Raw genomic sequence first — 57,671 nt, forward strand, 5'->3', positions numbered from 1 at the left:
CGAGGATACGTCCGCTGTTACGTACAAGTATTTCAGCTTTGGCGGGCCGAAGAAGCAGGTCCTGGGCAGTGAAACCACTATTGGGAAAGAACTGCAGAAGCAAACCGGTGTTGACTGGAACATTGAATATCTGGTGGGCGATGGCGACACTAAGGCAGGAGTCATGATTGCCAGCGGAGATTACCCTGACATTATTGATTCCAGTGGCCAAATGGCCAAGCTTATGGACGCAGGGGCTTTCATTCCGCTGGATGATCTGATTGAAAAGTATGGACCCAACATCAAGCGGGTATACGGCCCTTATTTTGAGAAATTCAGACAGAAGGACGGCAAACTGTACTTTTTCCCTTATGGAGCCAATATCGGCTACCTTTCTGAGCCTAATTTCCAGACGGGGTTCTATATTCAGCGCTCTGTACTCAAGGAATTTAATTATCCCAAAATCAAAACGCTGGATGAATATTTCGATCTGATCAAGAAGTATAAGGAAAAACACCCGCAGGTGGACGGCAAGGATACCATCGGTTTCGCTACCTTTGCCGGTGAGCAGGGCAGCTTCTTTACCCTCCAGAATCCCGCCATGCACTTGGCAGGCTCCCCCAACGACGGTGGCACCATGGTGGACATGAAGACCCATGAGGCCAAGCTGGTGGCGGGCTCCGAATATCAGAAGCGGTGGATCGGGAAGCTGAATGAGGCCAATGCCGAAGGCCTGGTTGATCCAGAGTCCTTCACTATGAACAGAGACCAGTATTTGGCGAAGCTGACCTCCGGACGTGTACTCGGTTATTTCAGCTACTCCTGGCAGGTTGGGGACGCAACCAACAATCTGAAGAAAGCCGGCAATGACGATAAACGGTATGTAGCATTGCCGATCGTGTTCGATAAAGGAATTAAGGACCAATATATTGATCCTCCCGGCTTTGTCAACAACTACGGGGTAGGCATTACCGTCAAAGCCAAAGATCCGGTCCGCATTATCAAGTACTTCGATAACTTGCTGAAAGAAGAAAACCAGATTCTGGTTCAATGGGGAATCAAGGACCAAAGTTATGCTGTTGACGAGAATGGCCGCTTCACGTATGCCAACGATGAACAACGCCAAATCCACGAAGATCCTGAAAAGAGCATGAAATTCGGCTTCGACTACTTCAATTACAGCTGGCCGCGTTACGGAAATAGCTCCGTTCTGCAGGACGGCAACGCCTATGGTCCCGGCAGCCAGCCGGAGGTGGCAACCTTCGGATATACGGACGGTGACAAGCAACTCCTTGCAGCATACGGTGTGAAGACCTTCAGTGAGCTATTCAGTAATCCGGAAGAGCGTCCATGGTTTCCCGCCTGGTCCATCGCCCTTGAACAGGGGTCGCCTGAGCAGATGTTCATTACCAAAGCGGATGATCTCCAGCGGAACCATCTGCCTTCGATGATTCTGGACACACCGGCCAATTTCAGCAAGAATTGGGACGACTATATGAATCAGTTCAACAAGCTGGATAAGAAAACGTATGAGGATTTCATTACACAAAAGGTACAAGACCGCGTCGCAGGCAAATGGTAATGTCGGTTATGTAAGCGTTAGCTAGATGCCCAGGGTCGTAAGCCGAAAGGCGATTCGACCCTGCGGCTGTAACAGCAAGGGAACGGAAGGGAGTAAGATCAAGTGGAGAAACCCGCATATTCTGTAAATTCGGACCCGCAAGTGGACGGGGCGAGAATGAATAAAACCAGTTTGTTCTTCAGCCGCCTTATCCAGCAGAGAACGCTGGCTTTTATGTGTCTTCCATTCGTAATTTGGGCTTTTGTGTTTAAATACCTTCCCATTTGGGGTTGGACCATGGCTTTTCAGAAATATAAACCGGCCAGAAGCTTTTCGGAGCAGGAATGGGCAGGCTTGAAGCATTTTCGGATTCTGTTTGAGGACAGCACATTTTACCGGGTGCTGCGAAACACACTGGTGATGAGCACCCTTCAACTGGTACTGGGATTTGTTACAGCGATTACGGTGGCTCTTCTGCTGAATGAATTGAAGAATATCCTTTTTAAACGTGTGGTTCAGACAGTAAGCTATTTGCCGCACTTTATTTCCTGGGTTGTGGCGTCAAGTATAGTGCTGACCGTGTTATCGCCGGACGGAATCGTTAATCTGCTGCTAACAAAGCTGCATCTCCTGGATAAACCGGTGCTGTGGATGGGTAAAGGGAATTATTTTTGGGGGATTCTCGCGGGAACACAGGTATGGAAAGACGTAGGCTGGAACACCATTATCTATTTGGCAGCTATTACTTCAATCGATCCTTCCCAATATGAGGCGGCTGAAATCGACGGGGCGAGCCGTTTTCAGCGGATGCTCAATATTACGCTTCCCGGACTCAAACCAGTTATCATTATCCTGCTGATTATGAACTTGGGTAATATTCTTGAATCCGGATTTGAGCCGCAATATTTGCTGGGGAACGGGATGAATCTGGAATACTCGGAGAACCTAGATATTTTTGTGCTGAAGTATGGGCTAGGCATGGGCAACTTTTCCTTAGGGACAGCGGCAGGCATATTCAAAACCGTAGTCAGCTTCATTTTCCTATTCTCAGCCAACAGCATTGCCAAGAGAATGGGAGAAAGCAGATTATTCTAAGAGGAGGTATACGTCATGCAAGCAAGAAAAAAGTCCCGTTTGCGTAATTCCAGTCTTGGAGACCGGGTGTTTGATATATGCAATATTATCTTTATGGTGTGTCTGATGATTGTCACGATGTATCCCTTTGTTAATATGATCGCCGTTTCCTTCAATGACGCCAATGACGCCGTGCGAGGCGGTATTTATTTGTGGCCGCGCGAGTGGACCTTTAACAACTATAAATATATCTTCGGAGAATCGGGGATTTATCACGCGACGTTAATCTCGCTTCTGCGCACCGTAATTGGAACTGGGGTATCGGTCTTCTGTACAGCAATGCTGGCCTTCACCGTCAGCCGCCAGGAGTTTGTGCTCCGCAAGTTTGTCACACTGTTCTTCGTGATTACCATGTATTTCAGCGGAGGCCTGATCCCCGGATATCTGCTTATCCGTAATCTGGGCTTGACGGACTCCTTCTGGGTCTATATTGTTCCGGGGGTTATCGGTGTGTTCAACATGATTATCATCCGCTCCTTCATTGAAGGCCTTCCCGAAGGGATTCTGGAATCGGCGCGGATTGACGGTGCCGGAGAATTCACGACCTTTATCCGCGTTGTATTGCCGCTGACCATTCCCGCGATGGCAACCGTATCTCTTTTTGTGGCTGTAGGACAATGGAATTCCTGGTTTGACGTATTTTTGTACAATTCCTCCAATATTAAACTAAGCACACTGCAGTACGAGCTGATGAAAATATTGCAGACTACCAACACCTCTGCCACGGCAGGGGCAGTGGAGGCCTACCAATCTGCAGATAATGCAGTGAGAGTAACACCTACTTCGCTGCGGGCGACGATGACGATCATAGCCAGTGTCCCGATTCTGATAGTCTATCCGTTCCTGCAAAGATACTTTGTACAGGGAATGACTGTCGGGGGGGTAAAGGGCTGATTGCAGACCCGGTTATGTTGAACTTTACACGTGCAGCACAATAGATGAACTACCGAAGAATGAGCTCTTTATTGTGGGAAGGCGGATAATCTGTTTATCTTGCTCTCAACAAGGGGCTCTTTTTTCATAGGTTCATATGAATAGTCTGAAGTTTCTCTTATAGCCCTCTGTTTTTAAATAGGATTAACGTGAGTACTAGGGTGTACGCTCCGCAGGCACATCCCCTTTATGTGGCTCGCCGGACGTCAAAGCCAGGATTTCCGCACCCTTAACCGTTTGCCCACAATCTAATGAAGCAAGCCGATTATGACCAAAAACGCAAAACAGCGATCCTCCAATAACCGGAGGATCGCTGTCTTTGTTGTAGGAGTCTCTACTTATGAGACAGCCTTGTTGCTTGAGCGTTTTTATTAAATCAGGAAGATCTGTTATTCCAGCAGTTTATATTCGAAATAGCCACCCGGACGGCCTGCAAGCGTCCTTTTTTATTTCATGTCGCTCTCGGCATGGAGCTTGGCGATTAGCTTATCACCCTCGACGTCGAGGTTCGGAAGCAGACGGTCCAGCCATTGTGGAAGCCACCAGGCCTTGTCGCCGAATACCGCCATAACGGCTGGAACGAGTGTCATACGAATGATGAAGGCATCGATCAGGATGCCGAAGGCCAGCGCGAAGCCGATCTGTTTGATCATCGCGTCAGGTGCAAAGATGAAGCCGGCAAAGACGGAAACCATGATTACACCTGCGGCCAGCACAACGCGGCTGGCGAGATCGTAGCCGTGAACAACGCTATCGTTGCCATGGCGTCCGTGGACGTAAGCCTCGCGCATGGAGCTGACCAGGAACACCTGATAATCCATCGCTAACCCGTACAGAATGCCGGTGACCAGAATCGGCATGAAGCTGAGCAGCGGTCCTCCCGTGTCAAAACCAAACAGGGAGTGCAGCCATCCCCACTGGTAGACCGCTGTAGTCAGGCCGAAGGTAGCGAGGACGCTGAGAATAAAGCCGACCGTTGCTTTGACCGGAACAATGACCGACCGGAAAACGAGCAGCAGGATGATCAATGACAGGATCACTATGATGCCGATATACAGAGGGAAGGCGTCGGAAAGCTTGGAAGACATATCGATGTTGATGGCAGTGAAGCCAGTCACACCAAGCGTAACATCATTCCCGGAGGCGAGAGTGGAAGCGGGATCGCGCAGATCATGCACCAGATCCCTTGTCTCCGTATCCGTCGGGCCGGTTTTCGGGATCAGACTGATAATGGCGATATTTCCGGTTGCGTTGACGCCCATTGGGGACACCAGCGTAACGTTATCATGCATTTGCAGCTCCTGAACCAGCTTGCCCAGCGTCTGCATTGAAATTTTATCGGACGGGTTCTTCGGTTCAGCCACTAGGAGCAGCGGTCCGTTGAAGCCCTCGCCGAAGCCTTTGGAGATGATGTCATAGCTTTGGCGAGCCGGGGTATCCAGATTGGCCGAGGCACCTGAAGGAATGCCCAGCTCCATTTTCGTTACCGGAATCGCCGCTGTTCCAAGAACCAGAATCACCAGAATAATGATGACCCAGCGGTATTTCACTGTAGCGTTTGCCCAGCGGTGGGAGAATCCGTGGCTGGCTTTATTTCCGGAATCCGTGCTTTTTGCGCGGGCTTTGGCGGTGCAGATCTTTTCACCAACCAGACCGAGCAGCGCAGGCAGCAGGGTTAACGCCAGCAGGACGTTGATCAGAACACTGGCAGCAGCAACGAGAGCCATGGTCGACAAGAAACCGATACCGATGACCAGCATGCCGCACAGGGCGATAATAACAGTCAGACCGGCGAAGAATACGGCGCTGCCGGCGGTGCCGAGTGCGCGGCTTGCCGCTTCACCCGCGCTTAACTTCTCATCAAGAATGAGCCGCCGCTGCCGGTTAACGATGAAGAGCGAGTAGTCAATACCGACCGCCAGACCGATCATAATAGCGAGTACCGGTGTAATGTCATTCATCTGGATTACACTTGAGAGGGCAAAAGCACCGCCGACACTGATTCCGACGCCGAGGAGTGCGGTAATCAGCGGCAGACCGGCGGCAACGACAGAGCCCAGCGTCATGAACAGTACAACCGCTGCGACGACTACGCCGACTGCTTCAGTCGAGCCGATGGCCGGTATACTCTTCAGCGAATCGCTCGGAATGGCTGTGATGCCGGAGCCTGCCTGCTCGACTTCAGTCACGGTGTTGATGATGTTATCCGGTACGGAAGATGGCAGTGACGTCTGTTGAACGGTGAACTGGAACTGGAACAGGGCGATGCTGCCGTCAGCGGACAGCATTACTCCGGGAACCGGAACGCCGTCAGCCATCAGCGGGCCGTAAGGAGCAGCCTGGGCAGCCCCGGCAGATTGCCCCGCCGCGCCAGTCTGTCCGGCAGCAGCAGATGGGTCCGCTGCGGCAGATTGCCCCGCCGCGCCAGTCTGTCCGGCAGCAGCTGATGGGTCTGCCGCGGCAGATTGCCCCGCTGCGCCAGTCTGTCCCGCAGCAGCTGTTTGGCCTGCTGCCGCTGACGGGTCTGTACCCCCAGCTTGAGCAGCCGCAGCTGCTTGGGCGGCCAGTTCTACGGGGTTAATGATATAGTCCATACTGTAGACATCATGGATAGCTTTCTGGAGCAACGCTACCCGCTCCGGCGTGTCCAGACGTTCTCCGTCCGGTACGGTAAAAGCGACGCTCGCCTGGCCGCCGGCAGCGGCGGGAAGCTCTTTAGCCAGCATATCCAGCACTTTTTGCGATTCTGTACCTTCAATTTTCATTTCGGAGCTGGACTGTATGCCATTAACGCCTAACAAAGTGCCAACAACACCAAGAACGACGATCCAGGCTGCGAGGAAATACCACGGCTTGGAATAAGCCGATTTACCCAACCGGTATAGAAAAGTAGACATGTGATGGTTTCTCCTTTTTATCTCTGTTTTAAAAGCCGTTGCGTAAATAAGCAAACATTGAATTCAAATACTGATCGAACGGCATGGCACCGGAGCGTTCATCCCCTGCTTCTCCCGGCAGCAGCACGTTCATCCGTCCGTCCAGTATGGGCACGAACGCTCCGTAGACCGCACCGGCAAGGAGATGGGTATATCCGTCGGCATACCGCCCATGGGAGAAACGCTCTAGTACCTCCTGTGCAGCGATCTGCAAGCGGCGGAATACGCTGAGGATATATGGCTCCAGGGACGGATACTGGTTCGCGAGCGATACGAACTGCCGTAATTTATGCAGGAACTCAGAGGTGAATTGCAGCTTAAGCAACTTGTACAAGGCATCCAGCGGTGTTGCGTCCGGAGGCAGTCCCGTGAACAGCATATTCTGATCCTCTTTCGAGGCGCTGCCCATAAAATACTCCGCTACCGCTTCCTCTTTGCACGAGAAGTAATTGGCAAAGGTTCGCCGGGAGTACCCGGCTTGCTGAACAATATCGTCGACGATAAAACCATCCATACCTTGCTTCAGCGCCAGCTCAAAGGCAGCTTCAGCCAAGGCATAGGCGGTGGCTTCCTTTTTTTTATCACGTAGTGTCGGGTTGGGGTTCAAGTTCCATGCGGCCTCCTTTCTTGAGACAGAACAGTCTGCGCTCTATTGACTAAAATACATTATTGCACAATGGGCAAAATTGCACAATGAGCAACAAAAAATGAACTTGAAAATAGATAGTGGTCATCATTGCGAAACCGCCTTGATTCACAAGACATTCCGCAATGATGAGCTACCGTTCTCAAATTCACGTTACATAAGTGTATAAGGACAGAGCCTGGTGGTTGGGACTTGGTACACAGCGGGAATTCAACTGGACCGACTAAATAAGCACATAGGTTGCTCTCAAGGGGCCGTGTACCCCGACAACGAGCTGCATTTCAATATCGGCGGAATTTGAAGGACCAGAAATGAAATTAATGGATGAACCCAGCGGCTCACCTGCCTCTATCCTACGGTTCAGATCTGCTGCAGCCTGGGTGGAGCGGAGCACGAGCCGCTTTTTTTCAATCACCGCGATATAGTGGGCGGGTAGAAAATGGAGGGAGCGACCCTGATCCGGGCGGCTCACCACGACAATCGTTCCTGACTCGGCTAGTGCGTAGTCGGCGAAGACAATTGCCGTATTGGCCGATTCGGAACGCATGATATTCTGCTCTCTTCCTGCCGCTTCTTCCCAGACGAGTCCATCCGCGAATTTCAACCCATACTCAGCAAACCGGGTATCCCCGGAAGTGATTACAGCACCTCCGCCATTTGCATGGATCAGATCATCCAATGTTCTCTGCAAGATCTCCGGAGTCGATTCAATAAACTGAGTATGAATGAAGAAACATTGCTCCTTAAGAATGTCTACCAACTCACCGGTTGTAAAACTGCCGGAGTTGCCCGGCATCAGATCCTGCATATCCGGACGATGAACGTCATAGATTCGTTCCCGCCCCAGCTTAAGGGCGATTGTGTTCAGAAAAGAATCCCTGTTCGATGCTGTCATTGGCCAGAGCCTCCTTTGCGTTGTTCAAGCCAGGCCCGGAAGCTGTCCTGCTGCTTGACCGGCTGGCTTAGATCACGGATATTGATCCAGCCGCGGATGAGTCCCGGTCCTCTCACAATGCGGCCATGTCTGCTGATCAGCCGGCTTGCGGGGTTCGCAAAACGCAGCGCTTTGCCGAATAGAGCCTGGGAGGACAGCAGCCTTCCTGCCGTCTTCATCTGGAATCTTTCCGTGGCACCGGTGCGATGCTCCTCCACGATTTTTTGACGGTGCAGGATCAACTGCTCATGCAGCGGGATTTTGACCGGACAGACATCCGTACAAGCACCACACAGACTGGAGGCAAAAGGCAGCTCTTTATAGTCATCGTATCCGCCCAGCAGAGGAGTGATTACCGCTCCAATTGGACCCGGATAAATGGACCCATAGGCATGCCCGCCAATATGACGGTAGACCGGGCAGACATTAAGACAGGCACCGCAGCGGATACATTGCAGGGCTTCACCAAACTCGCTTCCGAGAATATCGGACCGCCCGTTGTCCACTACAACTAAATGGAACTCTTCCGGACCATCGGTCTCCCCGGCTGCCGAGGGTCCCATCACAGTGATATAGCTGGTCAATTTTTGCCCTACGGCACTCCGGCAGAGCAGATTATCCAGAACCTCCATCTCTTCAAGCGTCGGCACAATTCGTTCCATGCCCATCACCGCGATATGCGTTTTCGGTATGGCGGCTGTGAGATCACCATTGCCTTCATTGGTCACCAGATTAATCGCTCCCAGGTTAGCGATGGCAAAGTTGCAGCCTGTGATCCCGACATCCGCCTCCAGAAACTTCTGCCGCAGGACTGTCCGGGCAAAACGGGCGAGGTTCTCCGGACTTTCATCGCCGGTATATCCGAGTTTCTCCGTGAACACTCTGCATATCTGTGTCCGGTCTTTATGCAGCGCAGGGGCTACAATATGCGAAGGCGGGTCCCAATCATCCATTTGGAGGATATATTCACCCAGATCGGTCTCGGTCAGCTCACAGCCGGCTTCCATCAGAACACGGTTCATTTCAATTTCCTCGGTGACCATCGATTTGGATTTGACGATTTTTTTAGCTTTTTTTTGTACGATGATGTCCCGGATATAGCCGCTTGCTTCCTCTTTGGTTTTGGCAAAATAGACATGCCCGCCCTTATCTTCAATGTTACTGGCCAGTTGCTCCAGGTAATAATCCAGATGTTTCAGCGTGTGCTGGCGGATTTGCTGACCGAGGGTACGCCATTGTTCCCAATCTCCGAGAGTGGTGGCGGCGGACAGGCGCCTGGTCTTCAAACTGTCCTGTGCTGAACCTACAGCGTTCCTCATGAATGGGTCACCGAGGCCATCTGAAGTCCGTGTATTGAAATCCCGTTTATCCGTTTGCAGGCTCAAGTCTGGCTTCCTCCTTTGGCAACAGCAGCATGGCTATGGTTCAGCACTTCTGCAATATGCATGATCTTTACGGGTTCGCCCTTACGTGACAGGCGTCCGCCGATGTTGAGCAGGCAGCCCATATCTGCACTGATCAGAATATCCGCTCCGGTTTCCACCACACAGCCGCATTTTTCATCGACCATTTGCCCGGAGATTTCCGGCATTTTTACTGAAAAAGTTCCGCCAAAGCCACAGCAATTATCACTGTTCTTGAGCGGTTCCAGCTGTAGTCCCTTTACTTGTTCAAGCAATAGGAAGGGGGTTTCCCGTTCGCCCAGCAGTCTTGTCATATGGCAGGAACGGTGATAGGTGGCAGTTCCGTCCAGACTTGCACCCACATCGGTGATGCCAAGCACCCGTACGATGAATTGCGTAAACTCATAAGCTTTCTCTTTTAAAGCAACCGCTTTCAATTCCCACTGTGGATCTCCTTTGAAAATTTTCGGATATTCATGGAACATAGCGATGCAAGAGCCGGACGGACCCACGACATAATCCGAGTGTTCAAAGGCAAGCATCATGTTCTTCATGGCAAGCTTGGAATCTTCCAGATAACCGCTGTTATAAGTGGGTTGACCGCAGCACACCTGTGAAGCCGGAAAATCAATTTCACAGCCCAGCCTTTCGAGAACTTCAACCATAGCCATTCCGACATTCGGGGTAATGAGGTCTACTAAACAAGTTGAAAAAATACTGACTTTCATTCCTGTCCCTCCAATCATAACCTTCGTATTAATAGCTTAACTCAAAAAGTCAATGAAAAACAACACAAAAACAAATAATAAATGTGAATGTTGTTGACAAAAAATAATGATAACGTTTACACTAAGGTAGGGAAAATGGAACAATCTACCTTAAGGGGGAGAAACAGTGGAAAAGCATTTGATGTACATCAACGGCCAATTTACCGAATCTGAAGGCAAAGAGTGGATGGATGTAACCAATCCGGCAACAGATGAAATCATTTCACAGGTTCCCAAAGCTACAAGGAATGATGTCGTGCGTGCTATCCATGCAGCGGATGAGGCCCAGACTGCCTGGGAAGAAACCCCTGCGGTTGAGAGAGGGAAGTATCTTCATGCCATTGCCGAGGGGATTCGGGCGGAGGCGGATACTCTTGCCAGACTGATCTCCGAGGAGGTAGGCAAGACACTGGAATTGTCCACGGTAGAAGTTAACTTTACAGCGGACTATATGGATTATATGGCAGAGTGGGCACGCCGCTATGAAGGGGAAATTGTTCAGAGTGACCGTGATAATGAAAATATTTTTGTGTTTAAACGGGCGATTGGGGTAACTACCGGCATTCTGCCGTGGAATTTTCCATTCTTTTTGATTGCCAGAAAAATGGCACCTGCGCTGATTACGGGCAACACGATTGTAGTTAAGCCCAGTGCCGAATCTCCGAACAATGCGGTGGCCTTTGCCAAAATTGTTGACAAATCCGGTCTTCCCAAAGGGGTATTCAACCTTGTCACGGGCAGAGGCGGAGAGGTCGGCAATGAATTGGCCAGCAACCCTAAAGTCGGGATGGTCAGTCTTACCGGGAGTGTGCCGGCCGGACAAAAGGTGATGCAGGCGGCTGCCGAGAATATCATCAAGGTCAGTCTGGAGCTGGGCGGCAAGGCGCCTGCCATTGTCATGGACGACGCCGATCTGGATTTGGCTATCCGGGCGATTGTGGATTCCAGGGTAATTAATACAGGGCAGGTCTGCAACTGTGCGGAGCGGGTCTACGTGCATGAGAAGATCAAGGACGAATTCACCGGTCGTTTGGTTGAGGCTATGAAAGCGGTGAAGTATGGCGATCCGCTGAAAGACAAGGATATTCAAATGGGCCCGTTGATTAACAAGGCGGCGCAGGAATCCGTACAGCAAAAGGTTGACCGCGCCGTAGAAGAGGGGGCTAAAATCGCCCTTGGCGGTAAAAAGGTTGAGGGAGCAGGCAGCTTCTTTGAGCCAACGGTCATTACCGGTGCCACCAATGAAATGGAGATCGTGCAAGAGGAGATTTTCGGCCCGGTCATCCCGGTCATTTCATTCTCGAACCTGGATGAAGCGATCGCGCTGGCCAATGACAGTGAGTTTGGCTTGACCTCTTCTCTGTATACCCGGAATCTGAACGTCGCCATGAAAGTCATCAAACGTCTCAAATACGGAGAAACCTATATTAACCGGGAGAATTTTGAAGCGATGCAAGGCTTCCATGCAGGCTGGAGAAAATCCGGCATCGGCGGCGCGGACGGCAAACACGGCTTGAACGAATATCTGCAAACGCATGTCGTCTATCTTCAGTACGATAAGTCGGTTAACTAAAACGGACTTCAACACAAAGACCGCAAGTCTATCTTAAGCAGATAGGGCTTGCGGTCTTTGTGTGATGCGAGGCGTTCAGGGGAGAAAATCAACCCCCGCCCGTACCATGTCCCATAATATCAATTGACGTTTGAGAAGTTCCATTGGTTACAGGGTCAATAGTTCCAGTAGGTACAATAATTATGATAGCCAGACTACACAAAGCTAGAAATGCGATAAGTTTTTTTCTCATTGGAATTCTGCACCTCTCTAATTAGAAATTTGTATTGCTGTTTCTCATGATCGTCTGCTAAATGCCGATGTTGTTCAAAGAGATCAACACATTTGATAATAATACGTTCATTATTGATTCTAGCAGATGATTCCAAACTTTTCAGAATCAAATTAATCCCTTCGCTGCGCTTGTTATGTAAGTAATAGATGGCTAGTTCGGCAAGGAAACGGGCGTATTGGTCTGCCATAATCTGCTGATTGTACTCGCCAAATTCTGTGAAGTTTGTCCGGTAGGGGATATAGTCAGCAAACTGCTCTAGAATCTGATCAATATTCCAATCATAGCGGTTAGCCGAGGTGAGGATATTGTATAAGGCTACGAATATCTCATCCCTCTGGGAAGAAATATATTCTACATATTCCGTTAGAACTTCATGCTGGCCTGACATCACCCGATAGAGCACGGTGTTCGCCCTGCCCCACTCCTGGAATTGAGCTATCGTGCGCTTGGTTTCCTCATCAACTTCTTGTACCCAGCTTACATCCATATAGCGAGCCACAAATTTCAATGCCGAATTGTAGTCCATGTTCTCCTCACACACACTTGCACGCATTAGATGAGAGTAGAAAATATAAAAGCAAAGCGGTTTCTCGGGGGTTTTCTCATGGCTGAGCTTACGGTTCGAGTGACGCTGAAGGTCGTAACGCAGAGTGGCCTGACGGAGCATTTCCTGTGCCAGTTCATCTACCTTGTCCCACTTATGCAGCGAATAATAGACATTTATCAAGTATTTCAATCCATCGATTTGATCCGCTTCATCCAGCCGGTCCACGTAACATTCAAAGAGAAGGGCAGCCTGTAAATTAAGAGTCTGATTGTCTCCCAAGGCAATTCGGAATAGCCGGTATTGACATACCGCGAGCCGCTCGGAATTCTGATATTTCTCACTTGCACTTACATTCTTATATAACAAACCAGCGGCTTGCCACTGCCCTTGTTCGAACAGCCCTTCTGCTACTTCAAACAGCATGGGAGCATAGGTCAGATTCTCAAGCAGATGATGAACTACCTGTTCGATGCAGTCAAGGCGGCCCAGTGCTGCCGAACGCAAAATAAACGGCCGCAACCGCCGCCAGGTCGGTGGTGAATGATAGAAGCATTCGTCCACATACAGGCTGAAGAAATGATCCTCCGGTAATTGCATTCCTTTGGTGATTCGCTCCAGATGATTCATGGCAATCGGCTGCTGACTGTTAAGCACCCGGCTGAGTGTTCCTGAATTAATGCCGGACTGACTCGCAAATTGATTAATGGACATAGCCTGCTGCGACAGATACACCGCTAAATGATCGCGAATCGTGGATGTAGTAGGAACCATGGAAGCACCACCTGACTGAATTCCAGTAATTAGAATTTATTTTATAGGTGTAATAATATGTGACAATATTCCAATGGTCAATAGTGCAGATTAGGAGAAACAGTGAACATGAGAATGGGAATATAAGGTGCCTCTGTGCCTCTATAGATGTTAATGGGGAGAATTAACAACTTAGCCAAAACCTACGCAGCAGAGCTCTGATCTGCCATATTCCTGACCTTGGTACGGTGACTGAGCAGAAAGCCAGCAAGTGAAGCCAGCAGCTGCTGGAACACCATACCGAGCACGACGGGGACAGCCACCGGAGCGGGGAAGTAGGACACAGCCAGCACTGCTCCTGCGCTGATATTGCGCATGCCTCCATTGAAGATAAGGGCGACCTCGTCTGCTTCATTCCAGCGCAAAACCCTCGCCGTAAGAAAGCAAAGCATGTAACCGGTGGAAGCCATAAGCACAATGACAAAGGCCAGGCCAACCAGATGTAGATTGATGTCCGCCAAGTAAGGGGAAATCACAGACCCGTTAATGATGATAACCATTGCCATGAAGAGCTTGGAGATTGGATTCAGCCGCGGACTCCACACGGGCGCAATAGTGCCCTTGGTCCATTGATTAAGCACCATGCCCGCCAGTGAAGGGACAACAATCATCCAGAACAGACTGCTCATCATTGCGCCAGCGTCAAGTTCTACGCTAGTTCCAATCAGCAATGACAATACGCCCGGTACGATAAAAGGAGACAGCATGGTGTCGATCAGAATGATGGACAGGGTGAGTGCAGTATTTCCTTTGTAAATACTGACCCAGATAAAGCTGCTTACCCCCGTTGGAATGACTGCGGCAAGTACAAGGCCTGTGATTGTAAATTCATCCGTGTGATACAGCACATTCCCGATCCCTGCGGCAACCAGCGGCATGGCAATATGCAGAATGAACAAACAGGCGAACAGGGGCAGCGGTTTTTTGAGTACGTTCACAAAATCTTTGAATCCGAGGCTGATGCTTCCGGCAAACGTCATAAAAGCGAACAGCCAGGGAGCCAGATAGGTATAAGAGGAAAGCGAGCTTCCGCAGAGTACTCCGGTCAGAACACTGAGCGGAGTGATTAGCGGCATCATTCGGTTAAGCGTCCGGTTCACAGCAAGAAGCATCGGATGACATCCTTTTGAAATAAGTTGCTACTATTATACACCCTTTGACAAATACTCCGAGAAATTCTCCTGGAAGTCCAGCGAATGGATATCTTCCCGGAGATGATGGTGGATCAGCGGTCCGATCTTCTCTGTCTCCTTGTGTACCAGAAGCTCGAGAAGGGTCTGGTGCTCCTTACAGATTCCCTCCAGCTTCTCGGTCTTCAGCATGTGCAGCCTGCGGTAGCGGAGGTAGTGTACATTGGACTGCTGAATCAAATTCCATAGAAACTCACGTCCGGCAAGCCGGTACATAGCCTGGTGGAACGCATCATCCAGATTCAGAAAGGAATCGATGTCGTTTTCTTTTCCGATGACCTCTTTTTGCCTCTCCAGAATTTCTTTAAGCTCATGCAGTCCTGTCAGCAAAAGCTGTGAAGACAGATCTTTAAGGATTTCTTTCTCCAGTGTGCTGCGCAGATAAGTGATCTGTTCAACGGATTCAAGATCTATGTAGGACACGATGTTTCCCTTTTTGGGATAAATATCGGTATAGGATTCCAGTGCAAGCTGTTTCAGCACATCACGCAACGGCGTCCGCGAAATCTGAAAACGTTCGGAAAGGGCGGTTTCACTCAGAATGGTGCCCGGCTTCAGGGAAAGGGTAAGAATCTCGTGCTTCAGTGTATTCATGATTTCGGCTTTGATCGACATATCTCTTCCTGCTTTCAATAGTTAATGAAGGATAACACTAGTATACATGATGTTCGGAAATAATAAACGTTAATGTGCATATATACTCTTGATTATATTGTGTTGACAACAGATGGTTCTTATCTTATGATCAAGAAAATCTTGTATACAAGATTAATGAGAATGACAACCATAGGAGGGTATATCAATGAACATGACGTGGAGATGGTATGGTGAGGGCAATGACAATATCACGCTTGACCATATCCGGCAGATTCCGGGAGTTATGGGTATCGTCTGGTCTTTGCATGAGAAAGTAGCCGGCGAAGTGTGGGAAATGCAGCGGATCCAGGAAGTAGCCGATCAAATCACCAGCAAGGGCTTCAGTACGGCTGTGGTGGAGAGCGTCAACGTTCATGATGATATCAAAATCGGCTTGCCGAGCCGTGATAAATATATCGATATTTATATCGACACTATCCGCAAGCTGGCCAAAGTCGGTGTAAAGGTAATCTGCTATAATTTCATGCCGGTGTTTGACTGGACCCGTACGGAGCTTTACAAGGAATTGCCTGACGGCTCTAATGCCCTCTTTTATGAAAAGGCTGCCATTACTGATAATCCGCGTGAGATGGTCGACCGGATTCTTAAGGGAGCCGGGAAATTCACCATGCCGGGCTGGGAGCCTGAGCGTCTGGCGAAGCTGGATGAGCTGTTCGCAGCCTATGCGGATGTGACCGAAGATAAGCTGTTCGAGAACCTCAAGTATTTCCTGGAACGCATTATTCCGGTGTGTGAAGAAGTGGATATTAAAATGGCCATTCACCCTGATGATCCGGCCTGGCCGATCTTTGGGCTGCCGCGCATTATCCGCAACCGGGAGATGATCCGCCGATTCTTGAAATTGGTGGACAGCCCATACAACGGTCTGACCTTCTGCACAGGGTCACTTGGCACCAATCCGGAGAACGATCTGCCGGCGATGATCCGCGAGTTCCATGACCGTATCCATTTTGCCCATATCCGTAACGTGAAGGTGTTTGAGAACGGTGATTTCATTGAAGTGTCACACCGCGGGCGTGACGGAAACGTCGATGTGGCGGAGGTTGTCAAGGCTTACCATGAGAATGGTTACACCGGCTATGTCCGTCCGGACCACGGGCGTCATCTCTGGGGCGAAGAGAAAAACTGTCGTCCAGGCTATGGGCTCTACGATAGAGCGCTGGGTATCATGTATTTACTTGGCGTCTGGGACAGCCTGGACAACGTCAAGGGGGCGAAATAAATGCTGCGCCTGGACAGAAGCAGTATCTTAGGAGAAGCAGCGGCCTGGACCGCAGCAGGTGTGGAGCTACCGCAGTTCGACTATGAGCAGGTGGCAAGAAATACAGCGCAGAAGCCGGAATGGATTCATTTCGGTGCAGGCAATATTTTCCGTGGATTCGTAGCCAATGCCCATCAGAAGCTGCTGGATAGCGGTAAGGCAGATACAGGTATCATCGCGGCGGAAACCTTTGATTTTGAGATGATCGACAAGGTTTACAAGCCGTATGACAATCTGACTCTGCTGGTGCTGATGAATGCACGCGGCGGCTTTCAGAAAAGAATCGTCAGCAGCATTGTAGAGGGAATAGCGGCGGACAAGAGCCGTGAAGCGGATTCCTGCCGGCTCACGGAAGTGTTCGAGAACCCCAGCCTGCAAATGGCCAGCTTCACCATTACGGAGAAGGGCTACTCGCTCACGGGTCCAAACGGAAAGTATCTGGGCATCGTGGACAAGGACATCGAGGGGGGACCGGAGAAGCCGGTTCATGCCATGAGCATTGTGGCCTCTCTTGCATACAAGCGTTATTTGAAGGGTGCTTATCCGTTGACCTTTGTCAGTATGGACAACTGCTCCCATAACGGCGACAAGCTGAAGAACGGTGTGGTCACGATTGCCAAGGAATGGGCGGCTAAGGGTCTGGTCGAGGCAGGCTTCGTGGCCTATCTGGAGAATGAGCAGCTGATTGCTTTCCCGCTGTCGATGATCGACAAAATCACACCGCGCCCTTCGGAGTCGGTGCAGGCGGCGCTGATGGAGCAGGGAATCGGCGGTATGGATGTAATCATTACCTCCAAGAATACCTATACAGCCCCCTTCGTCAACGCGGAGATCAGTGAATATCTGGTGATTGAAGACAAGTTCACGAACGGCCGTCCTCCGCTTGAGGAAGCAGGCATTATCTTCACTGACCGGGATACGGTCAACAATGTGGAGACGATGAAGGTCACAACCTGCCTCAACCCGCTGCATACGGCGCTTGCCGTATCCGGCTGTCTGCTTGGTTATACCCTGATCGCAGATGAGATGAAGGATGATACTCTGCGGAAGTTCGTGGAGATTATCGGTTATAAGGAAGGTCTGCCGGTTGTTGTAGACCCGGGCATTCTCAGTCCGAAGCAGTTCCTGGACGAAGTGCTGACCGAGCGTTTCGCCAATCCGTTCATCCCCGATACGCCGCAGCGGATAGCGACCGATACCTCGCAGAAGGTGGGCATCCGGTTCGGAGAAACGATTAAATCATATATCCATCGGGAGGATCTGGACCCCGCGCAGCTGACAGCCATTCCGCTGGCCATTGCGCTCTGGTGCCGTTATCTGCTTGGAGTGAACGATAAAGGCGAAGCCTTCACACTGAGTCCTGATCCGCTGCTGGAAACATTGCAGGGACATCTTCAAGGGGTCACCCTCGGAGACCGAGATGCAAATGTGCGCCCGATTCTTGAAGATGAGCAGCTCTTTGGTGTCCCGCTCTATGCGATTGGCCTCGGAAGCAAGATTGAGGGCATGTTCCTGGAAATGCTGGCGGGTCCGGGAGCTGTGCGGAGAACCTTGGAGAAGTATATTAGATAAGGGGAGGGGGCCTAACGATGAAGGCTTTTATTCATGAGGATTTTCTGCTGCAGACTGAAGAAGCCCGGGTACTCTACCATGAGTATGCCGAAGCTTTGCCCATTATCGATTATCATTGCCACCTCGACCCGGGGGCGATCGCTGAGAATAAGCGGTTTGGCAGCATTTCCGAAGTGTGGCTGGGCGGAGACCATTACAAATGGCGGGCGCTTAGAACGTTCGGGGTTGAAGAGAGATACATTACCGGTGATGCCCCGGATGAAGAAAAGTTCGCCAAGTGGAGCGAGGTGCTGCCTTATACCGTGGGCAACCCGCTGTATCACTGGTCAGCGTTGGAGCTGAAAGCTTACTTTGGCGTGGAGGAGCAGCTGAATCCGCAGAATTGGCGGCGGATTTATGACCACTGCAATCACTTGATTGCCCAGGACGGCTTCACGGTGCAAGGGCTGATTACCCGTTCCCGTGTGAAATGGATCTGTACAACGGATGATCCGGCTGACGATCTGCACTACCATGGGCAAATCGCCGGGCAAAAGGAATTCCAAACCGGAGTCACACCGACGTTCCGGCCGGATAAGGCACTGCAGATGGATTCGGATGCTTTTCCGGATTATGTGCGCACTCTGGAGCAGGCTGTAGGCTATGCTATCACTTCCTATGCGCTCATGGAACGCGCCCTGCTGGAGAGGATTGAATACTTCGACAAGCAGGGCTGCAAGGTCTCCGACCACGGGTTCTCGCATCTTCCCTACGCGGAGGCAGCGCCATCTGTTCTGGAAGCCATCTTCAATAAACGTCTGAGCGGTGGAGCCTTGAGCCGCCTGGAATCGGATCAGTATGCAACAGCGTTGTTTCTGGCGATGGGGCGCAAATATGCTGCCCACGGCTGGGTGATGCAGCTGCATATCGGAGCGATCCGCAACCCGAATTCGCGCAGGTTCCGAGAGCTGGGTCCGGACACGGGCTTCGATACCATCGGGGATGGCGGCTACGCGGACAGCTTGTACAAGCTGCTCGACGGACTGGAACGGACCGGAGAGCTTCCTCGGACGATCCTGTACAATCTGAATGCGGTGCAGAATGATGTGCTGGCCGCTATGGCGGGTTCTTTTCAGGGGGGCGGAATCAAGGGGAAGATCCAGTTCGGCTCCGGCTGGTGGTATAACGACCAAAAGGACGGCATGCTTAAGCAATTGACATCGTTGTCGAATCTGGGCCTGCTGAGCTGTTTTGTAGGGATGCTCACGGATTCCAGGTCTTTCCTGTCCTACACGCGGCATGAATATTTCCGGCGGATTCTCTGCAATCTGGTCGGGGGCTGGGTCAAGAGCGGGGAAGCACCAAGGGATCTGGCATTTCTGGGAGGTATCGTTCAGGACATTTGCTATCATAACGCTGAGCGGTATTTCGGGTTTCCTCTGGCAAAGTAACATAACTTCTTCATAACTAAGGGGCTGGCGGTCTTCCAAAGACCACCAGCCTCTTATGTTTTTTCTACGCTTCGATTCCGTGTAGCGGCGGAACAACAAAATCTTGGACTTCCTGTAGTGTTGGCCAAGCCGCAATAGCTCCGAATATACCGAATGTTGTCAGACAGTCCTTTCCTATTCCGCTGCCCAAGGGACTCTTACCCTGAGAAGGGATCAATCCGGAGAAACCGGATTCTCGGATATATTCACGGATATTCAGACTACAGAAGCATTGGGTACTCTCATTAATCTGCGTGTGCTTGTAGATTCCTGTTCGGTAGAAAAATTATATGGATAAAGACTTGACAGCATTTTTGAAAGCGGTTATATTTATCTCGTAAACAATACGTTATATAACGTTATATAAAAGGAGAGAGTTAAATGAACGTAAATCAAGTTGTTCAAAGTATCCGTGAAAAAGTGGCTGAAGGAATTTCAGAGATCTATTTTGTAGCTTGCGGGGGTTCACTGGTTGATATGTACCCAGCCAAGTATTTTCTTGATAGTGAAGCAAAAAAGCTGGTAGCAGGACTATATACGGCGAATGAGTTTGTTCATGCGTTGCCTAAACGTCTGGGTGCGCAATCCGTAGTCATCGTTTGTTCTCATGGCGGAAATACGCCGGAATCGGTAGCTGCGGCGCAATCGGCCAAAGAGCATGGCTCCCACACCATTGGTTTAACCCACAACAAGGAAGCCGCGTTGCTGAATTACTCCGATTATTCCTTCCTGTATGAATGGGGAGATGACAGCAACGTCAAAAACAATCCGATGGCAATCATTTTGGATCTCGCCGCTCAATTGCTGCATGTGGTCGAGGGCTATGCGCATGTTGAGGCTTTTCAAAAAGGCCTGGAAACAATCAACGGCATCATCAACCAGGGGAAAAAGCAGGTTGCTCCACGTGCCCGTGTTTTTGCCGATAAGTACCGCAACGAGGAGCTTTACTATATCTTGACGAGTGGAGCTTCGTACGGACATGCTTATGGCTTTGCCATCTGCTCTTTGATGGAGATGCAGTGGGTTCATGCTGCTGCTATTCACTCCGGTGAATTCTTCCATGGTCCTTTTGAAGTGACGGATAAAGAAACACCTTTTATCCTGATGATTAATGAGGGCCGCACCCGTGAGCTGGATGAACGAGCCCGGACATTCCTGAACCAGTATGCGGCGAAAGTCGAAGTGATTGATGCCAAAGAGCTTGGAATTGGTACGATTGCTGATGAAGTTGTAGAATTCTTTAATCCGGTATTATTCTACAGTATTATTTGTGTCTATCGCGAGGCTCTTGCCGATGTGAGAAATCATCCGCTGGAAACCCGACGCTATATGGGAAAAGTAGCCTACTAAACGGGAGGTACAACCATGAAAGTCTTAGGGATTGGCGATAATGTAGTAGACAAGTATGTTCATCAACGTACAATGTATCCCGGCGGCAATGCTCTCAATTTCAGTGTTTTTGCCAAAGGGGAAGGTGCAGAGGCGGCTTTTCTCGGGGTCTTTGGCGATGATGACGAAGCACAGCTTGTGGAGCATACACTGCAGCAGCTTGCGATCGATATCTCACATTGCAGGCATTTCAGCGGAGAGAACGGTTGTGCACGTGTAACGCTGGAGAATGGGGAACGGATATTCTTGGGCAGTAACGAAGGCGGAGTTACCAGACTAAATCCTATTATACTGAGCGAAGCCGACAAAGAATATATCTGCGGGTTTGACATTATGCATACAGGGCTGTACAGCCACACCGGACATCTGCTTGCGGAGCTGAATGAACTGGGGGTTCCCCTCTCTTTTGATTTCTCCGATGACTTTGAGGATGAGCAGGTAGAACGGTATATCGGGAATGCGGATTTTGCTTTCTTCTCCTGCAGCCATATGACAGACGAAGAGACGCGGAATTATATTGAGGCCAAACGCAGAAGAGACGGCCAGATATTAGTGGCAACACGCGGCGGCGACAGATCCATTGCCTATGATGGGGCATCCTTTTATTATCAGACCCCGGAGCTTATTGAGGCCGTGGATACGATGGGAGCAGGAGATTCTTATATTACAGCCTTTTTAATCAGTATGATCAAGGATGGGAATATTCAAGCGGCCATGCAGGAGGGCTCCCGATTAGCGGCCAAGAGCTGTATGGTAGAAGGTTCCTTTGGATTCGGGGCCCGTTACTAATAACGGCAGCGTTCTGATCTTTGCTTGTGAATAAGAGAATCGTTTGTTATTCTAACCATAGAGTAATATAACGTTATATAACAAGTGAGGGTAAAGGATGTTAAATTCAGAAAAGGTAGAGCCTCTATATATACAATTGAAAAAAGCAGTCCAATCCGCTATTGCGAACGGAACCTTTAATCCCGGAGATAAAATCCCTACTGAAATTGAGCTTAGCGCGACTTACAATGTCAGCCGGATTACAGTAAGGAAAGCTATCGAGGAATTAGTGAGTGAAGGCTATCTGACAAAACGCCAGGGTAAGGGCACCTTTGTCAATGCGCTCAAGATTGGCCGCAAGATTGAGCATATTATCAGTTTCACGGCAGCCTGCAGTGCCAATGGAGTCTCTTCGCACAGCATCATTACCGAGAGGAAGAAGATTAGGGCCGACCAAGAAACCGCGGAGCGGCTGCAAATTCAGCAGGGTGAGCCGGTGCTCTATATTCAACGCAAAAGATATGCCGGTGAAAGACCGCTAATGCTGGAAAATAACTATTATCCGTTTGATCGGTTCTCATTTTTAATGGAAGAAAATCTGGAAGGCTCGGTGTATAATCTGCTGCGGAACCGTTATCAGATTGATCCCAACCAGCCGGGAGAGACGGTATTACAAATTACCTTGGCCGATGAGCAGCAGGCTCAATTACTGGAGATTCCGATTGGCCAGCCATTGTTCTATATGAATACCATTATTTATGATCAGCACAGTCAGCCTGTTCATGTGGGCAAGCAGTATATCATCGGCGACCGTTATCAATTTACTTTGTAATTCATTCTGCTTCTTGCGGTAAGCGAGGAGCAGAAGGTTTTATATAACGTTATAAGTCGTATTATTAATCGGCAGAAAGGCGTTGAAATCATGGATGCAGCAGCACATGGTTTAGCAGATAGAGTCCTGTTGTCTAATGCAGTATTTACAGGAAAAGAGAATAACGCTTCACCGGCATTTATTGCCCTGAAAGGTGAGTGTATCGTAGCGGTTGGCCACCCTGCAGAAGCTGAAAACTGGATTGGGCCTGCAACATTTGTTCACCATCTGAAGGATGCTTTCATTATGCCTGGCGTGCATGATAACCATGTGTTTTTTACCGGTTACATGTCTATGCACCGTGGTGTCGATTTGACAAATGCGGCTACGGTTGACGAAGCCCTGCAACTGCTTAAGCAAGAAGCAGAAAAAAGTCCTTCAGGTCAAAATGTATACGCTTACGGATGGAGCGGAGAGGATTGGGGACAGCCTCCGGAGCAAAGCATATTGGACGAAGCCTTTCCTGAAAGGGTTGTAATCGCCATTAACCGGACAAAAAGTTATTGTTGGATGAATAAAACCGCCCAGCAGAAATATCAGTTTGCGCCGGATCAATGCAGTGCAGAATCACGTGCCCGTTTGCTGAAAGACATGATGCAGGACAGGGCATTAGTCAGACAAGAGTTTTTGGACTTCGCCCGGATGCTTGCCAAGCGGGGCGTCACTTCTATAAAAGATATAGGCTTTGACAGGCACAGCGGTTTGCTGCCGGTCCTTGAAGAGCTGGAAGCAGCAGGGGAGCTGCCGCTGCGGGTTCATTTTGCGCTTGAACCTGTATTGCAGCCGATTGATATTTCCGCAGGGTTGCAGTACAAAGAGCAGTATCAAGGGGAGTTTCTTCGTTTTCAGGGATATAAGCTGATGATGGATGGTGTAGTAGCCGATCACACGGGAGATATGCTGGAGCCTTATGCTGATATGCCAGGTGTCACAACCTTGCGGCCCGTTGACTACGAAGCCATTGAAGCGGCTGTTCAAGCAGCGGACAGTTATGGAATAAAATGCTGTCTTACGGCTGAAGGGGATGCAGCGATCCGCAAGGCAGTAGACCTGATCGAAGGCTGTAACCGCAAGCGGGGAGAGCAGCGGATAAGACATTCAATCAGCGATTTGGAATATCCTCATCCTGATGATATTAAGCGAATGGGGGAAAATGGGATATTTGCCGAGGTATATGCTCAGATCCTGCTCTTAAATCCTTCCTACGCGGATGCTTACATGGCGGCCGTAGCCGGAAAAGAAAATGAAAGCCGGTTTTATAATTATAAGTCCATGCTTGAAGTCAATGTTCCGATTACGATTGGTACGGATTTACCGCTTTTTCTTACTAGTGTTCCTGATTCGCTATATGCGGCTTCTTATCGGTTGTTTCCTGATGGATCGCCGCCAGGAGGATGGAATCCCGGGCAGGGAATGCCGGCATCCGAAGTCTTGAAGGCCTGGACCGTTAACGGTGCCAGACATTGCGGCATGGAAGAGTGTACAGGAACTCTAGAAGTCGGAAAAGCGGCTGATATAGCAGTATTTGACCGTAATCTACTGGATATAACAGCAACCGGGATTAGAGATACACATGTGATTTTGACAATTAGCGCGGGTAGAATCACCTATGATGCTTCCAGGAATGAGGGATAGAAATGGAAACGGCTAAACGTAAATTTAAATGGTCCCTTCCTCATAGTTATACATTGATTTTTCTGATTATAGTGGCTATTGCCGGTTTAACCTGGATTGTCCCGAGCGGCCAATTCGACCGGCAGGAGGTTATGGTGGACGGGTCTTCCCGGACAGCCATTATCCCGGGAACCTATCATACCGTTCCCAAAATCAGTGAGCAAGGGGATTTGAGGCAAGGATTTGCCCAAATTGCCAGTGCGCCGATGGAAGGCATTATCAATGCTGCCGATGTTGTTGCCTTCGTCCTGATCGTAGGCGGAGCCTTTGGAATCATTCTGCAGACTGGGGCGATTGACCGAGCGCTGATGGCTTTAGCCGGCAGGCTCAAAACTAAAGGAATATTGTTGATTCCGATCGCCATGGTGATATTCAGCCTGGGGGGTTCCACCTTTGGGATGAGTGAAGAGATCATTCCGCTGTACGCTATTTTTATCCCGCTGATGTTTGCCCTGGGGTTTGACTCCATGACGGCAATTCTCATCCTTTTCCTCGGAACACAGATCGGCTATGTCGGATCAACCGTCAATCCGTTCTCTGTATTGATTGCACAAGGTGTAGCAGGCGTGCAGGGAAATCCGCAGTTATGGCTGAGATTTATTGAATGGGTTGTTTTTACGGCGATCTCAATCGGTTTTACCATGTGGTATGCACAGCGGGTGAAGAAGAACCCGGAGAGATCGGTAGTCTTCCAGAACGATATTCTCAACCGTCAGCATTTTATCAAGGATACCGATGGGATAGTCGTTAGATTCTCGAACCGGGATAAACTCATTATTGGGGGCTTTATCGTCACCCTGGGGCTTATTGTATGGGGGATATTGAACAAAGGCTGGTATATGACTGAGATTGGCGCACTTTTCTTTGCACTTGGCATTTTTTCGGGTATTGTCACCCGGATGAACCAGAAGGAAATCGCCGAGAATTTTGTCAAAGGTTGTGGAGAATTTATCTACGCTGCTGTAATCATTGGCCTGGCCCGGGGAATTCTCGTCGTTGCAGAGAACGGGATGATTATCGATACTATTCTAAACGGGCTTGCAACTATGCTTGAGGGGTTGCCGAATTACTTATTCACCACCATCATGCTGATTGTTCATAATATTATAACGTTCCTGGTCCCTTCTTCATCGGGAGAAGCAGCTTTAACGATGCCTGTGCTTGCACCTTTAGGCGATCTTGTAGGCGTTAACCGCGAAGCGGTAGTAACCGCATATCAGTTCGGAAACGGATTGACGAATCTGATCTCTCCAACAGGCGGGGTATTGCTGGCAGGTCTGGCCATCGGTCGTATCAATTTTGGACAATGGCTGAAGGTGATTCTCAAGCTGTTTCCGATTCTCTGGCTGGTGGCGGCGGTCTTTGCTGCAATTTCTTCAGCTGTGGGCATGTAGCGAATAATATAAAGCAGGGGTGCCCCAAAGGCATGAAATGACTTTGGGGCACCCCATGTTATTTTGAGCAGGATGGACTTAAAGCGATGGACGCCGCCCTTTGCTGGTGTACTGTGCTCTTATTTACCGCTCCACAATGCAACACGGTCCTGTACAAATTTGGTATAGCCCTTCTCCATTTTTTCCACTCCGGCTTTGTCTAGATCTGCCATGTAGGCATCCCAGATTTTATCGAAGTCAGCCGGTTTGGCCAGGATGGCTTGAGGGATGCGTTTCCACGTAATGTCTCTCATTTTGTTGCCCAGAATGGAGACCTCATCCTCGCCCGGAATGGCGATGTTCCATGCTGCTCCATATGCTTTTTCCTTGAATTCTTCTTCTTTCGGGAAGAGATCCTTCCAGGTGGTGACTTTGTAGGCAGCCAAGGTTTCCTTTTCAACGTCACTGTAGCCGAGCACCAGCTGTTCAGGGAAGTTCTTGGTGTAATAGTTGCCGGTCGAATCCTTGGCTCCGTCACCATAGTGGACCATCATATTCCAATAGAAGCCGATGCCTGATTCCTTGGTGAATGCTGTATTGTCATTGTTGATCCGGTCCTGAACATCGGCAGGAACCACCCGTTTGCCGTTCTCGACCTTATAATGCTTGCCTTCAATGCCCCAGTTATTCAGAATTTGTCCTTCGTCGGATGCCAGGTAGTCCAGGAACTTGATGGTACGGACCGGATCAGGGTTGGTGCTGGAAATCGAGATCCCGTACCCGCCCATGAAGCCGGTAGGCCAGAAGCTGGTTTCTTTATATTCTTTCTTTAGCGTTACCGGATAGTGACCGTAGGTCTGCTCGAATTTGCCTGCTGTCTTCAGTGCCTGCTGGGCGTCATTGTAGTCCCAGTCCTGGTCAATCAGGCCAAGTACACGTCCGGTGGCGACTTTGGCTTTGTACTGGTCATACTTCTGCACAAAGCTCTCCTTGTCGAGCAGGCCGATGTCATTCATGTGGTTCAGCCAGCGGAAATATTCCTTCTCTTCCGGACGGCGGAAGTGGTAGATAGCTTCATGTGTCTCCTGGTCGACATAATATTCCCCGTCATCCGAGCCGCCAGTGGTGGACACGGCAGGGTTGGTCACGGAAATGTACATATGCCAGTCATCCGCATTCAGGGAGACCCCGATGTTTTTGTTGCCGTTCTCATCGGTGGGATGCTTCTCCAGGTAGGCTTTGATCACATTTTCGTAATCCGTAACCGTCTTAATCTCCGGATATCCGGCTTCCTTCACTACCCGGTGCTGCAGCTCGAATCCGCCGCCGGCCACGAATTTCTTCTCATCTACCGCTGCCCAGGTCGGGATAGCATAGATGGACTGGTCTTCATTGGTATACTTCGCCCGGGCGAGGTTGTCGCCGAGCACACGCTTGATGTTGGGCGCATATTTATCGATGAGTTCAGTCAGATCAATCACGGCTCCGGCATCGACCAGCTTGCCGATATCAGCTTTGGCGGAGATGATGTCTGGATATTCGCCGCCTGCTGCGATCAGGGCGATTTTTTGCTGCGGGTCGCCCACGGCAAATTCCGCATCGAGAGTAACGCCTGTTTTTTCCGTGATCTGTTTACTGACATCATCCTTCATATTATTCCAGTTCGGATTTGGATCTTCCGCGAAGAAGGAGAGTGTGAGAGGGCTTAAATCTTCGGCTTTCGCCGTAGCCTCTGCAGTTGCACTGGTAGTACCTCCATTAGCAGCCTTTGTTGCCTCGGCATTGTCTGCTGTATTCTTGGTATTGTTCGAACCGCTGCAGCCTGCCAGCACACTGAGGAGCAAGGTCAAGACCATCAGCAGCACGTACGGTTTCACTTTCTTTCTTGTCATGAATAGAAACCCTCCCTTTTTCTCGTCAAAAATGTATTGTATACACAGGCAAAGCCTGATGATACCGCAAGCGGCCTAGCTTTTTACCGAACCCAGTGTCATGCCCTTGACGAAGTAGCGCTGCAGAAACGGATAGATGACCAGAATAGGTACCGTGACCACAATAGTGATTGCCATTTTGACCGATTCGGGGGAAATTTGCGCCATCACCTCAGTCATATTGCGGCCGCGAAAATTATCCGCATTGGTGGTCGTGCTCTGGATGACCTTCATCAGCTCAAACTGCAGGGTAGTCAGCCCGTCCTTGGAACCGTTGTAGAGATAGGTGTCGAACCAGGCATTCCACTGGCCGACGGCCAGGAATAGGGCGATGGTCGCCAGCGCCGGTTTGGTCAGCGGAAGAATGACACGCCAGTAAATGGTGAAGTCATTGGCCCCGTCCAGCTTGGCGGATTCCTGCAAAGCGTAAGGCAGGCCATCAATGAAGGAACGGATGACGAATACATTGAATGCACTGACTAGACCGGGGAGGACGTACACACTGAAGGTTCCCATCATATGCAGATTCTTGATCAGGATGTAGAAGGGAATCAGACCGCCCGAGACATACATTGTCAGTGCCAGAAAAGTAGAGACGAGCTTGCGTGCCTGAAAGTCCACACGGCTCAGGGTGAAAGCCAGCATGGAGGCGCTGACCAGTCCGAGGATCGTGCCGATGACTGTACGCAGAACGGAAATCTTGAGTCCGGTCATCAGCCCGGAATAGGCAAAGATCGTCTCATAGTTCTTGAACGTAAACACGCGGGGGAAAACGGTAATCCCGCCCTTGATGCTGTCCGTAGAGTCATTAAAAGAAATCGCCAGCACATTTAGAAAAGGATATAACGTGGCAATGGTCACCACGGTAATCGCAACATAGACTACCAAATCGAAGATGCGGTCCGACCAGGACGCGGCGGCCAGTTTATTATTCAGCATAAGGGCCTCCTAAATGATGCTTTCCTTGGTTATTTTTTTGAAAATACCGTTCGCGACAAACAGCAGAATCACACTCACCACAGAGTTGAAGATGTTGATTGCTGTACCGAAGGAGAAGCGTCCCATGCCGAGACCGTAGTTCAGTGCATACAGGTCCAGCGTCTGGGAATAATCGCGCACCAGATTGTTGCCCAGCAGGAACTGCTTCTCGAACCCGATACTGATTAAGTGGCCGATGGAAATGATCAGCAGGATTACAATCGTTGTCCGGATACCCGGCAATGTAATGTTCCGCACCTGCTGCAGCCGGCTTGCGCCATCCACCCTTGCTGCTTCATACAGCTCCGGGCCGATGCCCGAGATGGCCGCGAGATAGATGATCGTGTTCCAGCCGGTTTCCTTCCAGACATCGGAAGCGGTGACGATGCCCCAGAACATGTTGCCTTTGGCCATGAATTGGATAGGTTCGCTAATCAGATGCAGACTCATCAGCAGATCGTTCACCGCACCGTTGTCGGTAGAGAGCATTTTGGTAATAATCCCTGCAGCAACCACCCAGGACACGAAGTGGGGCAGATAAGAGACTGTCTGTACAAAACGTTTCAAAAACATCAGCCGCACCTCGTTCAGGAGGACGGCGAAGATAATGGGAATAATGAATCCGGCCAGCAGGCCCATGATGCTCATTGCCAGTGTGTTGCGGAGTGCATTGAAGAACTGCTCATCCTGAAACAGTTCCTTGAAGTACTTCAGCCCAACCCATTTCTGCTCGAAAAAGGATTTGCCCGGCTTGTATTTCTGAAAGGCCATCGTCCATCCCCACAAAGGCAGATAGTTGAATACAAATGCCCAAAGCACAAACGGAACAGACATCATATAGAGATATTTCTGCTGCAGGAACTTTGGCCAAAAACGTGAGGCAGGCTTCTTTGGCACCGGCTCGGCTTTAGCGGTAATCGCTTTCATTTATGTCCCTCCTTCGATATGGCCTTATCATAATCCACGGGGAATCCGGGAAACACCCGAACATTTGATTTAAAAAACCGGGAGGAATCCGCTTTTTTCGTAAGCGCTTTCTGAAAAAGTAAAGTCTTCATACAGAGCTTTTTCTGCGGTAGTCGGAGGGGGAAATGCCTTCAACCTTCTTGAACTTTTCCCGGAAATAATCCACATCGCTAAAGCCGACTTCGCTTGCGGCCTGATGGATTTTGCAGCCCTGGTCCAGCAGTTCCTTGGCTTTCTCGATGCGGACTTTGTCCAGATAGCTGTTGAAGGAGAGGCCCGTGCTGCTCTTGAAAAGCTTGCCCAGATAGGCGCTGCTGTAAGTGAACACTTCGGCCAGTGTATCCAGCTTCAGATTCTCATGGGAATGGCGGTGGATGAGGTCCAGCATCCGTTTCATTAAGACCTCCATATCGTCACGGGTTATTCCGCCTGCATACTGCTCCAGAAGATGTATGACATGCGCTTGCAGCCTGGACAGGGAGGTGTGCTTGTAGATTTGCTCAATTTGCTCATCCATTCCGCTATGCAGCTGGTCCAGCTCCCTGTAATGGAGAGAGAGCTTATTGATCAGATAGGTGACCAGGCGTACATAACGCGATTTTATCGCCATTTCGGAATAACAGGCGGCAATCATCAGCTCACCGGCTTCCCCGATCAGGGAGGATAGGACCTCTCGGCTCCCGATATCCATGGCAAAAAATAACCGTTCCATCACAGACGTGAGGCCGGACTCCACTTCCTCGCTGCTAACCGGCAGCCCTTGCTTCAGCTTGAGGGAATCCGGTCCGATCATCCCCGGCTCATCGTAGAAAAAATGCTCCTTCATCCGGGCCAGCGCGGATTGGTGGGAGCGGGGGACTTCCTGCAGCGTGTCCACCATATCGCCTGCGGCTATGATACAGTCGAGCCCTTGGGCGGTTACAGCTTCCTGAATATTCTGGACCATCAGTTTGCGTACAAGCTCCTTCTGAAACGAAGGCTGCAGCAAAACGCCTAAATAAGAGTCCAGTGAGAAGACAATGCCCCACTCCTGTTCTTCGAAGCTGGCCGCAAGCCTCGTCTTGACAGCCGTTGAAGGGCCGTTGTCCGCATGGTCCTGAAGCAGCAGCCGGATCAGGACGACCTGATAGGAATCCCAGAGCAGGCCGGATTCCAGCACCGATGCATCCATGGAGGGCGATGCCTGCGGGTTGTTCTCCATCAGCAGGGACTGGACCAGCATTTCCCGGCTCCATATTTTGACGGCGGCATGCTTCTTCCGGTGGACGACCCGTGCGGCAAGCTCTGCGGACAGACTGGACAGATAACGATGCAGTTCATCTTCATCTACCGGCTTCAGCAGATAATTGTCGATCCCGAAAGTCATCGCACGCTTGGCATAGCTGAAATCCGCATACCCGCTGAGGATGATGATGTGCATCTCCGGGTCATCTTCCCGCAGCTCCTGAATAAGCTCCAGGCCGTCTCTGCCAGGCATCCGGATATCGATAATCATCAGATCCGGGGAATAGAGCTCATATTTATGCTTCGCTTCTATGGCATTCGCTGCAGTATCAACGACCTGATAGCCCAGGCTCTCCCAATCCAGCAATGCCGCAAGGCCCTCACGGATCGCCAGCTCATCATCCACAATCAGCACACTATACATAAGAATCTCTCCTCAGGGGAATCGCAAAGCTGATCTGCGTACCGAAGCCGTTCTGGCTTGCCAGGGTCAGCCCGTATTCCGGGCCGTATGTCAGCTTGAGCCGCAAATGAATATTGCGCATCCCGATATTATTGGTTTCATAGTCATCCTTGTCCTCCAGCATTTCCCGGATTTCTTGCATCCGCTCTTTGGAAATGCCGGTTCCATTGTCGGAGACCTGGACTTTGAGCTGCTCGTCTTCAATACGGATATCCACCCGGACCATGCCGCCGTCGATCTGATCTTCCAGCCCGTGGACCACGCAGTTTTCCACCAGCGGCTGAATAATGAGCGGGGGAATCTGCACAAGGTTTGCCTGGGGATCTACATGAAGCTCATAAGCGAGCCTGTCATCATAGCGGAATTTCTGGATGACCAGATAGCAGCCCACGGTCTCAAGCTCGCTTTGCAGGCTGATCATTCCGTTGCCGACCTCCAGGTTCTTGCGCATCATCTTCCCCAGCAGCCGCACAACCTGCGAAATATCGGCCTGTCCCCTGACATGGGCCTTCATCCGGATGGATTCCAGGGCATTGAACAGAAAATGGGGGTTGATCTGGCTGGCCATCATTTTGAATTTGATCTCATTCTGCTTCAGAAGGGTGGCATTTCTTTGCCGGTTGGATTCCTGAACCTCACGCATCAGGTCGTTAATGTTCCGCACCATATGATTGAATTGTCTGGCCAGCTGGCCGATTTCATCTTTACCGTCAATCACAAGGGTGGCCTCCAAATTGCCGGAACCCACCTTGGAAATATGCTTGCTTAGGTGCAGCATCCGTCCCGTGAGCAGCCGCGAGAAATAGTAGATCAGCAGAACGGCCATAATTAATGCGGAGATAATCACCGAAGAGGCCAGCGAAATAATCCGGTTGGGCTCCCTGACAATACTTTCCACGGAGAAGATCGAGATGATGCGCAGGCTGTTCAGGCTTCCTCCGGGCTGCCAGTCATCAATCAGCATTTTGAAAGGCTTCCCGTCAATCGATACGTCGTAGGGTCCTTGTCCGGCGGCGGATACGGCCTTGAAGTCAATATCATTCAGTGTTTTGCCGAGGGTATCCGTGCGGTTGGAGGCCACAATATGATCGTTCTCGTCCACAATGAGGGTTTCAAAGGATTCCTGGTTCAGGATGCTGTTAAGTTTGTCCGTATTTACATTCACAACCAGGACCCCGGAGGTCCGCTGCTTAAAAAAATCAACCTTGCGGATCAGGCTGAGATAATTTTGGCCATCACGGGTGTCGAGAATATAATTCCAGCAGACCAGCCCTTTCTGGGCCATCGCGGTCTGGTACCAGGGCTCCTGTGTGACCTGCTCATCCGCCTGCAGAAACTCCCAGTTGTCCAGAACCGTCGGGTTGTCAATATACAGGCGGATACTGGAGATTTCACGGTACAGCCGGACGAATTCACGAAAATCGGGGTAGTTCCAGTAGGCTTGCACCACATCGTATACTGACACGTACCGGTGGTTGGCGGCCTCCTCCAAGCGGCTGTCATTGGACAGACGGTAAGCGATGTCGAGGGGGACATTCAGCATTTCGCCGGTCCGTTTCTTCACCCGGTCTACATTGGCTGTAATCTGTTTCAGGGCATTGCCCATCGCCATATTCCGCAGCTCACTTGTCAGGAACACCCCCACAATCAATACCGGAACCAGCGCGACACAGCCAAAGGACAAGAATAGCTTGGTTCTGAGCCGCAGATTGTTCATCAGGGTAATGATACGGGCATACAAGAAAATAACACCTCCATTTTTATGGCTGATAACGCTTACACGAAAGTATAACGTGAAATGCAATCCCAATATATGTAACCATTTATGCATTTATTGTCCTCAGTTATGATCTTTATGTAAAAAAACAGGACAACGGGTCTCATTTCCCGTTGTCCTGTTTCCAAATTTTCTGAATACTGCTTAGTTGCTGCGCCGCAGGCTTTGACCGTTCGTGGCGATGACATCCTTATACCAGTAGAAGGATTTCTTGCGGTATCGCTCCAGGGTGCCTGAACCATCATCGTGACGGTCAACATATATGAACCCGTATCGCTTACTCATCTGGGCAGTAGAGGCACTGACCAGGTCAATGCAGCCCCACGAAGTATATCCCATGACTTCAATGCCATCTTCAATGGCTTCACCCACCTGAACCAGGTGATCGTTCAAATATTGAATCCGGTAATCATCCTCGACCGTCGGTACGCCATCTTCACCCGTAATCAGCTTGTCCATGGCGCCTAGTCCATTCTCTACAACAAACAACGGCTTCTGATACCGGTCATGGAACATATTCATGACATAGCGCAGGCCTTGCGGATCAATCTGCCAGCCCCATTCACTGGCCTTCAGATATGGATTGGCCACACCGCTGAACAGATTGCCTTCCAATTCCGCACGTTTGCTGCTATCCGCTGTTTCGCAGAGGCTCACATAATAGCTGAAGGAGATGAAATCCACCGTGTGCTTCAGAATATCAGCATCTCCCGGCTCCATATGAATCTCAATGCCATTCTCTCTGAAGAAACGTTTCATGTAGCCTGGATAGATGCCTCTTGCATGTACATCGGCAAAGAAATAGTTCTTGTGCTCGGCTTCCATGACTACAATCACATCATCCGGATTCGGTGTGAGCGGATAGGTCGGCATACTCAGCACCATACAGCCGATCTTGGCCTCGGGATTAATCTCATGACCAATCTTTACCGCCAGGGCGCTGGCAACGAATTCGTGATGTATAGCCTGGTATAGGTCCTGCTTGCTAAGCTCCTTCTTCGGAGTATAGATCCCGCCGCTCATGAACGGCTCTTCCAGAATCGAGTTGATCTCGTTAAAGGTCAGCCAATACTTGACTTTATCCTTGTAACGGGTGAACACTGTTCTTGCATAACGCTCATAAAATCCCACCAGCTTGCGGTTGACCCAGCCGTCATATTGCTTAGACAAATGCAGCGGTGTTTCATAATGGGAGAGGGTGACCAGTGGTTCGATGCCGTATTTGTGGAGTTCGTCGAACAGGTCGTCATAGAATTGTAGACCCTGTTCATTCGGCTCGGCTTCATCGCCATTCGGAAAGATCCGTGACCAGGCAATGGAGGTGCGGAACACCTTAAAGCCCATTTCGGCAAAGAGCCGGATGTCTTCCTTATACCGGTGGTAGAAATCTATGCCGGTGAGCTTCAGATTATTTTCGGTAGGCACCTCGGTAACCGGGCCTTTGATGCCTTGCGGAGCCACATCCTGGGTGGACCAGCCTTTGCCGTCTTCTTGATACGCACCTTCACATTGGTTCGCGGCTACTGAACCGCCCCACAGAAATCCGTCCGGAAATTGTACACTCATTTAAGATCCCGCCTTTGATAGGTTATTGGATGATTTATGGTAAGCTAATATTGTTTCCTTCAGGTTGAATGCTAACCGTTGTAACGCGTTACATGTCAAGTGTTATTTTGAAATATAAGGATTTATATGTTTCACGCTAAAAATCATCCTTCTATTTCTCGCTGAAACGGATTCCGTCCCTTAAAAGGACGGCGAAGCCGTTTCCACTTGGATGGATTATGGATGTAAGGAGATAGATCATGTCGAATCTGGATCAAATTGCGAAGCTGGCAGGCTTCTCCAAAGCAACAGTCTCCAGGGTTCTGAATAACTCCCCTCATGTCAGTCCGGAGACAAGGGATACCATTCTGGCTATCATGAAGAAGCTGGATTACGTTCCAAACGGCAATGCCGTCTCCCTGTCGAAAGGGCGAACCCTGCAGATCGGCATGTGTGCGGAGGGTATTAACGAAGTGATGCTGCCTTTTCTGAACAGCTTTGTGGAGACGGCCAGCCAGAACGGTTATCAGACCATTGTCTATACCTCGGGCGGAGATGCGAAGCAAGAATTGAAGGCCTTTGAGGATCTGCGGAGAAAAAGAGTGGATGCGCTGGTCATTATCACCTGTGTCAACGATCACGCCCTGTTAGGCTCTTATTGCAAATACGGCCCGATTGTCTCCTGGCAGCGGCTGGAGCTTCCGGAGATCCACTCGGTCGCCATGAACCAGTATGACGGGTACAAGCTGGGTGTGGAGCATGTCATTGAACAAGGGTACACCCGTATTGCCAACGCGCTCGGCAGGCCCAGTAGCATGAATACGCTCAGCCGGCTGGAAGCGTATAAAGAGATGATGAAGAAGCACCATCTCCCAATGAGGCGTGATTGGTCGCTTACCGGCATCTATTCGATCCGCGATGGAGAACGGCTGGTCCGGGAATTGCTGCTGGGCGGCGGAGAACGGCCGGATGCCGTGCTGTGCGCCAACGATCTGGTGGCGGCCGGGCTCTTGAATGAAGCGCGCAGGCAGCGGATCAGGGTTCCGGAAGACTTGGCGATTGTCGGCTTTGACAACACGGAGCTTGCGCATACGCTGGGCATCACCTCCATTGACAATCCCATTGCTGCTCAGGCGCAAAATGCCTTCTATCTGCTGCTGGGGAAGCTGAACCAAGCAGAAACAGTGCAGCAGAAGCTGCAGTTCAGTCTGGTTAAGCGGGTGACAACATGAGCTTGTTCGCTGGTTTGGTGCGGGGCGTCCTCCGAAAGCCCGCACATATAGAAAAGATGAGGCAGGCCAGTTATGCGGCCTGCCTCATCTTTTGTAATTGGTGGAATGATAATAGCTACATGTATTGAACCTGAGGCTTGAAGCTTGACGAACGCCATGAAACTTACTTCTTAGGGACTGAAAGCGAAGTGGAATAAGTAGAACTAAATGGGCTGGAACTCTGCCACAGAAGGTTTTAGTTGGATTTTGTAAACTTAATTCATTCATAATCATCGCATACACGTACTTTCGGCAGAATTAGTGATCCATTTTCCAACATGGGACACTCTTTAAGCCAAATGGGGGGTATTAGTGAGCGTCAGTCTATACTCTGTCGATTCGGCACGGGCTGCTTTCTATGTTTGCTCTGTTTCGTTCCAGGTTATTTATGCACTTGTCCTGACCACTACGGACCGTAAAGCCCCTATTTTCTCCATAGGAACCGTTTCACCAGGCTTGCGGACCTCACCGCGCTTATTGCCTCTCTATGAGACATCTATCGGGTGAATACCTGTACATAACTGCATTGGAGTCCGTTAGCTTGTCAAAATACTGCCTTCGGCCGGAAATAAGAGCATATCAGTCCGTTGGATGCAGCGACCTCCCCTGTCAACGTGCTTGCCTGTTGTGAGAGATTTTACAGTTCCGTTCCGCAGGAATAGCTCTTGAATCCCCGAAGGTCAAGACTGATTCAATTTAACTAAGCCCAACCCAGTCCAGCCCTAGCCCTTAACCGCACCCGCTGTAAGTCCGCTCACAATGTACTTTTGGCAGAACAGGTACAGAATGAGCACCGGCAGCGAGGTCAGCACCAGATCCGCAAAGATCAGGTTCCAGTCCCGGCTGTACTTTCCGTAGAAGTTGTACACCGAGAGAGGCATTGTCCAGTCCGAGCTGTCGGTCAGGAAATAGAGCGGAATGGTAATGTCATTCCAGACGGACATGAAGACCATAATGGCTACGGTTGCGTTGACCGGAACGATCAGCGGAGTCACGATTTTGAAAAAGACATCAAACGTATTGGCGCCCTCCAGGAAGGCCACTTCATCCAGCGCTTTGGGTATGGAGCGGATGAACCCGCTGTAGAGAAACACGCTGAACGCGGTATTGAGAGAGGCATAGATTAGGATAACGCTGGTGATGCTGCCGTAAAAGCCCATCCACTGCACGACACGGATTGTTGTGATGGTGGACATCGGAGCAATCAGACCCATGAAAAAGAACATATACAGAAAACCGGACCATTTAGTCTCCCTGCGGACCAGAATGAAGGAGGCGGCCGAAGAGGTAAAGATATTCAGGATAGAGGATACGCCAGTAATCAGCAGCCCATTTAGAAAAGCGCGCCCCAGACCGCCTTCACGGAAGACCGTGGTATAGTTGGAGAACATCCATTTATCCGGGAGCCGCAGGGAGAATTTCAGCACTTCCGCGCTGGTCATAAAACTTCCGAATATCATAATCAGCAGCGGCAGGATAATCAGTAGAGAGGCAAGGATCAGGAACCCTTCAACCAGATAGTTGCGCCAAGCCATTTTACGTGTAAAGCCCATTATTCCGATACCTCCTTACGCCGCATAAAGATCAGCAGTGGAATTGCGATGATGGTTACCGCAGCGAATAGCAGCGTGTTGACTGCCGTACCGAGGCCCCAGCTGCCTTCCCCGAACGAGCGCAGGATGATGGTACCCACCACCTGGGAAGCATTGCCCGGCCCCCCGCCAGTGAGCACGAATACCTCGGAGAATACTTTGAGTCCGCCGATCAGTGTAAGCATCACATTGATGTTGATTGCAGGGAGCAGGAGTGGAACGGTGATGCTGCGGAAGCTCCTCCAGGAACCGGCTCCATCAATAGTGGCAGCTTCATAGTATTCTTTGGAAATGGACTGGAGTCCGGCCAAGTAGATGGCCATTTGGAATCCGGTATGCTGCCAGATGGAGACGGCGGCAACTGTCCAGATTACGATTGATGGATTGGTCAGCCAAGCCTGGCTTAAGGAGTGCAGGCCCACGGCATCGAATATGCGGTTGATCGTACCATCGGAGCGCAGCATGGGTGTAAACACAATGCTGATCACCAATACGCTTAAGATCGACGGAGAATAAAAAATGGCCCGCAGAATGTTTTTGGATTTCAGCTTCATATTTAAGCCGACTGCAAGCGCGATTCCGAGCAGGTTCTTGCCGAGTACGGTGACTACTGCAAAGATAAAGGTATTTTTAATGGCGAGGAGCAGGGTTTTATCGGTAAAAATACGTTCAAAGTTGTCCCAGCCGATAAATGTGATGCTGTCCCGGTCCAGCCGCCAATCGGTGAAGGAATAGTATAGCCCGGTGAGTGCGGGAAACACGAAAAAAATGGAATAGATCAATAACGCAGGCCAGATGAGGTAATACGAGTATAGTTTCTTTGATATTTTCATCTCTTCACACTCCTTTACTGCCTAGGACAGAATAAAGCCCCGAACCGGGCTTTATTCTGCCTGTTGAATCGTTAATCAGAATCCTTGGACCCCTTTGTCCTTCATCAGCTGGCTGAATTTTTCATCCCAGGATTTGAGGACGCCCTGAGGGTCCAGGCCACCGGCGAACTCGTCCTGAAGCAGACGGTACAGCTCACTGCGGTCTACGATCATGTAAGCATCGGTGGTCAGCACAGTTTTCTTAGGCGTGATATATTGATCGACAATTTCCTGCTTGTATTCCGGAAGTTTCGGCGTAGTCACATCGCTGAAATTGGATACATAACCCTGGGCGTCGACAATTTTCTGAGCCACTTCTTTGGTAGCAATGAAATCCAGGAATTTCTTGGCTTCTTCCATATGCTTGGCTTTCTTCGGGATAAATAACTGGCCGCCCAGAGGGCTTGCGCCAAGACTTGCGCCTTCAGAAGAAGGAATAGCGAACAGTCCCAGGTGCATATTCGGATCTTTTTCGGCCACATTCACAATCAGCCAATCACCCATGAACATCATGGCTACTTCTTTATTCAGGAATTTGCCTACAGCCATATCGTAGCTGTCGCTGAGAATGTCGGTATTGGTATAACCTTTCTTGTAGACGTCATATTGCTGCTGAAGGAAAGTAGCGAATTCCGGAACATCAGACCATTTTTTACGACCGGCATTAATGTCGTCAAAGAGAGTAGGTTCCTGCTTCGCGGCCCAGTCGGCAAATGCGGCAGCCGGCCAGATGTTTGCAGCCCATGCATCTTTGTACGGCATGAATACTGGTGTAACTCCGCTTGCTTTGATCTTCTCGCATACAGCGAGGAATTCCTCGTAATTGTTCGGAATGGCAAGCCCCAGGTCTTTAAAGATATCCTTGTTATATACAACCCCCTGCATGCCTGTATCCTGACTGACGTGGAAGCTGTAGACATGACCGTTAGCGGAGAGCACGTCCTTGTTCAGCAATCTTCCTACCCATGGCTCATTATCGAGAATTTCGAAGTTGCGCTCCAGGTTAAGATCCGTTGTGGCACTGGCGAGGTTGTACTGAATAAGGTCAGGGACCTCGTCCACGGCCAGCTTGGTCTGCAGGACGGTAGCCGTCTGTTCAGCCGGAAGCAGCTGGAGATTTACTTTGATATTGGTTTTCTGTTCGAACTCATCGAGCAGATCCTGTGCGACAAACGCCGAATCCTGCGAGCTCTTGGAGATAGCCAGCTCAATAGTAACTTTGCTGCTGCTTTTTCCGCTGTCAGTTGCTGAAGCATTCTTGGAGTCTGGAGCGTTTTTGGAGCCCGAATTGTCAGAGCCGCATGCAGCCAGCGATAAGGTCATTACACCGGCCAATATGCCTGTTGCGATTTTTTTCATTTTGTTATTCATGTTATCGCCCCCGTATTTATTGTGTGTGTTAACATTTGAATCCGTTTACATTTCTGATTATAGAATGATGCCTGTCTGTGGTACATGTTTGTGCTTTACTCTTTCTGTGTAATATTCTGAACTCCTGACAGCTTGTTCATTCAAGGGTTTGGATGTACAGTAGGAACATCAAAAAGTTCAGGGAGGATTCAACTTGGCGATCTTTAACAGGAAAATGGGCGGTGGCAGATATCAGGTCAGTCTGCAGACTAAGTTCTTTCTGACATTCATGTTTCTCCTGCTGATTGTGCTGGGCTGTTTTCTGGTCTATGTCAACTTTCTGGTCATCCAGCCGCTGAAGGAGAAAACGGAGAATGAAATGAAGATGACAGCCGCCAAAGTTAGCGATCAGCTTAGCCTTTATATCAATAACCAGAACCAGCTGTCCCAGCGGATTCTGTCGAATAAAGACGTTTTTCTGCTGCTCTCCGGCGGCGATTATCCGGGGATGACCCTTGAAGGACTGACACGGAGCCGCAGGCTCAAGGATATTATGTTCCAGGCGATTGGCCCCAGTCTGAACATTGAAGATATGATTATTTATGACCTGAAAGGAGCGGAGGTCGCTTCTTATATAGGCGGTGCGGGCAACCCGACTTCCCTAGTACCGTTCCTGAAGGAAAACGGAAAGCTTGCGACCTGGAATGCAAGCGGCTACGCTTTGTATCGCCAGCCTTCGAACAGAATATCCTTTGTGCGGGCGATTATGAACCAGAATGGTCAGGTGTACGGCTATCTGGCGATCCAGCTGGATCAGGAGTATTTGAGAAGATCTGCAGCCGGCATCGCTGACAGCATAGTGTATATTTTAGACCCGGAGCATCAGCTGATCTCCAGTTCGCCGGTGCTTCAAGAAGGGCAGAAGGTTCCCGATTTTGCAGTCACACAAGCGGTCAACGGAATCTATCTGGGCAGCAACCAAAACTATGTTGCCTATGACAAATCGGCCCAAACCGGCTGGACCACTTACATTGTAACGTCGAAAAGTTATGTGCTTGGACCCGTCAATACGGTGAAATATATCTCCATTCTGCTGATTACAGCGCTGATCCTGTTCTCGTTCGTCTTCATCTACTTCTCAACGAAAAATCTATTACTTCCCATCCGCAAGCTGCGCAGCCAGATTCTGCGGATCAATTACAGCAATATGAATGTAAAGGCGGATACACGTTCCAATAACAATGAGCTGATACAGCTGAATGAAGCCTTTCAGGAGCTGCTGGAACGGCTGCAGGAGTCGATTGACCGGGAAAAGCTTGCGCTGCATGAAGAGGTGAAGGCCCGGAATTCGGCGCTTCAGGCACAGATTGCCCCCCATTTCATCCACAACGTCCTGTACCTGATCAGTATCGCTGCACAGGAAGGCAAAAACACCGTGGTATCAGAGATGTGCAAACATTTGTCAGACAGCTTGCGGTATATTGTATCTTCCCCTTATCAGCATGTTACATTGACGGAGGAACTGAAGCATACCCAGCATTATTTGTCTCTGATTCAACATAATTTCGAAGATGATCTGGAGTGGGAGATTGATGAGGATGAGAGGTTTGACCTAATCCAGCTGCCCCGGCTTGTCATCCAGCCGTTCGTGGAGAACTGCATTGAGCATGCTTTCAAAAACACCGATCCGACATGGAAGATCACGGTGAGAGTGAAGGTGTATAACGGGCTGTGGGCCATAGAAATCCGGGATAACGGAGATGGCTTCGAGCCTGGCAGGATCAAGGAAATTCTGGACAATATCCATGACTCCGACTTAGGGGCGTACGAGCTTCAGAATAATATATCGGGGATCGGGAATATGGGCATTGTGAATACGGTGAACCGTTTGAAGCTGATGTACAAGAACCGTCTTTTCTTTAATGTCTACAACCATACAGAAGAGGGCAATGGTGCTACAGTCCAGATTATCGCATCCCTGAGCAAAGACTTCTACTAACCCGGGAGGGACAGCTATGTATACTGCAATTATTGCTGAAGACAGCAAGCCGATTCTACGGAATATCCAAGCACTTATGCAGTCAACGGAACTGCCCGTGAGAATTACAGCCACAGTGTCGAACGGGATCGAGGCATTGGAATATATAAAGGCACATCCCGTCGATATTCTGCTGACAGATATCCGTATGCCTAAGCTGGACGGGCTTGCGCTGATCGAGCAATGCAAGCTTGTGAATCCGAAACTGAAGGCTGTGCTGATCAGCGGATACAGTGATTTCGAATATACGCGAAAAGCGTTGAACCTGCAGGTATTCGACTACCTGCTCAAGCCTGTAGAGCGCCTGCAGCTTATTGATGTGATGCAGCGGCTGGTTGAGCATCTGCAGGTACAGCGTGTAAATGACAAAGATCTCTTAGAAGGAATCGTGCAATCGGAGTTCCTGATGTCCATGGAACTTGGGGCCGATTTTTATACCGGGGACAAGATCATGCTGATCCTGCGCAAGCAGCCTTTTACCCCGGAACCGGGGCCGGATCTCTGGGTAAATAGTGTGATTCAGTCTTGCTGCGCCGAGGCTTATGCGCCACATGACTGTTGGGTTTTCCCTGTATTGGCTCCAGAACAGTTTCTTGTGCTGATGAACGGTTCGGTTCTGGACACCTGTCTATCCATCTATGACTGTATGGAGGGGATCTCCGCTGCGCTACAGGCCCAAGGGATCCAGGTCTCCATCGCGGCAGAGACACTGCGGGCAGGGAACAGGACGCTGGCAGCGGGTTATGAGAAGCTGAATAAACTGATGAATGAGGAGCTGTCTGTATCAGGTCGTCTTATGGAAGCAGCGTATTCCATGACGAGGGGTATGCTGTCCGGTGGTGAATTGGAGACGCTGACGAAACATTTTGCGGACATGATTGGACAGCGTCAAAAAGAACGCTTCACTCTGCTGCTAGGGCAGCAACTGCTGAATTTTAAACACGCCAATATCCGGATTAGCGAGCTGGAACGGTTCATTTGGACCCTGGCGGAGGCTTTCGTTACCATGGAATCCGGTCAGCATTCAGAGGACAGGCTGAGGCTGGAGGAGGAAGTGCAGCGGCTGCTGGCGAGAGAGAGCTTCGAGGCTTTCGAAGAGGCCATGCTCTCGTGGGCCGAGCAGAACTTTGAATGGCTGCAGCATCAGAACAAGAAGAGCGGTGAGGAGCTGTTCCGGCAGTTAGACCAGTACGTGCAGCAGAATATCTACTCCCAGCTGTCCATTTCGGATGTGGCGCTTAAATTTCATGTGAGTCCATCTTATATCAGCAGAATTATTAAAAAACATACACAGGACACCTTTGTACATTACTATATGCAGCTAAAAATTGATGAGGCTTGCCGGCTGATTACAGCCAAACCGGAGTTGAAGGTGAAGGAGTTGTCGGAAGTATTGTCTTTCGGTGATCAGCATTATTTCTCCAAGGTGTTCAAGGAATATACGGGATACAGTCCTACAGAGTACAGGGAGGGTCGAAGCAATAGTGACTAGGCGGCTGCTCCTGTACACGGCGTTTGCGATGTGATTAATGATGAATACGACCATGACTAAAAGGCGCCGAAGTTTCCCTGGAAACAGGCGCCTTTTAGTCTGAGCTTCAGGAGGAACCAGCCGGGTGAAGCTTAAGCGGGATATCAATCCGGCAATGGTATTCCTGCTTTGTTGAATATATCTTGCAATTGCCGTTCTTTCTCTTCGTTCCATGGGGTTGCCGGGGAATGGCTGAAGACAGGAACCGGAACACCCGAGAGACGCACCGCTTCTTTGATTGAGGGGATAAAGGGATCATCTAGCGAATACAACGGCGGAATCTGAATCACCCTCCGGTGGTATTCGAGCATCTCTGAACATTCATTATTCTGAAAGCTCTTATATAAGCCCAGCATAAGCTGCGGAGCAAAATTGGCACTGGCTGCAATGGCCCCGGCTCCGCCTGCCGCAAGGGTGGGGAGCAAATATTCATCAAAGCCGCAGAATACAGCAAATGCCGGGTTCACTTCCTTAACCTGCAGAATCATCTGCCGGATATGGCTTAGCTGGTCCACCGTTTCCTTGATGCCAACCACCCGGGAGTATCGGGCCGCAAGCCGGCTGACAAAGGCAGGACTCAAATCCTGGCCGGTAAGATCCGGGAAATTGTACAGCATCAGAGGCAGCCCGGAGGCTTCGGCAATAGAGGCATAATGTGTAAACAAACTTTGCTCGCTTAGCTTGCAGTAGTAAGGATTGATAACGACAACGCCGGTAGCCCCGCTGCGGTCAGCATGCCGGGTGAGGCGGATGGCTTCGGAGGTCGTATTACTGCCTGTTCCAATCCAGACCGGGAGGCGGCCTGCCGTATAGTCAATGCAAAACTCCGCAATCTCCTCCCGTTCCCCCGCATCAAATTGGTTGAACTCCCCGGCGGTTCCCAGGAAGAACAAGCCATGAACACCTTTGTCTATCAAGCTGTCGATCAAAAGCTGCATTCCACTACGGTCAAATTTCTGCTTTTCATTCAATATGGTGGGAACAGGGGGGATAATGCCTGCATTTGCATGAATAATATTCATTTTATTTCGCCTCCAAGTTTGATACTATAAACACAAGGTTATTATATTGAACCTGATGGGGTTTATCAATTGTTGTTTTTTAGAGAGGGGATTGAAGGGTTGGAGCGTAAATATTGGGTTCCTGCTTTGGAACGGGCTGATTTGATTCTGAATGCGATTTCCCTGAAGCCGGGGGAATGTAAAATGACCGATCTGTGTGATGCAACGGGCATCAATAAAAGCTCGATGTTTTCCTTGCTGCGGACGATGGAAGTTCTGAAATGGGTGAAACGGGATGAGAAGGAAGCCTATGCGCTTGGGGAAGGGGTCGCGTATCTCAATACAGTGTTCAATGAGTCGCATAAGCAGAATTACAACCTGGTGGAGCATTTTCTGAAGGCTTCCTCAGTGAGTGTTAAGGCTGTTGGCGAAACCTTTCAGCTGTCGGTACTGGACCGGAGTGAGATTATCTATCTGGCCAAGCAGGAAGGGCCATCACTGGTGAAGCTGGAGTCAAGCCCGGGGATGAGGTTCCCCGCTCATGCGACAGCAATGGGGAAGATGATGCTTGCGCTGCTCCCGCCGGATGAGTTAGTCAAGCGGTACCCCGACAAGATCTTATCTCAGGTAACTCCACAGACCCTGACAGACTGGAATGAATTTACGGGGGAATTGGCCAAAATCCGCAGCAGCGGATATTCCATAGATCAGGAAGAGATTATTCAAGGAATCTGCTGTGTGGCTGCACCGATCCTTGATGCTTCCGGGAATGCGGCAGCAGCAGTAAGCGCCTCCATGCTGCGACATGCTTATGCCGACAAACAGGAAGCTGTCACTGAAGCGGTTATCCTTTTGGCAAAGAAGCTGTCTTTATCTTAATGCCAGACATCCAAACAAGAAGAAAGAAGGGTTCAGAATGGAAATAAGCCTGGAAGAGATCATGCGTGAGGCACCGGAACAGTCAGCACCTGTACATACAGCTGCGGCAGGGCCGGCAGGCAGACTCCCTATAACGGGTGAAATGCTGCGGAGTGCCCCAAGCGGTGAAATATTCGGAATGACCCAGAATTCGGGCATGGGCTGGAATCCGCTCCACTTGAATCGGCCTCAATATCTCATCCTCGGCACGATGGGGGGGATTCGGCGCGAGGACGGCAGTCCGCTGGCTCTTGGCTACCATACCGGGCACTGGGAAATTGGCCTAATGATGGAGGAAGTCGCACATGAGATTACTGCATATCAGGGGATTCCGTTTGCGGGCTATGTCAGCGATCCCTGCGACGGCCGTTCCCAGGGAACATCGGGCATGTTCGATTCCCTGCCGTACCGGAACGATGCGGCGATGGTCCTGCGCCGGTTAATCCGTTCTTTGCCTACACGAAAAGGGGTACTGGGGGTAGCTACCTGTGATAAAGGGCTGCCTGCGATGATGGTTGCGCTGGCAGGCATGCGTGATCTCCCCGGAATAATTGTACCTGGGGGAGTCTCTTTGCCGCCTGTACAGGGAGAGGATGCCGGTAAAGTGCAAAGCATTGGAGCCAGATTCAGCAATGGTGAGCTGTCCCTGGAAGAGGCGGCGGACCTCGGATGCAGAGCCTGTGCAACTCCCGGCGGCGGATGCCAATTTCTGGGGACTGCCGCTACGGCCCAGGTTATTGCCGAGGCGCTCGGCATGTCGGTTCCCCATTCCGCACTGGCCCCCTCGGGGCAGCCCGTGTGGAAGAATATGGGGCGCCAGTCTGCCCGCGCGCTTCTGCATATGGAGCATAGCGGTATGGTCATGAAGGATATTCTGACAGACCAGGCGATCAGCAATGCCATGGTGGTGCATGCGGCGTTCGGAGGGTCCACCAATCTGCTGCTCCATTTGCCTGCCATCGCCCATGCCGCCGGGCTGCGCGTTCCAACCGTTGAAGATTGGAATGAAGTCAACCGAAAGACCCCGCGGCTGGTCAGTGTACTGCCGAACGGTCCTGTTCCGCATCCGACGATCCGCGTGTTTCTCGCGGGAGGTGTTCCTGATGTGCTGCTCCATCTGCGCCGGCTGGGACTGATTGACGATTCGGTTCGGACGGTAACAGGAAGGACGCTTGGAGAAAATCTGGATTGGTGGGAAACCTCGCAGAGACGGCAGGATATGCGAAGCCGTTTGAGAGAGGCGGATGGCATTGATCCGGATACTGTTATTATGAGTCCCCGGGAGGCTGCACGGCAGGGACTAGCCTCCACAATGACCTTTCCAACAGGCAATCTGGCTCCAGAAGGCTCGGTCATCAAATCGGCAGCCATTGATCCCTTGGTCCTGAACAGTGAAGGCGTATACAAGCATGTGGGAAGAGTTAAGGTCTTTACTGCGGAAAAGGACGCGATTAAGAGCATCAAGGACGGACTCATCCAAGCAGGGGATATTCTTGCCGTCATTGGCCGCGGACCCAGTGGAACCGGAATGGAAGAGACCTACCAATTGACATCCGCACTGAAGCACTTGCCCTTTGGCAAGTACGTTACACTGATCACCGACGCCCGCTTTTCCGGTGTGTCCACGGGGGCCTGCATCGGACATATCGGTCCGGAAGCACTGGCGGGAGGACCGCTTGGCAGACTCCGGGATGGCGACTGGGTAGAGGTCATTATCGATACAGTCAAGCTTGAAGGAAGTGTGAATCTGGTAGGGAATGGCGAGCAGCCGGGCTCACCGGAAGAAGGAATGGGAATTCTGGCTTCCCGTACCGCCCATCCGTTCCTTGCTGTAGATCCGGGATTGCCGGACGATACCAGGCTGTGGGCAGCGCTGCAGGCCGCCAGTGGCGGAACCTGGCAAGGCTGTGTGTATGATACCGATAAAATCATTGCCGCCCTCGAAGCAGGCCGGCAGGCATTGGGGTGGAAATGATGAGTAGAAATCTGATTCAGAATCCGATTCTCCGCGGGTTTCATCCGGACCCGTCCATCTGCAGAGCCGGGGAGGATTATTATATTGCCACATCTACATTTGAATGGTTTCCCGGTGTCCGGATTCACCATTCCCGTGATCTGGTGAATTGGCGGGTGCTCACGCACGCGCTGACCCGCAAATCGCAGCTGGATATGGAAGGAGACCTGGACTCTGGTGGAGTATGGGCACCGTGCCTCAGCTACGACAATGGAATCTTTTATCTGATTTATACCGACGTCAAGAGCAGACAGGGAGCATTCAAGGATACTCCCAATTATCTGGTTACTGCCCCGGATATCGAAGGCCCCTGGTCTGAGCCGGTCTATCTGAACAGCAGCGGCTTTGATCCGTCCCTGTTCCATGACCCGGACGGGCGTAAATGGCTGGTCAATATGCAGTGGGATCACCGGACGCACAAGAACAGCTTTGCCGGAATTGTTCTACAGGAGTATTCGACAGCGCTGAAACGGCTGATCGGGCCGGTAATTCCTATCTATAAGGGTACAGAGCTCGGGTTGACGGAAGGCCCGCATTTGTACCGGAAAGACGGCTGGTATTACCTGATTACGGCTGAGGGGGGCACTCAGTATAACCATGCTGTCACAGTTGCCCGGTCACGGAATATGGAAGGACCTTATGAAACCGATCCCCGCAATCCGGTATTGACTTCAGCTGGCAACAGGGAACTTGAGCTTCAAAAGGCAGGGCATGCCTGTCTGGTCCATACGCATACAGATGAGTGGTATATGGTTCACTTGTGCGGCCGTCCGGTGAAGGAGAAGTATTGCAATTTGGGCCGGGAGACAGCGATTCAGCGCTGTATCTTCACAGAAGATGAATGGCTCGCCCTTGCGGATGGAACGAACCAGCCCTCCCTTACAGTAGAAGGCCCGGATATTCCGGCTCAGCCCTTTCCGTCACCTGCGGAGAGAGATGATTTTGACAAGCCGGTGCTGGATGTCCGCTGGAGCACCTTGCGTGTTCCTGCCGAAGAATCCTGGCTTTCGCTCAGAGAACGGCCAGGGTTTCTGCGCTTGCTGGGAAGAGAGTCCATGAGCTCCCTGCACCGCCAGAGTCTGGTTGCCATGCGCCAGCAGGCTTTTTGCTGCAGTGCTGAAACCGGGATGGAATTCGAGCCGGAGCATTTCCAGCAGATGGCCGGCCTGATCATCTATTATGATACGAAGGATTACGTGTATTTGCGGATTACCCATGATGAGGAAATGGGCAAGTGTCTGGGCATCGTCCGATCCATGGACGGCGTTTATGATGATTCTGTGTGTGCGCAGATTCCTTTGCTGCCTGATGCAAGCTGCCGGCTGAAGGTAATCATCCTACGGGAGTCCGCACAGTTTTATTATAGTGTAGGCAATACAAGCTGGGAGAAGATCGGTCCAAGTCTGGATATATGTCATTTGTCCGATGATTTCCCGGCGTATATCAGGTTTACGGGAACCTTTATCGGAATGTGCGTTCAGGACCTCAGCGGAACATTTCTAGCTGCAGATTTTGATTATTTTGAGTACAAGGAGCTTCCGGGGGATTAAGCATCCCTCCGCCAGCCATTATTGGTTCCGTTGCTATTTATCCTCTTCCCTGTACTCCCGCGGCGATTTGCCGTACCAGCGTTTGAACTGGCGGCTGAAATGGGCAATATCGCGGTAACCCAGCAGGCTTGAGATTTGGCTCACGGACAAGCTTGAATCATCAAGGAGCACCTTGGCCTCGTGAAGCATTTGTTCCGACAGAAATTCTCTGGGCGACACCCCGAACACCTGCCGGAATACTCGGTAGCAGTGGGAGGGGCTGATCCCCAGATCTGCGGCAATATCATCTATGCCGTAATGGCTGTCGTAAGGCAGCTCCAGCTGGAATTGCTGATAGACCAGTCCCTGCAGGCGGCTGCGGATCTGGTGGGCAAGCTCCACCTTCTCATAGGTGCCCGAAGCGGGTAAATTGGCCTCGATAGAAAAGGCTTCCCATAGCTGACCGAACAGATCAAACACTGCAGACTGCAGCCTCATCCGCTGGGACATCGTGATGGCTCCGGAGATGGTGCCTGAAATCTCTACCAGCCTGGCGAAGACGGGACCTAGTTTATGGACGATGGTGCTTTCGGATTCGAAGAGAACATGGTCAAGCCTGCTTAACAGTGAGATCAGGATCTTGTCGTCAATATCAAAATGAATGCAGAAATAAGTGAAGGATTTGCCATTGCCGCTTTTGCTGGAATGGGAATCGCCCGGTCTTAACAAGACCAGATCCCCGGCCTTCTGCGTATAGCTGTGATTGTTGACGACAAGCAGCTGTTCTCCTTCGAGTACATAATTAAATTCGTATTGCGGATGCGCATGAATGGGATAAGACCACTCGCCGCGCACCTTCCGTAGGTGCATACCGAATAAATTCAGTGTTGTCTTCACATCAGGTATAATCGTTTCGCTGATGCTGTGTCCGAGTGCAGGCGGAATAAAGGCTGAAACCATGGAGCCTCCCCTTTCAAAACTATATATTTGAACAAAAGTGTATCTATTAGTATAGCAGGCCTCCAGCTTGATTTGGGTAAATATTTGCTTGATTTGACAATGTCCTCACCCCGGAGGGCCATGTTAGGATGAACCTATACAATGGAAACAAGCAGATATGAAACTGAAGATCCAGAAAGGAGTCTATATGACGAAAACTAATGTATTCTATAATGTTCAGCACTCTCCGATTGGTGCCTTTGCGAGTTTCACTTTGGGGTTCAAGGGGAAGAATGGGGGGCTTGGACTGGAGCTGGGCAAGCCGGCGGACCAGAATGTATATGTTGGATTCCAGTCTGAAGATGGCGAAACCTATGAAGCGCTGCCCTTTTTCGAGCATGTGGAAGATGCAGGCGCCAGATATGATATCGAAAAGGCCGACGAAACCGCCAAGGAATTGCAGGAGATATTCCCTGCACCGCCGGGAGGAAATGAGAGGGATAAGCCGAGCGGCTGGTATCAGCCGTCACAGATTGTTTTGAAAGCGTTTGAAGACCAGGAGATTACCCGATCGCTGCGTTCAGCAACAGACACCTGGAAGGCGGGGGATCTAACTTTTACCATCTACTCGCCTGTCCGCTCCGTTCCGGATCCGGCCTCCGCTGAGGAGGAGGAGCTGAAAGCTGCCATTCTGCCGGCAGTATTCGCTGAACTGACACTGGACAATACCCAAGGAACCTTTGCGAGAAAGGGATTCTTCGGTTACGAAGGCAGCGATCCCTACAACTCTATGCGCAGGCTCAGTGACACCAGCGGCGGGGAATTCGAAGGCATCGGCCAAGGCCGGCTGACAGCCATTGCCTGTAAGGATGCAGGGGTGCAGACCGCCCTCGGGTTCACCATGGAGAAAATACTTGAAGCCAAGCTGGAGCATAACCTTGCGTTTGGGCTCGGTGGAACAGGTGCGGTAATGATGGAGGTTCCTGCGGGTGAGAAGCGGACATACCGCTTCGCCATCTGCTTTTACCGGGGCGGGCTGGTTACAACAGGAATGGATGCCAGCTATGCGTATACCCGTTATTTCAGGAATATTGAAGCTGTTGCAGGGTACGCACTGGAGCATTTTGACGAGTTGATTGATTCCTGCGAATCCGGCAACGACTGGATCAATTCTGCCCGGCTTACCGAAGACCAGTCCTTCATGCTCGCGCATGCGATTCACAGCTATTATGGCAGCACCCAACTGCTGGAAGCAGACGGGAAGCCCATTTGGATCGTGAACGAAGGTGAATACCGGATGATGAACACACTGGATCTGACGGCGGATCAGCTGTTTTTTGAACTGGTTATGAATCCCTGGACGGTCAGAAATGAACTGGAATTGTTCGTGGAGCGCTACAGCTATGAGGATAAGGTTGTATTTCCTGGCGGAACCGAGGAATATCCGGGTGGCATCACCTTTACCCACGATGTTGGCGTAGCCAACGTATTCTCGCGGCCTCAGTATTCTGCTTACGAGATGGCAGGGCTGGATGACTGCTTCTCGTATATGAGCCATGAAGAGCTGGTCAACTGGCTGTGCTCAGCGCTGGTCTATATCGAACAGACCCAGGACCGCGAATTCATCGGCAGTATGCTGCCGACGCTTCGTGCCTGCTTCGAGAGCATGCTGAACCGTGACCATCCGGAGAGTCATATGCGCAATGGCCTGATGGGTCTGGACAGCAACCGCACACAGGGCGGGGCTGAAATTACTACTTACGACAGTCTGGATACCTCGCTGGGACAATCGCGGAATAATATTTATATGGCAGGCAAGTGCTGGGCGGCTTATGTGGCACTGGAGAAATTTTTCAAGCAAGAGGGATGGGCTGAACTGTCGGCGTCTGCCGGACAGCAGGCGGACAAATGTGCTGCTTCCATAGCTTCTAAACTGAACAGTGAGGGGTACATTCCAGCCATCATCAATGAGGACAACGAGTCCTGTATTATTCCGGCGATCGAAGGGCTGGTGTTCCCTCTGTTCACAGGCTGTGAAGAAGCGCTTGACCGGAATGGCCGATTTGCCGGCTATCTGAATGCGCTGAACACTCACTTGAGCAACGTACTGGTTCCGGGAGTCTGCCTTTTCGAGGATGGCGGCTGGAAGCTGTCTTCCACCAGCAATAATTCCTGGCTCAGCAAAATCTATCTCTCCCAGTTCATCGCCCGTGAGATCCTGGATGTGCCTTGGGACGCGCGTGGCCTTGCAGCAGATGCGGCACATGTCCGCTGGCTGCTCCATCCGGAGCTGTCCTACTGGTGCTGGAGTGATCAGATTCTCTCTGGCCTTATCGGCGGCAGCAAATATTATCCGCGGGGAGTGACGGCAATTCTATGGCTGCTTGAAGGCACAGGCAACCGGTCGCTGACCAAGATCAAGGAGGAAACCTTTGCATGAATCATTCCAAGGTTATCAACAACATGATTGCTGACGGTGGTTACAATGCCTGGTTGAGTTATCCATCTTTGCCTTCCGGGCGCCTTCAGGATCAATATGTGAAATGGTGCGGGGCGGTACAAGTTACTGAAGAGAATGAAACGGTTCAGGCTGCCCTCCGGGAATGGCAAAGAGGTATTGAATCCATGCTTGGTATACAGGCCGTGGCTGAAGCGAATCCAAAGGGTTTATCTGTGGCATTCGGCACCTTCCAGGGCGGAAATCCGCTGATTGGCAGCATGTTCGGGGAGGAAACGGTTCGGATGGTGGACCCTGAGGGTTTTGCGATCCGCACCAGCGAAGAAAAGGGCTGCATTGCCATTGGAGCCGTATCACCAGCCGGTTTACTGTACGGAGTATTTCACCTGCTGCGGCGAATCGGCAGCCTGAAGGAAATCGAAGGGCTGGACGAAGTCGTTAACCCGGTGAACGGGCTGCGGATGATCAATCATTGGGATAATTTTGACGGAAGCGTGGAGCGGGGATATGCGGGAAGATCCTTTTTCTATGAGAACAACCATTTTACAGACGATGTGGAGCGAATCCGCGATTATGCGCGGCTGATGTCCTCAGCAGGGATCAATGCTATTGCCATCAACAATGTGAATGTCCATGCGCTTGAAACGCTGTTTATCTCCAAGTATCTGCCCGAGGTTGCAAGCATTGCCGATCAGTTCAGGGTATATGGCATCAAGCTGTTCCTGAGCGTGAACTTTGCTGGTCCGATGCATGAAGGGGAAGTGGGCACCGCTGATCCGCTGGACCCTGGAGTACGCAAGTGGTGGCAGGACACAGCAGCCGAGGTGTATGCGGCGATTCCCGATTTTGGCGGATTTGTGGTAAAGGCCGATTCCGAAAACCGTCCGGGGCCGTTCACTTATGGCCGGGACCATGCCGATGGCGCCAACATGCTGGCTGAAGCACTGGAACCATTCGGCGGAATTGTAATCTGGCGCTGCTTCGTATACAACTGCAAGCAGGACTGGCGTGACCGCAAGACGGACCGGGCCAGAGCGGCCTATGATCATTTCAAACCGCTCGACGGTAAATTTAAGGATAACGTTATCCTGCAGATCAAGAACGGTCCGATGGATTTCCAGGTCAGAGAGCCGGTATCCCCATTGTTTGGGGCACTTGAACGGACAAACCAGGTCATTGAATTTCAGATTGCCCAGGAATATACAGGACAGCAGCGCCATGTCTGCTATCTGGTTCCGCAATGGAAGGAGGTCCTGGAATTCAACACCTATGCCAAAGGAGAGGCGTCTCCGGTGAAACATATCGTGGACGGATCCTTGTGGGGGAGCCGTCATAGCGGGATTGCGGCGGTGTCCAATGTAGGCAATGACCGGAACTGGACCGGCCACCTGCTGGCTCAGGCGAATCTGTACGGATACGGCCGTCTGGCCTGGAATCCGGAGCTGACGGCAGAGGAAATCGCCAATGAATGGATCTCCCTGACCTTCGGTACCGATCCGGCCGTTTCAAGTGTGGTCAGCCGGATATTGCTGGATTCGCTAGAAATCTATGAATCCTATACGGCACCGCTTGGCGTAGGGTGGATGATTAATCCCGAACATCATTATGGGCCGAATGTGGACGGGTATGAATATTCGCAGTGGGGTACCTATCATTATTCAGACCACCAAGGGATCGGTGTAGACCGTACCGTGAAGACCGGAACCGGCTACAGCGCCCAATATATAGGCATGAATAGCGAACGTTATGATTCTCTGGAGACATGCCCGGACGAATTGCTGCTGTTCTTCCACCATGTTCCGTATACCCATGTGCTGCATTCCGGCAAAACCGTGATTCAGCATATCTATGATACCCACTTTGAAGGGGCGGAACGTGCGGCAGAGCTGCTGGCTTCCTGGGGCAGCCTGAAAGGAACTGTCCGGGAGGATTTGTACACGCAAGTGGAGGAACGTCTGAAGGGGCAGGTCAGTCATGCCAAGGAATGGCGTGACCAGATCAATACGTATTTCTACCGCAAGAGCGGTATTGAGGATACCGGCAAACGCACTATTTACTGAGAGGGGAGCAGGGACATGAATACTGATACTCAGGCCACAGTAGACGATAAGCCCCCATTAAGGATGAAGTAAGCGATCTGGCGGTTGGCGTATGCGGCTCCGGTTTTCAGTATTACTTCCGAAACCAGCATGGTTCGGGCTATGCCACAGATGTCCAGGGCGGATCACAATAGAGCATTTGCTGCATGATTGTACTTTCGCGTTACTTATTATTTCAAGTTCAACTTATACAGGAGGGCATATGACACTTACCTTCAGACACATCATCGATCACTTAACCAAAGGAATCGCTAGGCTTGAGCAGACGGTAGACAAGCTGGAGCCGGGAGACCCGGAGACCGGCGTGCAGGGAATCGTTACGGCCTTTTCCGCCTCCCAGTCTGTGATTGAGCAGGCGGTGGCGCTGGGAGCGAACCTGATCATCTCACACGAAGGCGTATTTTACAGCCACCAGCCTCACGCAGACGAACTGGAGCAGGACCCTGTCTATCAACAAAAAGCCGAGCTTATCGCCTGTTCAAACCTCGGGATTTACCGGTTTCATGATTACCTGCACCGATATACTCCGGACGGAATCGTGGAAGGGCTTATCCGGGAGCTGGGTTGGCAGACATATGTTACCGAGCACCGGCCGTCTGTGTCTATTTTGACCATCCCGGTTATGAAGGCTGAAGAAGTTGCGGAATATTTGAAAAAGCAGCTGCAAATCCCTTATGTGCGTGTTGCAGGCAATCTGTCTACTTCATGTGTGAAAGTGGGTATTCTGGTCGGTTATCGGGGGGGCGGCTCCTCGGCAATCCCTTTATATGATCAAGAATCTCTGGATTTGATCATCGCCGGGGAAGGACCGGAATGGGAGACGCCGGAGTATATAAGAGACGCTGCCCGCCAGGGGCGGGACAAGGCACTGATTATGCTGGGTCACGCGGAGAGCGAGGCGCCCGGTATGAAATATCTGGCAGAGCAGCTGTCAGCAGAGTTTCCGGATGTGCCGGTACATTTCGTTAAAGATCAGCCGGTATTCCGTATAGTGTAATTACCCGAACCTCTTTAGAAGCAAAAGGGCGGGGAGTGCCTGATCACTCCCTGATCCGCTTGCGGATAAAGGGTTTTTTTTCAAATGATCAATCCGGTTCATATTGTAGATTGCCCTACAGGCGATTTATATCTTATAGTTGTATTCTAGCAAAGGTAGAGGCGAAATCACCTAAGGGAGTGCAGAATATGAAGCAACAAAAGAAGTTGATGTTCAGCAAAAGTGTGGCCTATAAATGGATGGTCTCCTATGCTGTGATTATGCTAATTCCGCTTATTGTGAGCGCTATCATATATCTTCAGACGAAGCAGATCGTCGAATACGAGATTGAACGGGCAGGCCATGCGATGCTGAAGCAAATGCAGAATACTGTCGACAGTGAAATGAACCAGACTGAGAAAATGGCGATGCAATTGTCCATCCATAATGATGTGAACAAATACCTGAATCTAACGCTCCCGGATGAGAGAACGCAGTCTTTTCAAATCTATAAGGCCCGCCAGGAGCTAAGCAAATATAAATCGACCAATGACTTTGTAACCGGGATTTATCTGTATTCCAGCCGTTTGGACAAAGTGCTGACGGATGAGACTTATGTGGACAGTAATACTTTTTATGAGATTAACCGCCAAATGATCGGAATGCCTTATGCGGATTGGCTGACTATGCTAAAAGGAGAGGCCGATAGAGAGAAAGGCTTGCTCCCGCAAATTGAATTTAAACGCTGGGGTACGAATGTTGTCTTGATGAAGCCTTTCTCGAATGCCGGAGGGGAAAATGTTCTAAGGGGGACGCTCGTCCTTCCGCTGAACGGCAGCAAAATTCAAAATATGCTTAAAAACGTGGATTGGGTCAACAACGGGGATGTATACATCGTCGATAAGAATCAGCAAATTTTGTTTCAGAGTAATAGTCTGGCCAATTTTCAGAGTGTGCCTTTTGCTGAAGAAGGCGATAAGGGCGCAGGGACTTCCTTTATGGATATCGCTGGTACGGAGAACATGGTTTCTTTCATCGATTCGGACACGACCGACTGGAGGTATATAAGCGTGTTTCCATCAAGTGTATTCTGGGAAAAAGCGCGGGAGATTCGCAACCTGAATCTGTTCGGACTGCTGCTCTGTTTTTTTGTGGGAGGCGGGGTGATTTCTTATTATGCACGCAAGAACTACAATCCTGTCCGTGAATTGGTAAATATGTTCTCAGGATCTAAAGATGAGCAGTCCCAGCGGGTGCTGGATGAGTTCGCCTTTATTAGAGAGAGCGCACTCGCTACGATCCGGGAAAGAGATGATAGTAACAGCAGGCAATTCAGACAGCTGCGTGTGCTGCAAACCTATTATTTATCGCGCCTGCTCAAAGGGCAGATTGAAGATGGATTAACCGTGGAAGAAGCGGCAAGGCTGCATCACTTCGAATGGGAATCAGAGGATTTTGCAGTGTTGCTGTTCTACATTCAGGGCTGCGGAGAAGACGGGCCATCGCCCAGCCTTGCCAATTTTATCGTTTCTAATATACTGAAGGACTTCACCGGTGAGCATCATGGCTTAAGCTTTACGGAAATGGATGGCATGCTAGCCGCTGTGATGAATATCAGAGCCGGGCGTTCCGCCAGCTGGAAAGAGGATATTGAGGAAGCGTTGGCCAAAACGCTGGAGTTCATTGAGCAGAAATACCGTCTGCATATCGTGATGGCCGGAAGCGAGCGTCACACCGGACTGAACAGTCTGCATCTGGGATATCTTCAAGCGCTGGAGGCTCAGGAGTACCGGCTGGTGCTGGAAGAGAATGTGTCGGTCTGGTATGGCGATATTGAACCGCAGCAGACAGACTATTACCTCTCCCTTAATGATGAGGTGGTCTTCATCAACCTGATTAAAAGCGGGGAGCTGGCGAAGGCTTCAGGGATGGTGGATGACATACTGGCCCAGTTTTTCGGTTCCCAGGTTTCTATAGAGCTGGTGAGGTATGCGATGATTGATTTGAGCAGCTCGATCATGAAGGCGGTTCCGCAAGAGACTCAGCGCTCGAAGCTGTGGGAGGAATGGCGTCCCATGAAACGTCTGCTGGTCTGCACCACACGCGGGGAATTCCGGCAGGAGCTGATGGAGCTGACAGCAATAGCCTGCGGTATGGCGAATGAGAAGCTGACTCTTATGTCCAATAACGGAATCGGTGAAGAGGTCTCGGCGTATGTTAAGGACAACTATGCAGACATTAACCTCAGTGTGTCCATGATTGGCGCGCATTTCGGTATTACTCCCCAGTATGTCTCCAAGTTGTTCAAGGAACAGACGGGACAAGGGCTGCATGATTATATCAGTCAGATCCGCACAGCGGAGGCGAAAGTGCTGCTGCAAGATGGAGTAACCATTGAGGAAATATCCGCCCGTGTCGGCTTCTCCAGCAGCAGTGCATTCATTCGGGTGTTCAAAAAATATGAAGGCATCACCCCGG

General features: G+C 50.6%; 41 protein-coding genes and 1 pseudogene (2 of these 42 cut by a window edge). 23 read left to right on the forward strand and 19 right to left on the reverse strand.

What is annotated here, in order from left to right:
* The 3 genes from ACTJKB_RS08030 to ACTJKB_RS08040 form a co-directional block, all read left to right on the forward strand.
* Positions 1–1,561 carry the 3' portion of an ABC transporter substrate-binding protein gene (locus ACTJKB_RS08030; RefSeq protein WP_440833080.1) on the forward strand. The gene continues 137 nt to the left of window position 1, outside the view, so the window shows 1,561 of its 1,698 coding nt (coding positions 138–1,698); its start codon lies off the left edge, out of view; its stop codon occupies positions 1,559–1,561.
* Between the two features lie 156 nt (positions 1,562–1,717).
* Positions 1,718–2,635 carry an ABC transporter permease gene (locus ACTJKB_RS08035; protein ID WP_440833866.1) on the forward strand — a complete coding sequence of 306 codons (918 nt, stop codon included), beginning with the start codon at positions 1,718–1,720 and terminating at the stop codon, positions 2,633–2,635.
* A gap of 15 nt (positions 2,636–2,650) precedes the next feature.
* Entirely contained in the window at positions 2,651–3,568 is a 918-nt protein-coding gene (locus ACTJKB_RS08040) for a carbohydrate ABC transporter permease (protein ID WP_440833082.1), read from the forward strand.
* 485 nt (positions 3,569–4,053) lie between these two features.
* Here ACTJKB_RS08040 and ACTJKB_RS08045 read toward each other — a convergent pair whose 3' ends face one another.
* The 5 genes from ACTJKB_RS08045 to ACTJKB_RS08065 all read right to left on the reverse strand — a co-directional run bounded on the left by ACTJKB_RS08045 (position 4,054) and on the right by ACTJKB_RS08065 (position 10,254).
* The gene (locus tag ACTJKB_RS08045) at positions 4,054–6,504 is read right to left on the reverse strand and encodes an MMPL family transporter (RefSeq protein WP_440833083.1); all 2,451 of its coding nucleotides are present in this window, start codon (positions 6,502–6,504) and stop codon (positions 4,054–4,056) included.
* A 28-nt stretch (positions 6,505–6,532) separates the two neighbouring features.
* Positions 6,533–7,150: a TetR/AcrR family transcriptional regulator gene (locus ACTJKB_RS08050; RefSeq protein WP_440833085.1), complete on the reverse strand. Its 618-nt coding sequence runs from the start codon at positions 7,148–7,150 to the stop codon at positions 6,533–6,535.
* Positions 7,151–7,412: 262 nt separating this feature from the next.
* On the reverse strand, positions 7,413–8,084 hold the full coding sequence (locus tag ACTJKB_RS08055; protein ID WP_440833087.1) for a LutC/YkgG family protein: 672 nt from the start codon (positions 8,082–8,084) through the stop codon (positions 7,413–7,415).
* Positions 8,081–9,508: a LutB/LldF family L-lactate oxidation iron-sulfur protein gene (locus ACTJKB_RS08060; RefSeq protein ID WP_440833088.1), complete on the reverse strand. Its 1,428-nt coding sequence runs from the start codon at positions 9,506–9,508 to the stop codon at positions 8,081–8,083. The genes ACTJKB_RS08055 and ACTJKB_RS08060 overlap by 4 nt, the downstream gene beginning before the upstream one ends.
* Positions 9,505–10,254, reverse strand: a complete 750-nt coding sequence (locus ACTJKB_RS08065; protein WP_440833089.1) for a (Fe-S)-binding protein — start codon at positions 10,252–10,254, stop codon at positions 9,505–9,507. Before ACTJKB_RS08065 ends, ACTJKB_RS08060 begins: the two co-directional genes overlap by 4 nt.
* 166 nt (positions 10,255–10,420) lie before the next feature.
* Here ACTJKB_RS08065 and aldA point away from each other — a divergent pair, with 166 nt between their 5' ends.
* A complete protein-coding gene (gene aldA, locus ACTJKB_RS08070; protein ID WP_440833090.1) occupies positions 10,421–11,866 on the forward strand; it encodes an aldehyde dehydrogenase in 1,446 nt (481 codons plus the stop codon).
* 194 nt (positions 11,867–12,060) lie between these two features.
* Here aldA and ACTJKB_RS08075 read toward each other — a convergent pair whose 3' ends face one another.
* The 3 genes from ACTJKB_RS08075 to ACTJKB_RS08085 form a co-directional block, all read right to left on the reverse strand.
* Positions 12,061–13,458 (reverse strand): helix-turn-helix domain-containing protein, encoded by a 1,398-nt coding sequence (locus ACTJKB_RS08075; protein ID WP_440833091.1) that lies wholly within the window; start codon positions 13,456–13,458, stop codon positions 12,061–12,063.
* 182 nt (positions 13,459–13,640) lie between these two features.
* The gene (locus tag ACTJKB_RS08080) at positions 13,641–14,609 is read right to left on the reverse strand and encodes a bile acid:sodium symporter family protein (RefSeq protein ID WP_440833093.1); all 969 of its coding nucleotides are present in this window, start codon (positions 14,607–14,609) and stop codon (positions 13,641–13,643) included.
* Between the two features lie 33 nt (positions 14,610–14,642).
* The gene (locus ACTJKB_RS08085; RefSeq protein ID WP_440833094.1) at positions 14,643–15,320 is read right to left on the reverse strand and encodes a GntR family transcriptional regulator; all 678 of its coding nucleotides are present in this window, start codon (positions 15,318–15,320) and stop codon (positions 14,643–14,645) included.
* 169 nt (positions 15,321–15,489) lie between these two features.
* On the opposite strand from ACTJKB_RS08085, the gene uxuA reads away from it, so the two are divergent.
* The 9 genes and pseudogenes from uxuA (at position 15,490) to ACTJKB_RS08130 (ending at position 25,742) form a co-directional block, all read left to right on the forward strand.
* Entirely contained in the window at positions 15,490–16,566 is a 1,077-nt protein-coding gene (gene uxuA, locus ACTJKB_RS08090; RefSeq protein WP_440833095.1) for a mannonate dehydratase, read from the forward strand.
* Positions 16,567–18,177 carry a mannitol dehydrogenase family protein gene (locus ACTJKB_RS08095; RefSeq protein WP_440833096.1) on the forward strand — a complete coding sequence of 537 codons (1,611 nt, stop codon included), beginning with the start codon at positions 16,567–16,569 and terminating at the stop codon, positions 18,175–18,177. It begins immediately after the preceding gene.
* A gap of 17 nt (positions 18,178–18,194) precedes the next feature.
* Complete coding sequence (gene uxaC / locus ACTJKB_RS08100; RefSeq protein WP_440833097.1) at positions 18,195–19,607, forward strand: glucuronate isomerase; 1,413 nt, start codon at positions 18,195–18,197, stop codon at positions 19,605–19,607.
* Positions 19,608–19,773: 166 nt separating this feature from the next.
* Positions 19,774–19,944, forward strand: a pseudogene (locus ACTJKB_RS08105) (GH32 C-terminal domain-containing protein); the annotation flags it as partial.
* An 83-nt stretch (positions 19,945–20,027) separates the two neighbouring features.
* A complete protein-coding gene (locus tag ACTJKB_RS08110; RefSeq protein ID WP_440833099.1) occupies positions 20,028–20,996 on the forward strand; it encodes an SIS domain-containing protein in 969 nt (322 codons plus the stop codon).
* A gap of 15 nt (positions 20,997–21,011) precedes the next feature.
* Positions 21,012–21,824, forward strand: coding sequence for a fructoselysine 6-kinase (locus ACTJKB_RS08115; protein ID WP_440833100.1), 813 nt, complete (start codon positions 21,012–21,014; stop codon positions 21,822–21,824).
* A gap of 136 nt (positions 21,825–21,960) precedes the next feature.
* Positions 21,961–22,635 carry a GntR family transcriptional regulator gene (locus ACTJKB_RS08120; protein ID WP_440833101.1) on the forward strand — a complete coding sequence of 225 codons (675 nt, stop codon included), beginning with the start codon at positions 21,961–21,963 and terminating at the stop codon, positions 22,633–22,635.
* Positions 22,636–22,725: 90 nt separating this feature from the next.
* Positions 22,726–24,309, forward strand: a complete 1,584-nt coding sequence (locus ACTJKB_RS08125; protein WP_440833103.1) for an amidohydrolase — start codon at positions 22,726–22,728, stop codon at positions 24,307–24,309.
* Positions 24,310–24,311: 2 nt separating this feature from the next.
* Complete coding sequence (locus tag ACTJKB_RS08130) at positions 24,312–25,742, forward strand: YfcC family protein (protein WP_440833104.1); 1,431 nt, start codon at positions 24,312–24,314, stop codon at positions 25,740–25,742.
* Between the two features lie 119 nt (positions 25,743–25,861).
* Here ACTJKB_RS08130 and ACTJKB_RS08135 read toward each other — a convergent pair whose 3' ends face one another.
* The 6 genes from ACTJKB_RS08135 to ACTJKB_RS08160 form a co-directional block, all read right to left on the reverse strand.
* Positions 25,862–27,613, reverse strand: a complete 1,752-nt coding sequence (locus tag ACTJKB_RS08135; protein WP_440833106.1) for an ABC transporter substrate-binding protein — start codon at positions 27,611–27,613, stop codon at positions 25,862–25,864.
* Between the two features lie 75 nt (positions 27,614–27,688).
* The gene (locus tag ACTJKB_RS08140) at positions 27,689–28,591 is read right to left on the reverse strand and encodes a carbohydrate ABC transporter permease (RefSeq protein WP_440833107.1); all 903 of its coding nucleotides are present in this window, start codon (positions 28,589–28,591) and stop codon (positions 27,689–27,691) included.
* Between the two features lie 9 nt (positions 28,592–28,600).
* Positions 28,601–29,557: an ABC transporter permease gene (locus tag ACTJKB_RS08145; RefSeq protein ID WP_440833109.1), complete on the reverse strand. Its 957-nt coding sequence runs from the start codon at positions 29,555–29,557 to the stop codon at positions 28,601–28,603.
* A 127-nt stretch (positions 29,558–29,684) separates the two neighbouring features.
* A complete protein-coding gene (locus tag ACTJKB_RS08150; RefSeq protein ID WP_440833111.1) occupies positions 29,685–31,244 on the reverse strand; it encodes a response regulator transcription factor in 1,560 nt (519 codons plus the stop codon).
* On the reverse strand, positions 31,237–33,024 hold the full coding sequence (locus tag ACTJKB_RS08155) for a sensor histidine kinase (RefSeq protein ID WP_440833113.1): 1,788 nt from the start codon (positions 33,022–33,024) through the stop codon (positions 31,237–31,239). The genes ACTJKB_RS08150 and ACTJKB_RS08155 overlap by 8 nt, the downstream gene beginning before the upstream one ends.
* A 180-nt stretch (positions 33,025–33,204) precedes the next feature.
* The gene (locus ACTJKB_RS08160; RefSeq protein WP_440833115.1) at positions 33,205–34,626 is read right to left on the reverse strand and encodes a glycoside hydrolase family 1 protein; all 1,422 of its coding nucleotides are present in this window, start codon (positions 34,624–34,626) and stop codon (positions 33,205–33,207) included.
* Between the two features lie 239 nt (positions 34,627–34,865).
* Between ACTJKB_RS08160 and ACTJKB_RS08165 the strand changes: the two genes are divergently transcribed.
* A complete protein-coding gene (locus tag ACTJKB_RS08165; protein ID WP_440833117.1) occupies positions 34,866–35,837 on the forward strand; it encodes a LacI family DNA-binding transcriptional regulator in 972 nt (323 codons plus the stop codon).
* A gap of 761 nt (positions 35,838–36,598) precedes the next feature.
* On the opposite strand, the gene ACTJKB_RS08170 is transcribed toward ACTJKB_RS08165, so the two are convergent.
* The 3 genes from ACTJKB_RS08170 to ACTJKB_RS08180 form a co-directional block, all read right to left on the reverse strand.
* Positions 36,599–37,429, reverse strand: coding sequence for a carbohydrate ABC transporter permease (locus ACTJKB_RS08170; protein WP_440833119.1), 831 nt, complete (start codon positions 37,427–37,429; stop codon positions 36,599–36,601).
* Positions 37,429–38,301: a carbohydrate ABC transporter permease gene (locus tag ACTJKB_RS08175; RefSeq protein ID WP_440833121.1), complete on the reverse strand. Its 873-nt coding sequence runs from the start codon at positions 38,299–38,301 to the stop codon at positions 37,429–37,431. Before ACTJKB_RS08175 ends, ACTJKB_RS08170 begins: the two co-directional genes overlap by 1 nt.
* A gap of 75 nt (positions 38,302–38,376) precedes the next feature.
* Positions 38,377–39,711, reverse strand: coding sequence for an ABC transporter substrate-binding protein (locus ACTJKB_RS08180; RefSeq protein ID WP_440833123.1), 1,335 nt, complete (start codon positions 39,709–39,711; stop codon positions 38,377–38,379).
* A 193-nt stretch (positions 39,712–39,904) separates the two neighbouring features.
* Here ACTJKB_RS08180 and ACTJKB_RS08185 point away from each other — a divergent pair, with 193 nt between their 5' ends.
* Both ACTJKB_RS08185 and ACTJKB_RS08190 read left to right on the forward strand, forming a co-directional pair.
* Positions 39,905–41,689, forward strand: coding sequence for a cache domain-containing sensor histidine kinase (locus ACTJKB_RS08185; RefSeq protein WP_440833124.1), 1,785 nt, complete (start codon positions 39,905–39,907; stop codon positions 41,687–41,689).
* A 16-nt stretch (positions 41,690–41,705) separates the two neighbouring features.
* Complete coding sequence (locus ACTJKB_RS08190) at positions 41,706–43,220, forward strand: response regulator transcription factor (RefSeq protein WP_440833126.1); 1,515 nt, start codon at positions 41,706–41,708, stop codon at positions 43,218–43,220.
* A 143-nt stretch (positions 43,221–43,363) separates the two neighbouring features.
* On the opposite strand, the gene ACTJKB_RS08195 is transcribed toward ACTJKB_RS08190, so the two are convergent.
* On the reverse strand, positions 43,364–44,281 hold the full coding sequence (locus ACTJKB_RS08195; protein ID WP_440833128.1) for a dihydrodipicolinate synthase family protein: 918 nt from the start codon (positions 44,279–44,281) through the stop codon (positions 43,364–43,366).
* Positions 44,282–44,380: 99 nt separating this feature from the next.
* On the opposite strand from ACTJKB_RS08195, the gene ACTJKB_RS08200 reads away from it, so the two are divergent.
* Genes ACTJKB_RS08200 through ACTJKB_RS08210 form a run of 3 tightly spaced genes read left to right on the forward strand, consistent with a single transcriptional unit; the run spans position 44,381 to position 48,742 of the window.
* Positions 44,381–45,139: an IclR family transcriptional regulator gene (locus tag ACTJKB_RS08200; protein ID WP_440833130.1), complete on the forward strand. Its 759-nt coding sequence runs from the start codon at positions 44,381–44,383 to the stop codon at positions 45,137–45,139.
* A gap of 37 nt (positions 45,140–45,176) precedes the next feature.
* A complete protein-coding gene (locus tag ACTJKB_RS08205; protein ID WP_440833131.1) occupies positions 45,177–47,153 on the forward strand; it encodes a YjhG/YagF family D-xylonate dehydratase in 1,977 nt (658 codons plus the stop codon).
* Positions 47,153–48,742 carry a glycoside hydrolase family 43 protein gene (locus ACTJKB_RS08210; RefSeq protein WP_440833133.1) on the forward strand — a complete coding sequence of 530 codons (1,590 nt, stop codon included), beginning with the start codon at positions 47,153–47,155 and terminating at the stop codon, positions 48,740–48,742. The genes ACTJKB_RS08205 and ACTJKB_RS08210 overlap by 1 nt, the downstream gene beginning before the upstream one ends.
* Before the next feature lie 33 nt (positions 48,743–48,775).
* Here the strand turns inward: ACTJKB_RS08210 and ACTJKB_RS08215 are convergent, their stop codons facing one another.
* Positions 48,776–49,681, reverse strand: coding sequence for an AraC family transcriptional regulator (locus tag ACTJKB_RS08215; protein WP_440833134.1), 906 nt, complete (start codon positions 49,679–49,681; stop codon positions 48,776–48,778).
* Between the two features lie 187 nt (positions 49,682–49,868).
* Between ACTJKB_RS08215 and ACTJKB_RS08220 the strand changes: the two genes are divergently transcribed.
* The 4 genes from ACTJKB_RS08220 to ACTJKB_RS08235 form a co-directional block, all read left to right on the forward strand.
* Positions 49,869–52,100 carry a glycoside hydrolase family 52 protein gene (locus ACTJKB_RS08220; protein ID WP_440833868.1) on the forward strand — a complete coding sequence of 744 codons (2,232 nt, stop codon included), beginning with the start codon at positions 49,869–49,871 and terminating at the stop codon, positions 52,098–52,100.
* Complete coding sequence (locus ACTJKB_RS08225) at positions 52,097–54,178, forward strand: alpha-glucuronidase family glycosyl hydrolase (protein WP_440833136.1); 2,082 nt, start codon at positions 52,097–52,099, stop codon at positions 54,176–54,178. The genes ACTJKB_RS08220 and ACTJKB_RS08225 overlap by 4 nt, the downstream gene beginning before the upstream one ends.
* A 241-nt stretch (positions 54,179–54,419) precedes the next feature.
* A complete protein-coding gene (locus tag ACTJKB_RS08230) occupies positions 54,420–55,214 on the forward strand; it encodes a Nif3-like dinuclear metal center hexameric protein (protein WP_440833137.1) in 795 nt (264 codons plus the stop codon).
* A gap of 188 nt (positions 55,215–55,402) precedes the next feature.
* A protein-coding gene (locus ACTJKB_RS08235; RefSeq protein WP_440833138.1) for an AraC family transcriptional regulator crosses the window boundary here: on the forward strand, positions 55,403–57,671 show its 5' portion. 23 nt of this gene lie beyond the right edge of the window; the window shows 2,269 of its 2,292 coding nt (coding positions 1–2,269); the start codon lies at positions 55,403–55,405; its stop codon lies beyond the right edge, outside the window.

This window comes from Paenibacillus sp. 22594 (assembly GCF_052044425.1).
Lineage (GTDB): Bacteria > Bacillota > Bacilli > Paenibacillales > Paenibacillaceae > Paenibacillus_AQ.

Excerpts from the sequence above, each read along its gene's own strand:
- ACTJKB_RS08160 (WP_440833115.1), bottom strand. The coding sequence starts at position 34,626 with ATGAGTGTACAATTTCCGGACGGATTTCTGTGGGGCGGTTCAGTAGCC.
- ACTJKB_RS08110 (WP_440833099.1), top strand. The coding sequence starts at position 20,028 with ATGAACGTAAATCAAGTTGTTCAAAGTATCCGTGAAAAAGTGGCTGAA.
- ACTJKB_RS08205 (WP_440833131.1), top strand. The coding sequence starts at position 45,177 with ATGGAAATAAGCCTGGAAGAGATCATGCGTGAGGCACCGGAACAGTCA.
- ACTJKB_RS08135 (WP_440833106.1), bottom strand. The coding sequence starts at position 27,613 with ATGACAAGAAAGAAAGTGAAACCGTACGTGCTGCTGATGGTCTTGACC.
- ACTJKB_RS08140 (WP_440833107.1), bottom strand. The coding sequence starts at position 28,591 with ATGCTGAATAATAAACTGGCCGCCGCGTCCTGGTCGGACCGCATCTTC.
- ACTJKB_RS08040 (WP_440833082.1), top strand. The coding sequence starts at position 2,651 with ATGCAAGCAAGAAAAAAGTCCCGTTTGCGTAATTCCAGTCTTGGAGAC.
- ACTJKB_RS08075 (WP_440833091.1), bottom strand. The coding sequence starts at position 13,458 with ATGGTTCCTACTACATCCACGATTCGCGATCATTTAGCGGTGTATCTG.
- ACTJKB_RS08215 (WP_440833134.1), bottom strand. The coding sequence starts at position 49,681 with ATGGTTTCAGCCTTTATTCCGCCTGCACTCGGACACAGCATCAGCGAA.
- ACTJKB_RS08080 (WP_440833093.1), bottom strand. The coding sequence starts at position 14,609 with ATGCTTCTTGCTGTGAACCGGACGCTTAACCGAATGATGCCGCTAATC.
- uxaC (WP_440833097.1), top strand. The coding sequence starts at position 18,195 with ATGAAGGCTTTTATTCATGAGGATTTTCTGCTGCAGACTGAAGAAGCC.
- ACTJKB_RS08175 (WP_440833121.1), bottom strand. The coding sequence starts at position 38,301 with ATGAAAATATCAAAGAAACTATACTCGTATTACCTCATCTGGCCTGCG.
- ACTJKB_RS08210 (WP_440833133.1), top strand. The coding sequence starts at position 47,153 with ATGAGTAGAAATCTGATTCAGAATCCGATTCTCCGCGGGTTTCATCCG.
- ACTJKB_RS08220 (WP_440833868.1), top strand. The coding sequence starts at position 49,869 with ATGACGAAAACTAATGTATTCTATAATGTTCAGCACTCTCCGATTGGT.
- ACTJKB_RS08115 (WP_440833100.1), top strand. The coding sequence starts at position 21,012 with ATGAAAGTCTTAGGGATTGGCGATAATGTAGTAGACAAGTATGTTCAT.
- ACTJKB_RS08195 (WP_440833128.1), bottom strand. The coding sequence starts at position 44,281 with ATGAATATTATTCATGCAAATGCAGGCATTATCCCCCCTGTTCCCACC.
- ACTJKB_RS08145 (WP_440833109.1), bottom strand. The coding sequence starts at position 29,557 with ATGAAAGCGATTACCGCTAAAGCCGAGCCGGTGCCAAAGAAGCCTGCC.
- ACTJKB_RS08165 (WP_440833117.1), top strand. The coding sequence starts at position 34,866 with ATGTCGAATCTGGATCAAATTGCGAAGCTGGCAGGCTTCTCCAAAGCA.
- ACTJKB_RS08230 (WP_440833137.1), top strand. The coding sequence starts at position 54,420 with ATGACACTTACCTTCAGACACATCATCGATCACTTAACCAAAGGAATC.
- ACTJKB_RS08095 (WP_440833096.1), top strand. The coding sequence starts at position 16,567 with ATGCTGCGCCTGGACAGAAGCAGTATCTTAGGAGAAGCAGCGGCCTGG.
- ACTJKB_RS08125 (WP_440833103.1), top strand. The coding sequence starts at position 22,726 with ATGGATGCAGCAGCACATGGTTTAGCAGATAGAGTCCTGTTGTCTAAT.
- ACTJKB_RS08130 (WP_440833104.1), top strand. The coding sequence starts at position 24,312 with ATGGAAACGGCTAAACGTAAATTTAAATGGTCCCTTCCTCATAGTTAT.
- ACTJKB_RS08055 (WP_440833087.1), bottom strand. The coding sequence starts at position 8,084 with ATGACAGCATCGAACAGGGATTCTTTTCTGAACACAATCGCCCTTAAG.
- ACTJKB_RS08035 (WP_440833866.1), top strand. The coding sequence starts at position 1,718 with ATGAATAAAACCAGTTTGTTCTTCAGCCGCCTTATCCAGCAGAGAACG.
- uxuA (WP_440833095.1), top strand. The coding sequence starts at position 15,490 with ATGAACATGACGTGGAGATGGTATGGTGAGGGCAATGACAATATCACG.
- ACTJKB_RS08065 (WP_440833089.1), bottom strand. The coding sequence starts at position 10,254 with ATGAAAGTCAGTATTTTTTCAACTTGTTTAGTAGACCTCATTACCCCG.
- ACTJKB_RS08170 (WP_440833119.1), bottom strand. The coding sequence starts at position 37,429 with ATGGGCTTTACACGTAAAATGGCTTGGCGCAACTATCTGGTTGAAGGG.
- ACTJKB_RS08225 (WP_440833136.1), top strand. The coding sequence starts at position 52,097 with ATGAATCATTCCAAGGTTATCAACAACATGATTGCTGACGGTGGTTAC.
- ACTJKB_RS08180 (WP_440833123.1), bottom strand. The coding sequence starts at position 39,711 with ATGAATAACAAAATGAAAAAAATCGCAACAGGCATATTGGCCGGTGTA.
- ACTJKB_RS08150 (WP_440833111.1), bottom strand. The coding sequence starts at position 31,244 with ATGTATAGTGTGCTGATTGTGGATGATGAGCTGGCGATCCGTGAGGGC.
- ACTJKB_RS08190 (WP_440833126.1), top strand. The coding sequence starts at position 41,706 with ATGTATACTGCAATTATTGCTGAAGACAGCAAGCCGATTCTACGGAAT.
- ACTJKB_RS08045 (WP_440833083.1), bottom strand. The coding sequence starts at position 6,504 with ATGTCTACTTTTCTATACCGGTTGGGTAAATCGGCTTATTCCAAGCCG.